Source organism: Dactylosporangium sp. NPDC005572 (assembly GCF_040605515.1).
Classification (GTDB): Bacteria; Actinomycetota; Actinomycetes; order Mycobacteriales; family Micromonosporaceae; genus Dactylosporangium.
The window spans coordinates 947-41,443 of the sequence record NZ_JBEXCY010000097.1; the positions used below are offsets into that span (position 1 = coordinate 947).

Consider the following 40,497-nt stretch of genomic DNA (forward strand, 5'->3'; position numbering starts at 1 on the left):
GCTGGGAGCTCGCGGGCTGGGAGCTCGCGGGCTGGGAGCTCGCGGGCTGGGAGCTCGCGGGCTGGGAGCTCGGCGGCCAGAACGTGGGCTGGCCGGTGGACGGCTGCGGGCTGCCGTACGACGCGGCCGGCGGCGCGCTCGACGGCTGGGCCGCGCCGTAGGAGGCGGCCGGCGGCGCGCTCGATGGCTGAGGCCCGCCGTACGGAGGCGCGGTGGACGGTGGCGGGCTGCCGTACGGCGCGCTCGACGGCTGCGGCGCGCCGTAGGAGGCAGCCGGGGGAGCGCTTGACGGCTGAGGCACGCCGTATGGGGGTGCGCTCGACGGCTGCGGGCTGCCATACGGCGCGGTCGGCGGCTGGGCCGCGCCGTACGCGGCCGCCGGGGGAGCGCTCGACGGCTGCGGGACGCCGTACGGAGGTGCGCTCGACGGCTGAGCGGCGCCGTACGCGGCGGGCTGCGCCGAGGGCGGCGGGGCCGCGCCGTAGGCCCCGGGCTGGGCCGACGGTGGCTGGGTCGCGCCGTACGCCGGGGGCTGGCCGGGCTGGGCCGACGGTGGCTGCGCGGCGCCGTACGGGGAAGGGGGCTGGGCGCCGAACGACTGAGCCGGGGCCGCGAACGGCGGCTGGGGCTGGCCGTAACCGCCCGCCTGCGGGAACGCGGCCGGCTGGGCGAACGGTGCGGGCTGTGGCGCGTCGGCCCCGCGGCGGCGGAAGACGAACGACAGGGCCAGCAGCAGCGCGCCCAGGGTGATCAGGACGGCGTCGACGATGCCGTACGTGTTGGAGACCCTGGTGAAGTCGTCGGGCTGCAGCTCGTCGATGTTGTCGATCATCGACTGGATGTGCAGGATCTGGGTCACGACCAGGATCTGGTCCGCGGCGACCAGCACGAAGCCGGCGGCGGCCAGCAGCGCGGCCGGCGGGCCCAGGCGGCGGAGCACGATCAGCGCGATCACCGCGCCGGCGAGGGCGAACAGCACGACCGGCACGTGCATGCCGACCTGCATGCCGGTGGACAGTGGTTCTACCGCTTCGTCGGTCATCGGCCGACCCTCCCCCAGGTACCCGACAGACGCCCCACCCTACCGTGGGGGTACGACAGGACCGCGGAAGGTGGCGCGGTACGACTGCGGCGGCACCCCGACCAACCGGCGGAAGTGCGGGCGCAGCGCCACGCCGTCGGTGAAGCCGCAGGCGCGGGCCACCGCGTCGACGTCGAGGGCGGCGCTCACCAGCAGCTCCTGGGCGCGCAGCACCCGCTGGGTGAGCAGCCACTGCAGGGGCGAGGTGCCGGTCGCCGAGCGGAAGCGGCGGTCGAACGTGCGGCGCGCGAGGTGGACCGCCGCGGCCAGTGCGTCCACGTCCAGGCGCGGGTCGTCGAGGTGGTCCAGGGCGTGGCGCATCGCGGCCGCGACCGGGTCGGCGCCGCCCGGCCGCGCCGGCACCGGGCGCTCGACGAACTGGGCCTGGCCGCCGGCCCGCTGCGGGGCCACGACCAGCGCGCGGGCCGCCGTGTTCGCCGCGTCGGGGCCGTGGTCGCGGCGCAGCAGGTGCAGGCAGGCGTCGAGGCCGGCGGCGCTGCCGGCGCTGGTGACGACCGTGCCCTCGTCGACGTAGAGCACGTCCTCGACGGCGTCGATCCCGGGGTACCGGCGGATGAGCTCCGGCAGGTGGCGCCAGTGGGTGGTCGCCCGGCGCCCGTCGAGGAGGCCGGCCTCGGCGAGCACGAACGCGCCGAGGCACAGCCCCACGACCGTGGCGCCCTCGGCATGGGCGCGGCGCAGCGTGTCGAGCACGACCGGAGCCGGCGGGTCGCCGCCCGGCGGGCGCCAGCCGGGGACGATGACCACGCCGGCGGAGTCGAGGGCGGCGACCGGGTCGGGCGGGGTGAGCGCGATGCCGGCCGTGGTGCGCAGCGGGCCGGGCCGCTCGCCGGCGGCGCGGACGGTGAACCGGCCGGGCTCCACGCTGAAGACGCGCGGCGCCACCGCGACCTCCAGCATCGGGGCGCCGTCGCCGACGAGGACGCCGATCGTGGTACGACTCCGGCCCATGGCTTGAACGTATCGCACGATGGCGTTCAAGCCACTGCCCGGACCTGATCAACCGTCGCAGACTTGGCCCATGACCTTCGAGCTGCGCCGCTTCGGCGGTCCCACTCTGCGGTTCACCCTGGGCGGCCTGGCGTTCCTGACCGACCCCACGTTCGACGGCCCGGGCGACTACGACCTCGGCAGCCGCGTGCTGACCAAGACCGCCGCGGCCACCGGGTCGCCCGCCGACGCGGCCCCGGTCGACGTGGTCCTGCTGTCCCACGACCAGCACCCCGACAACCTCGACACCGCAGGCCGGGCCTTTTCGGCCACGGTACCGCTGGTGCTGTCCACCCCGGCCGCCGCCGACCGGCTCGGGCCGCCGGTGCGGGGACTGGAGCCGTGGACGAGCGTCGAGCTCCCCGGCGGCGACGGCGGGCTGCGGGTGACCGCCGTCCCGGCCCAGCACGGCCCGGACGGCACCGAGCACCTGACCGGCCCGGTGACCGGCTTCGTGCTGGCCGGCGCGGGCCTGCCGACGGTGTACGTGAGCGGCGACAACGCCTCCCTCGACGTGGTCCGGCAGGTCGCGGCCCGCTTCCCGGCAGTGGACGTCGCGGTGCTGCACGGCGGCCGGGCCCGCACGGCGCTGCTCGGCGACGCGAACCTCACCCTCGACGCCGCCGGCCTGGTCGAGGCCGCCGGCCTGCTCGGCGCGACGACCGTGGTGCCGGTGCACGTCGAGGGCTGGGCCCACTTCACCGAGACCCCGGCGGACGTCGAGGCCGCCTTCGCGGGGACGTCGTTCGAGGTCCGGTGAAGCGGGCCCGCCCGGTCAGCCGCTGAGCGCGTCACCGGCCTTTCGCAAGGCGGTGGCGGTGCGCGGCGGGATGCTGGACGTGTCGAACGCGTACGTGATCACCGCGGTGGCGATCGCGTCCGCGTTCGTGTCCAGGGCGAACGTGTTGACGTTGCCGATCAGCGGGTACTGCGCGCGCAACTGCTTGTACAGCGCCGCGTCGCCGCCCTTGCCCTCGACGCGGAACAGGTCGTCGCACGGGTCGTGGTAGCAGGGGTCGTAGGCGGCGCCGGCGACCCCGCCGTACCGGGCGACGTCGTCGGCGGTCTTGACGCCCTCCGCGCCGGTGAACAGGCCGCCGGCTGGGATGCCGACGCCGATGAACGGCCCGTAGTCGGAGCGGCCGGTGAAGTCGGCCGGGCTGGTCGCCTGGCGCCGGCCGGCGAAGAACGCCTCGAACAGCTGCTCGATCTGCGCCGATCCGGCCGGGCCGGGGCCGGCGCCGGACGCGGCCGAGTCGTCGCCGTCGTAGACGCCGAACATGTAGTTGGGCGAGGCGACCATGTCGAAGTTGAGGTACAGGGTGATCGCGGCCTGCTGCTCGGGCGTGAGGCTGCCGACGTAGAAGGTGGAGCCGACGAGGCTCGCCTCCTCGGCGCCCCACCAGGCGAACCGCAGCTTGTTCTTCGGCTTGGCCTTCGCCGCCTGGAGGGCGACCTCGAGCAGTGCGGCGCTGCCGCTGCCGTTGTCGTTGATCCCGTTGCCCTCCGGTACCGAGTCCAGGTGCGCGCCGGCCATGACCACGTGGTCGGCCCGGCCGCCCTTCGACTCGGCGACGACGTTCTCGGTGGTGCGGATCTCGGCGACCGTCTCGGCCGTCAGGCGCACGGTGAGGCCGGCCGCGGCGGCGAACGCCTCGCCCGTGGCGTACGAGACCCCGATGGCCGGGATGCCGACCGGCGTGCCGAGCGTGCCGAGCAGCAGGTCGTAACGGTCGGGGTTGGCGACCGGGTCGCCGTTGCCCTGGTTCATGATGATCGCGCCGACGGCGCCGGCCGCCTCCGCGTTGGCGGCCTTGGTGCCGAACGGGCACCCGCCGCGCTGCATGAGCGCGACCTTGCCCACGACGGCGGCGGTGAAGTCGGCCGCCTCGCAGCCCGACGTGACCGTCGTGCGGGGGGCGGCGAGGTTGAGGTCGACCGGCACGACCGCGGCGGTGACGTCGCCGGAGCCGGAGCAGGTCATGAGGTCGTAGTCGGTGCCCTCGGCGTACGTCGCGGGCACCGGCGCGGTCTGGGCGAACGACGAGGACGTCTCGTCGCAGAAGTTGAACTCGAACGGCTGGCGGGTGACCTGGTAGCCGGCGTGCTTGAGCAGCGTCGCCACGTAGTCGGCGCTGCGCTGGTGGCCGGGCTGCCCGGAGGCCCGGTTGCCGCCGTTGAGGTCGCCGATGAGCTGCAACGCGAGGAGGTGGCGCAGGACCCCGGGCAGGGTCACGGCCTTGGTCAGCTGCTTTGGGGTCATGCTGCCGGGCGCGGCGTTCGCCGGTGCCGCCAGGACGGCCGAGGCCACCAGGACGGCGGCGGTGGCCGCGCCGAGGAGTCTGCGGTACAAGTCGTGCTCCCCTCTGTGGTCGGACGGGATTGCTGGCACTCTAGGCCGAACAGGAAGATCGACGGAAGTCGTTCTGCAAGGATGGTCGGGTGAGTGAGCGGGAGCGGGACGGCTACGTCCTGAGCAGCGATCCGGCCGTCGTCGACCTGGACACCGTGCACCGGTGGCTGTCCGGGGACTCCTACTGGGCGGCCGGGCGGGCCCGGGACGTGGTGGCGCGGTCGATCGCCGGGTCGCTGCCCTACAGCGTCCGCCGCGACGACGCGCAGGTCGGCTTCGCCCGCGCGGTCACCGACCACGCCACGTTCGCCTGGATCTGCGACGTGTACGTCGACCCGGCGCACCGCGGCCGGGGCCTGGGCGGCTGGCTGGTCGACGCGATCGTCGCGGACCTCTCGGCGCAGGGCCTGCAGCGGTTCCTGCTCGCCACCCGCGACGCGCACGAGGTGTACCGCCGGTCCGGCTTCGAGCCGGTCGCCGGCCCGCAGCGGTTCATGGAGATCGACCGCCGCCCGACCCGGGCCGCGATCATCGCGCACCTGGAGGCCGGCTCCCGATAGGCTGCCCGGCATGGCGGGCAGGCCGGACCTCGGGCCGGTGCAGGAGACCATGCTCATCACGCTGCACGCGCGGGCGCTCACCGGCGACCCCGACGCGGCCCGGCTGGTCGGCGAGCTCGACTACGACTTCGGCGCGTTCGCCGCGCACGGCCGGCTCACCACCGTGTTCCACGTCCTGCGCTCCACCGTGTTCGACCGGTGGACGGCCGCGTTCCTCGCCGAGCATCCACAGGGGACGGTCGTCGAGCTCGGCGCCGGGCTGAGCACCCGCGACCGGCGGCTCGACAACGGCACCGCCCGCTGGGTGTTCGTCGACCTGCCGGACGCCGCCGCGCTGCGTGCCCGGCTGCTGCCCGACGGGGAGCGCCGGCACACCGTCACCGGCTCAGTCACCGGCGACGCGTGGGCCGGCGTGGTCGATGCCTTGCCTGGGCCGTTCCTGTTCCTCGCCGAGGGCGTCCTCGTCTACCTGCAGCCCGGCGAGGCGCGGCAGGCCGTCACGGTGGTCGGCGAGCGGTTCCCGGGCGCCCGGCTGGCCCTGGACACGTACGGGACGTGGGTCGTGCGCCGCCGCGGCGGGCGCAGCGGGCCGCTCGGCGCCACCGCCGCCGCGCTGCGCTGGGCCTGCGACGACCCGCGGGAGCTGGAGACCTGGGGCGCCGGGCTGCGGCTCGCCGAGACGACCCGGCTCACCGCCGTGCGCGGCACCGGCCTGCCCGCCGCCACCCGGGCCGCGCTGCGGGTGCTCGACGCCGCCGTGCCGCGCCGGATGACGAACACGTCCGTGAGCCTCTACCTGTAACCATCCCGCCCGGCGCGACACAAGGACGGGTATGAGCGACGTCGACGAACGCGGCGCCGAGTGGTTCCGGGGCGTCTACGCCCGGCACTACCCGGACGTCGTGCGCTACGGGGTGCGGCGCACCGATGCCCTGGCCGCCGCCGAGGAGCTGGCCCAGGAGGTGTTCCTGGTGGCCTGGCGGCGGCGGTGGGAGGTCCCCGACCGGACCCTGCCCTGGCTGTACGGGGTGGCTCGCCGGCTGCTGGCGAACCGCCGCCGGGGGATGGGGCCGCCGACGGTACCGCTGCCGGACACCGCGGGCGCGGACCCGCACGAGCCGGTGGCCGCGCTGCTCGACGTGCGGGCCGCGCTCGGCCGGCTCTCCGACGACGACCAGGAGATCCTGCGGCTCGTCGCCTGGGAGCAGCTCACCGCCGGGGAGGCCGCGGTCGTCCTCGGCTGCGGGGCGACCGCCGCGAAGGTCCGGCTGCACCGGGCCCGGCGGCGGCTCGCCGCGCTGCTGGCCGACCGGCCGGAGCCGGTATCGCTGCGGGTGGCAGGAGGGACACGATGAGCGACGCCATGGAGCTGCTGCGCCGGGCCGACCCGGCGGCCGGGGTGCCGGTCGGTCCGGGCGATGCCGACGAGGTACTGCGGCGGGCCGCGCACGACGTCACGACGTACGAGGTCGACCCGCTGCGGCCCGCGCGCCGCCGGGCCGTGCTGCTGGCCGCCGCCGGGGCGGCGACGGTGCTGGTCGCCGCCGGGGTCGGGGTGGCCGCGCTGCGCGGCTCCGACGCGGCTCCGGTGACTCCGCAGGCCCCGTCCACCGGCCCGTCCACCGGCCCGTCGACTGGCGACTGCCTGAGCGACCTGGCCGGGCGCATCGAGCCGGCGCCCTACGACGGGCGGGGCGGCCGGTTCGAGTACATCCGGATCGACGCGGGTGGCGGCTGGACGGTCGACACGGGCAAGGGCGGCTTCGCGCGGGCGACCTGGCGGGCCGACGTGCGGCATTGGTTCGCCGACGACGGCTCGGGCGTGATCGACACCACGCTGGGCCCGGTCACGTATGCCGATCGGGCGTCCGAGGAGTACTTCGCCGCCCGCCCGGCGATGCTGAACCGGGAACCGCGGACGACGTTCCGGCCGGGCGAGTTCGTTCGCCGGCCGCTGCCGGCGGCCGATCCGGCGGCGATGGGAGAGCTGCTGTCCGATGGGTGGGAGAACGGTCCGTCCCAGGCGCTCGTCAACGTCACCAACCTCAACCGGCACCAGCTCATCGACACCGCGCACCGGGCCGCGGTGCTGCGGTTCCTCGCCCGACTCGACGGGGTGGCCTGCGCCGGCGAGGAGACCACGCCCGAGGGCCGCACCGGGATCCGGGTCACCGCCCCCCGGGGCCGGGGACCGCACCCGTCCCCCGGTGATCAGGGCGCCGAGGCGCTGCTGTTCGACACCCGCACCGGCGAGCTGCTGGCGGGCAACGGCAACGGCGTCACCTGGGACACCCGGTTCGTCGAGCGCGGCTACACCGACACCGCCGGCTGAGCCTCAGGACCTGATCGACATGACCGCGCTCGCGGCCTGGCCCTCGCCGAAGTGCCAGGCCGCGAGCACCTCGTGGCCCGGCAGGTCGGCGGCCGGGCGCAGGTCGCCGCTCGGGTCGGTGCCGGCGAACCAGGCGCCGTCGGAGCGGGCCCAGTGCGGCGTCAGGCACAGCGTCATCAGGTGCTCGCGCAGCGCGGCGTCGCCGACCCCGGACAGGGCCTCGGCCCAGCGCGGCTCGACCACGGCCCGGCGGGGCAGCGGGACGAGGCCCTCGGGGGCGCTCATCGTCCAGGTCGCGGCCTTCATCGCGTCGAGCAGGGTCCCGTCGGTGACGACCCGGTGGACGACCGGCAGGTACCCGGCCGCGGCGAGCTCGGCCGGGTCGGCGTCGGCGCCGAGCACCGGGCCGCCGTCGAGCCGGAACAGGCTGCGGGCGTGGTCGAAGCGCCACCGCTCCAGCGACAGCAGCGCGTCGCCGCCGTCGGCCTCGGCGGCCGGCGCGGGCGGGACCGGGCCGAAGTCGGCCTCCTCGGGGTCGAACTCGTCGGAGGACATGTCGTCCCAGTGGTACAGGGCGTACGTCGCCGCCGGGTCGAACGTGTCGAGGGGCCGGCCGAGCAGGACGCCGAACGCATCGGTGAGGTTCACGCCGGCACCCTACCGGCGCAGCTGCGCCGACAGGTCGAGCGCCGCGCGGACCGGGTCGCCGCCCCAGCGGCTCGGGAACGCGTCGTGCAGCGCCCAGCCGGCCCGCAGCAGGGCGCGCTGGCGCTCGATGTGCGCGGCGTTGCCGTCGGGGTGCGGGCCGCAGATCAGCCCGGTCCCGTCGGCGACGACGTCGATCGTCCAGGCGCCGACCGCGTACCCGGTGCGCACGTCGTGCCCGGCCGCCGCGAGCTCGGTGGCCATGCGCCGCACAAACGGTACAACTGCCGCATCCGGATCGTCGTGGGAGCCGCGGGGGCCCTCCGCGTGGGCCAGGTAGTCCGCGACCAGGCCGGTGCCCCCGGTCAGTGACGTGACCACGACGAGCCGCTCCCGGGCGCGGGTGACCATGACGTTGAACAGGTTGGGCTCGGCGGCGAAGCGCTGCCGGGCGGGGGAGTCGCCGTCGACGAGGCCGAGCGACACGATGACCGTGGCGGCCTCGCTGCCCTGGAACGCGTGGACCGTGCCGGTACGCAGCCCGAGCCGCTCGATCTCCTCCACCGGCAGCGCCTTGAGCAGGGCCGCCTCGATCGCGTCGGCCTGCGCGCGGAACGGCGTGACGACCCCGATGCCCGTCCGGTCGGCCAGCTGCGCGATCGCGGCCAGGATCGCCTCGACCTCGCGGTGGTTGACGCCGTCCGTGACCTCCGCGTCCGGCACGTGCACGACGTCGATGGCGTCGAGGCGCTCGGTGCGCGGGTGGCGGGTCATGAGGTGCAGCCGGCCCTGGTAGAACCGGCGGGCGGAGAAGTCGATGAGGTGCGGCGCGCAGCGGTAGTGCTCGTCGAGCCAGGTGGCGGGGGAGGCGCCGACCGCCACGTCGTACGCGCTGGAGCGGCGCACGTCGACCCGCTCGCTGAGGCCGTGCCGCGCCAGGGTCGCGGCCACGTCCACGTCGGCGACGAAGCTGACGAACCGCAGCTGGCTGGGGTCGCCGGCGACGAGGGCGCGGCGGGCGCGGGCCAGCACCGGGGCGGCCCGCAGCTGGTCGATGTGCGCGGCCTCGTCGAGGATGACCAGGTCGAACAGGCCGGGCGTGGGTGGGAGCAGGTCCTCGACGTCGGTGACGGTGCCGATCCACAGCGGCAGCGCCTCGACGAGGGCCGGGCCGTCGAGGGCGGCGAGGGCCTCCCGGCGGCCGTTGCGGCCCGTGCGGAGTGCGGCCGCGAGGGCGGCGGTACTGCGGCGGGCGTCGCCGCCCCAGCGCCTGCCGCTGGTGGCGCTGTGGCGCATGGCGGTGCCGACGGCGTCGGCCAGCCTGCGGTCGGCCTCGTCGAGGGCGTCCCAGGCCGCTTCGAGATCGGTGCCGCCGTTGACGGCCAGGGTGGCGGCCGCCCGGTCGGCCTTTCGCGCTTCGAGGAGCCGGGGGAGCCGGTCTTCGTCGACGCCGGTGAGGCGCCGGAGCCGCCACTTGCGGGCGAATCGGATTTTTCGAATTTTGTCAGGATTAAAGTCTTTGGCGAAGACCTTCGGGGCCTCGGCGCGGAGCCCGGCCAGCAGGGGCTCCCAGGTGCGCATCGTGGCGGCGGCCCGCTCCAGGTCGAGGGCGGCGCCGATGCCGGCGGCGATCGCGTCGACGGCCTGCCGGGCGGTCTCGACGGCGGCCTCGTCGGCGCGCAGCTGCTGGCCGGTGACGCCGGTCGGCAGGCCGGCGGTGAGCGTGGCCAGGATCCGGCCGCGGTGCTCGGTGTTGCCGAACAGGACCGGCTCCGGCCCGGGGTACCGCGCGAGGAGCTCGCCGAGCACCTCGGCCGCGTGCGCCGACTGGGTGGCCACGAGCACCGACCCGCCCCGGTGGACGGTGTCGAGCGCGGCCGCCACGACGGCGTGGCTCTTGCCGTTGCCGGGCGGCCCGGAGACGACCACGACCGGCTCGTGCCGGGTGCGGCGGACGACCTCGCGCTGGGCCCGGTTGAGCGGCAGCGGCGACACGACCGCCTCGTCGTGCTCGCCCGCCGCGGTGCCGGCACCGTAGACGGCCGCGAGCGCGGTCCGCTCCAGCCCGGCCCGGGCCGACCAGGCGCGCAGCGTGTCCCGCAGCCCGGCGGACGACACGTCCCGGGCCACGTACAGCGCGGCGACCGCCTGCCCCACCAGCTCGTCCGTGGGCAGGGTGGCCAGGGGCACGCTGTGGTCGGCGAGCCGGTCGGGCTTGAACCCGGCGGCCTCGGCGGCGGTGGCGACCCATGCCGTGGTGCCGATGCTGCCGAGCCACGCCGCCGTCCCGAGCCCGGGTGCCGCTTCGAGGGTTCGGGCGCGCTCACGGTCGGTGAGCAGTGGGGTGAGCTCGAGGTCGCCGGCGGGGACGATCTTGTACCCTCGGCCGGAGCGCTCCAGCCGGACCGGCTCGGCCACGAGGGGCACCCGCAGCTTCTTCACGGCCCCGTCGACGTCGGCGACGCCGAGCAGCCAGGCCCACCCCCGCCGCAGGATCCGCTCGTCGCGGTGCAGCACGTCGAGCGCCGCGAGCCGGTCGGCGGCCCGGTTGCGCGGGGCGCGGTCCGGGTCGCGGAGGAAGAGGATCGGCTGGTCGCCCTTGGCGACGTCGAGCGTCCGCTCCCGCCCCGCGGGCGCGAGGTCGGCGAGCGCGGCCAGCACCCTGCTCGGTTCCATAGACGCCCGATTCTGTCACCGCCCCGCGAGCCCCCGCCGCCCGCCGGTCCGCGGCACCGGTCTACGGCGGTTTGGTGGTTGCCCCTGGCGTCCGGATTGCGACGGTCGACTGCGTTTCCCCCGGTCGAGCGCCATCGGCCGGGCGTCCGCCGGACCGTGGCGCTGGTGCGTGGAGTTGATCGTGGAAGTTTGTGGTTGCCCTGGCGACCGGAAGTTCCACGATCAACTGCGCTCCCCTCGGTCGAGCGCCTTCGGCCGTGTCGTCGCCTGTGCGCGCCGCGAGCGCCCGCTGCCCGCTCGCCTGCCAGCCGCACCTACTGCCCGCTCGCCTGGCGGCTGTGTCGCTCGGTTGCTGATGCATCAGAATTGATACATCAAGTCTGATGCATCGCGCTTGATGTATCAAAAGCGATGCATCAAAGGTGATGTATCAGAAGTGATGTATCAGGAGTGATGCGTCGTGCGGTGCGGTGGGGGTGGTGGTTGCCGTGGTGGGTGCCAGGTGGGGGAGGGGATCTTGGATGTTCCGGTGACCCGTGACCGGCCGTCTGGTCCCGATCATGGAGGAAAGCCCCGTGACCTCGGGAATCGGAGCCAACTGGGAGCGTGACTTTGACGGTTCTGTTACGTGCGGGCACCTCAAGTGTCCTTGACACGCCCGGCGGCCGTAGCCAAGATGTAAAAACCAAGCGCTTGTTAGGTTTTGAACATCCCGGCGGCTCGGCCGCGATCTCCCTGAAGGCTTACGTTTCGTAACATTCCGTGACAGGGGTACACATGGGCGTTTTATCGACGAGTCGCATCGTCGGCTGCCTTGCACTGGCCGCGCTCGCGATCAGCGCATGTGGCAACAAGGCGGACGACGAGAAGCCGACCAACGGCTCGGCAACCGGCGCACCGATCATCATCGGGCTCGACGAGGACAGCACCGGCTCCGGTGCCTCCTACTCCACCATCGCCGGCAAGACGATCCGCCTCGCCGTGCAGGACATCAACGACAAGGGCGGCGTCATGGGCCGGCCCCTCCAGCTCGTCGTCGAGAACGACGAGTCCGACCCGACCAAGGTTCCCGCCGTCCTGCAGAAGCTCGCCGGCCAGGGCGCCAAGGTCCTGCTGCTGCAGAGCGGGTCGGCGGCGATCCTGCAGGCCAAGGCCACGCTGACGCAGCTCGGGCTGCCCGCCATCGCGCCCACCGGCGTGACCGCGACCCTCGTGGCACCGCCCGACCACGAACTGATCTACATGCTCGCGAACACGACCACCGACTGGGCCGAGGTGTACTGCGGGGCTTTCAAGGCCGCCAACATCACCAAGCTCGGCGTCCTCACCGACGACACCACCACGATCGCCGCGCTGGACAAGGCCCTGTTCGCCGCCATGAACTGCGTGCAGATCGTCGCCACCGAGAAGGGCGCGGCCAACGCCAGCGACCTGTCCGCGCAGGTCGCCCGCCTCAAGAACGCCAAGCCCGACGCGGTGCTGGTGACGAGCGTCGGCGGCGCGTTCGAGGTCCTGGCGCAGAACACGCTCGGCGCGCAGATGGCCGGCACCAAGCGGTTCTCGCTCGCCTCCATCGGCAACCAGCCGTCCAGCTGGAAGCTCGCCTCCCCGGGCGCGCTCGAAGGCCTGATCTTCATGGGCTCGATCAACTCCGAGAACCCGCGCACGCAGGAACTGGTCAAGCTGCTGCAGGCCAAGAACGGCAAGGACTACGACATCACCGCCTACGACGCGCAGGCGTGGGACGCGGTCCACCTGCTCAAGCAGGCCATCGAGAAGGCCGGCGGGCCCGACGACCCGAAGAAGCTCAACGAGGCCATCCAGAGCATCAAGGGCTACCCTGCGACGTTCGGCCAGTCGAACTTCACGCTCAGCTTCAGCGCCGACAAGCACCTCGGCGCGGACGGGCCCTGCGGCCTGTCGCTCGTCGAGTTCGGCAAGGACAACAAGCCGAAGGGCCCCTGGGCCACCTACCAGCCGCCCTGCAAGAAGTAGGAGTACCGAGAGATGGGCCAGTTGCAGCTGTGGTTGTCCGCACTCGAGATGGGGTGTTTCTTCGGCCTGCTCGCGCTGGCCTATTACCTGGTCCTCGTCGGCGCCGGCTTCTTCAACTTCGCGATCGGCCCGTACGCCATGGTCGGCGGCCTGTGCACGTCATACCTCGTGCTCTACGAGGAGATGAACGTCTGGGCCGCCGCCGCGGTGGCGATCGCCGCGTCGGCCGGCCTGGCCGTGGTCACGGAGCTGGCGGTGGTCCGGCCGGTCCAGCGCCGCTCCGGCGGCGGTGAGCTACCGGCGCTCGTCGCGGTCGCGGCCGTCCTGTTCACCATCCAGCAGCTCGGCGGGTACCTCTTCGGCTACACCACCCTGCCGGGCCAGAACCTGCTCACGTTCGACCCGGTGCCGGTCGGCGACATCGTCGTCCAGCCGGCCACGGTCCTGCTCCTCTGCTTCACCGTCGTCGCGTTCGCCGGGCTGGCAGCCTGGATCCGGTTCACCCGGACCGGCCGCCTCCTGCGGGCCGTCGGCGACAGCACCCACGCCGCCGGGCTGCTCGGCCTGCCGGTCAACCGGGTGCGGCTGATCGCATTCATCGTGTCGGGCCTGCTGGCCGGGATCACCGGCCTGCTGTTCGCGCCGAAGGCCGGGGTGAGCTCGCTGTCGGGGCTCAGCTGGGCGCTGTCGGGCTTCCTGGCGATGGTCGTCGGCGGTACCGGGTCCGTCTGGGCCCCGCTCGTCGGCGGGCTGCTGCTCGGGGCGGTCGAGGTGTTCGTGCCGTACTACTTCGGCGGCCAGTCCCACGTCTACGGGCTGCTCTTCGTGGCCCTGATCTTCTTCGCCTTCAAGCCGAGCGGTCTCTTCGTCAGGAGGGTCAGGGCATGAACCGGATACGGGGCTCGCTGGGCCTCCTGCTCGGCGTCGCCGGTGGTGCGCTGCTGCTGACCTGGGTCGGCACGGACGGGTACAAGCAGACCCTGATCACCACCACCGCGACCTACGCGCTCATCGCGCTCGGCATGTACGTGCCGTACCTGATGGCCGGGTCGCTGTCGATGGCCTACGGCGCGTACGCCGGCATCGGCGGCTACGCCGTCGGGCTCATCTCGGCCAAGACCGGGCTGCCGCTCGTCGCCGCCTGGATCGTCGGGCCGATCGTCGCCGCCGTCGTGGCCGTGCTGCTCGGCCTGGCCACCCGGCGGCTGTCCGGGTTCTTCCTGGCCGCGGTCACGCTGCTGTTCGGCATGGCGTTCACGGCGCTGCTCGTCGACGCCGAGTCGCTGTCCGGCGGCTCCGGCGGCCTCGGCTCGCTGCGCAAGCTCAACCTCTTCGGCTGGCAGCCGTCGCACTACCAGGTCGTCGTCGGCTCGGTCGTCGTCGTGTGCGTCATCGCGTTCCTGCTCGACCGGCTGCGCATGTCGCCGTGGGGCGTCATCGTGCGGACCATGCGCGACGCGCCCCGCGCCGTCGAGGCGGCCGGGGTGCGGGTGCCGGTGATGAACCTCGTCGCACTCGCCGTCGGCGCGGCCATCGCGGCCGTCGGCGGCGGGCTGTTCACCTACTCGGCGGGCAGCGTCACCCCCGACACCTTCACGCTCAACCTGGTCTTCCTGGCCATCTTCATGCCGCTCATCGGCGGCTCGGCCACGCCGTGGGGCGCGGTGCTCGGCGCCGTGATCGCCGTGCAGCTCACGCTGAACTTCCCGGCGGTCGAAACCAGTGGCACGCTGATCCTCGCGCTCGGCGTGCTGGTCATCCTGCTGGTCGCGCCGCAGGGCGTGATCGGTTACGCGAGCAGGCTCGTGCGACTCGTTGGAGGACGGCGTGGCTGAGACACTGCTGGTCGGATCGGGGCTCACCAAGCGGTACGGCGGGGTCACCGCGCTGGAGGACGTCTCGTTCACCCTGGAGGCCGGCGAGATCCTCGGCCTCGTCGGGCCGAACGGCGCCGGCAAGACCACCCTGGTCGACCTCATCTCCGGGGCCCAGCCGGCCACGGAGGGCAGCCTGACCCTGCGCGGCCAGCGCCTCGCCGGGCCGGCCGCCAAGCGGGCCAAAGCCGGCCTGGCCCGCACGTTCCAGTACCCGCAGCTGGCCCTGGAGCTCACCGTCGCCGAGAACCTGCTGCTCGGCCGGATCGCCCGGCGGCACGGCACGATCTGGCAGATGGTCTCCGGCGCGTTCCGCGGGGCGCTTCGCCCGTACACCGCCGCCGACGGCGCGGCGGTCGAGCGGCTCGCCGGCGAGCTCGGCATCGACCGGCTCGACCGGCCGGCGGGCGACCTGTCCCTCGGCGAGCAGCGCCTCGTCGAGGTCGGCCGGGCACTCGGGCAGGACCCGCTCGTCCTGCTGCTCGACGAGCCGTTCGCCGGGTCCGACGCCGCTGGCGTGGCCGGCATCTCCGAGGTGGTCCGCACCGTCCAGCGGCGCGGCCACGCGGTCATCCTGGTCGACCACAACGTCGACCTGGTGGCGGGGCTCGTCGACCGGATCCTGCTGCTGGACCGCGGCCGGGCGGTGTTCGACGGCAACCCGCGGGAGTGCCTCGACAGCCCGCAGATGCAGCAGGTGTACTTCGGGGTCGCCGAGACGGACGAAGATGTGGAGGACGTCGAGCATGTCTCATGAGCTGCGCCTCGAGGGCCTGCGCGTGCGCTACGGCCACGCCAGCGCCGTCACCGGCCTCGACCTCGTCGCCCCCGGCGGCGTCGTGACGGCCCTGGTCGGCCCGAACGGCGCCGGCAAGAGCAGCGCGCTGCTCGCGGCCTACGGCTCGGTGCCGTCGACCGGCCGGGTCCTGCTCGACGGCGAGGACGTCAGCCGCCTCAAGCCGGCCGCCCGGGCCAGGGCCGGGATCGCCGTGGTACCACAGGGAAGGCAGCTCTTCCCCAAGCTCAACGTGGCCGACAACCTGCAGGTCATGGCCGAGCTGATGCGCCTGCCGCGCTCGGCGGTCGACACCGCGATCGACCGCTTCCCGATTCTGCGCACGCGCCTGAAGAGCCTGGTGGGCGTGCTGTCCGGCGGCGAGCAGCAGATGCTCGTCGTCTCCCGCGCCCTCATGGGCTCACCGCGGGTGCTGCTGCTGGACGAGATGATGACCGGCCTGGCCCCGCTCGTGGTCCAGGAGCTGCTGCGCACCGTCACCGGCCTGGCCAAGGAGGGCGTCGCGGTGCTGATGGCCGAGCCGGCCCTCGGCGCCGTGCGCGGCGCGGTCAGCCGCGGCTACGTGCTGGTCCGCGGCGAGGTGGTGGCCCAGACCGAGGACGGCGGCCGCGCGCTCGACGACCTCTACCAGGGCCGGATGGGCGTGCTCAGGACCGCGGCCCACTGACCGCGGCGACCAGCCGCTGGTACCCGGCGGGCGTGCCGATCGCGGCCCGCTCCGCCGGGTCGGCCAGGTAGTAGCCGACCGCGTCGGCGAGGAACCGGCCGTCCACCGCCGACAGGTTGGTCGCCAGCAACGCCACGCTCCGGCGGCGCACCACCAGGCCGCGCCGGCGGACCAGGTCCGGCCGGTCGAGGCCGACGAGCATGGGAATCCAGTTCGTCCCGCGCAGCGGGCCGCCGGCGACCGCCTCCCACGGCACGAACGTCTCGCCGAGCGCGCTGATGCTGCGCACCCCGCCCGGATGCAGTTCGATCCGGCCGCCGCCGCGGACGACCGAGGCGACGCACGCCGCCACCCAGCCGCAGCACAGGACACACATCGCCAGCGACATGAGCGCGACCGGGTTGATGCCGCCCGCGACGCGTACGGGAATGCTGAGCATCAGGAAGCCCAGCGCAGCCGCGCCGCCGGCGGCGGCCACCCCGTGGGCCGCAGGGGCGACGAACGCTCCGCCGGCGTTCTCCAGCCGGGCCGGTCGCCGCCAGCCGAGGCTGAGCCACAGGTAGATCGGGGTGGCGGCGAACATGATGGCGAACGGGGCGACGGTCATCGCGATCACGCCGAGGCTCACGAGCAGCGGGACGGGGCCGGTGGACGTCAGGATCCAGTCGCGGCGGCCGGGGTCGGAGCGCAGCGCGACTGCTCCGGCGTACAGCAGCAGGAACCCGGCCACGTAACCGATCGCGATGAGGGTGGTACGGCGCGTCGATGTCACGCCGTCATGATCTCAGGCCGTCTCAAGAGCGCGGGCCGCCGATCGCGGCCAGCAGGCGTTCGTAGCCGGCGGGGGTGCCGATCGCCGCGCGCTCCTCCGGGTGCCACAGGTAGTAGTTGACCGCGTTGGCCAGGAAGCGGCGGTGGACCAGGGCCAGGTGTGCCGGCAGCCGCAGCCGGGCCGGGTCGCGCAGCGTCGCGCCGCGGCGGCCGACCAGGTCGGGCCGGGCGATGCCGAGGTCGACCTCGCCGAGGCGGGAGGCGCCCGGCAGCGGCCCGGCCGCGATCGCGTCCCACGGCACGAACGTGTCGCCGAGGGCGTCGACCCAGAAGAGGCCGTCCGGCCGCAGGACGATCCGGCCCGCGCCGCGCACGATCGCGGTGATCCAGACCGCGACGCCGACGACCGCGGCGCCGTACAGCGGCACATAGAGCAGTGTGATCGGGTTGATGCCGCCGGCGAGCCACTGCGGCACCCCGAGCAGGACGACCCCGGTGACCAGCCCGACCGCCGCCACGCCGACCACGTAGGCGGCCGGGGCGACAAACCCCTCCCCGGCGGTCTCCAGCGCGCTCGGGCGGTCCCAGCCCAGCAGCAGCCACAGCTGCAGGACCGACGACGCCAGGACCACCGCGGACGGCGCCAGGACGGTGCCCAGCACGTGCGTGTCCCACGGCCAGCGCGGGCGCAGCCCCAGCTCGCCGGTAGCGACCCAGAGCAGCAGGACGCCGACCGCGGCGCCGATGACGATGAGGGCCGTGCGCCGCGTCAACATCACGCGGCCATGGTCTCAGGCGGTGTAGCCGCCGTCCACGTCGAGCTTCTGGCCGGTGATGAACCGGGCCCGGTCGCTGGCCAGGAAGCAGACCGCCTCGGCGATGTCCTCGGCGGTGCCGAACGTGCGCAGCGGGATGTTGGCCCGGGCCACCTCCAGGGCCCGCTCGTCGAGGTCGCCGCCGGCGATGAGCCGCTCGGCCATGCCGTCGGTGAGCATGCCGGGGCCGACGCAGTTGGCCCGCACGCCGTAGCGGCCCTCCTCGGCGGCGATGCCGCGCACCAGCGCCTCGACCGCGCCCTTCGGGCCGGACGACAGCCCGTCGCGGACCGGGTGGCGGCGGGTCGCGGCCGTGGTCACCGCGACGATGCTGCCCTGGGTGCCGCGCAGCGCCGGCAGCGCGGCCGACACGACGTTGAAGAACCCGGACACGTCCTGCACCAGCTGCTCGCGGAACCGGTCCGGGGTGACCCGGCTCAGGTGCACCATCGGGACGTGGGGCCCGGCGGCGTGCACCAGGGTGTGCAGCGGCCCGGCCGCCTCGACGAGCGCGGCGCAGGCGGCCGGGTCGGCGAGGTCGGCCCGGACAGTGCTGATCGCGTGCCCGCCGAGCTCGGCGGCGAGCGCCTCGGCGGCGGCCTTCGAGGAGCGGTAGGCGAGGACGACCGAGCTGCCGCGGGCGGCGAGCAGCCGGGCGACGGCGGCGCCGATGCCGCCGGTGGCTCCCGTGACGAGGGCGGCGCCGCGGCGGTAGGCGAAGTCGGGGGCGGTCATGGCGGGTACTCTACCAAGCAAGCGTTTGGTAGAGTCCAGCCCGTGGAGCTGAAACTCGGCGTCATGGCGGCCCTCTCGGGCGCCGGCGCGGCGGACCCGGCCACGACCGCGCGGTTCGTGAGCCTCCTCGAAGAGCTCGGCTGCGAGTCGGTGTGGGCGGTCGAGCACGTCGTCATGCCCGGCGACTACGCGTCGCGCTACCCCTACGACCCGGCCGGACGGATGGGCCTCGCCGCCACCGACGACGTCCCCGACCCGCTGCACTGGCTCACCTTCGCCGCCGCGCACACGCAGACCCTGCGCCTCGGCACCGCCATGCTGATCCTGCCCGAGCACCAGCCGGCGACCCTGGCCAAGCGCCTCGCCACGCTCGACGTGCTCAGCGGCGGGCGGCTGCTCGCCGGCATCGGCGTGGGCTGGCTGCGCGAGGAGTACGACGCCCTCGGGGTGCCGTTCGAGCACCGCGGCGCCCGCGCCGACGAGTACCTCGAGGCGATGCGCGCGCTGTGGACCGGCGACGCGGCCACCTACCACGGGCGGTACGTCACCTTCGACAACGTCCACAGCCGGCCCCGGCCCGTCCGCGGCACCGTCCCGATCGTCGTCGGCGGGCACAGCGTCGCCTCGGTGCGCCGCGCCGCGCGGTACGGTGCCGGGTGGTACCCGCTCGGCGTCCGCGGCGACGAGTTCGCGGGCCTGCTCGACCGGCTGCGCGCCGAGTGCGAGACCCTGGGCCGTGACCCGGCGGAGGTCGAGGTCACCATGCGCGCCCCCGGCAACCGGGCCGAGCTGGAGACGCTGCGCTCCCTCGGCGTCGGGCGGGTGGTGATCCGGGCCGACCCGCGGGATCCGGTCGACGTCCGGGACAAGATCCGGTGGTACCAGCGGGAGGTCCTGAAGGCATGAGAACGGTCATCGTCACCGGCGCGGGGCAGGGCCTCGGCCGCGCCCACGCGCACGCGTTCGCCGCGGCCGGGCACCGCCTGGTGCTCAACGACCTGTCGGCCGACGCCCTGGAGGCGGTCGCGAAGGAGCTGCCCGGCGACGTCGTCACCGCGCCCGGCGACATCGCCGACTGGGACTTCGCCGCCTCGCTCGTCGACCTGGCCGTCACCACGTTCGGGCGGCTCGACGCGCTCGTCAACAACGCCGGCCTCAACCGCGACCGGATGTTCACGAACGTCACCGAGGCCGAGTGGGACGACGCCGTGCGGGTCAACCTCAAGGGCCACGCGGCGCCGATGCGCCACGCCGCCGCCTACTGGAAGGCCCAGGCCAAGGCCGGCACGCCGGTCGCCGCCCGGGTCGTCAACACCACCTCGGGCGCCGGGCTGCTCGGCAGCGTGGGCCAGTCGAACTACAGCGCCGCCAAGGCCGGGGTCGCCGCGCTCACCCTGGTCGCCGCGGCGGAGCTGCAGCGGTACGACATCTGCGTGAACGCGATCGCGCCCAGCGCCCGGACCGCCATGACCGAGGTCGCCTTCGCCGACGCCATGCGCGCTCCCGAGTCGGGCTTCGACGCGATGGCGCCGGAGAACGTCTCGCCGCTCGTCGTGTGGCTGGCGAGCGAGGAGGCCGGCGACGTGACCGGGCGGGTCTTCGAGGTCGCCGGCGGCCAGGTGAGCCTGGCCGACGGCTGGCGGCACGGCCCGTCCGCCGACGCGGGCCGCCGCTGGGAGCCGGCCGAGCTCGGGCCGGTCGTGCGCGCGCTGATCGCCGGCGCCCCCGCCCCGGAGGCCGTCTATGGAGGATGAGTTCCGGCAGCGGGTCCGCGACTGGATGGCGGCCCACCTCACCGGCGAGTTCGCGGCCCTCGCCGGCACCGGCGGGCCCGGCCGCGAGCACGAGCACGTCGAGCTGCGGGCCCGCTGGGAACGGGTCCTCGGCGAGGCCGGCTGGATCGGCCTCGGCTGGCCCGCGCCGCACGGCGGTGGCGCGAGCATCGCCGAGCAGGTCGCGTTCCACGAGGAGTACGCGCGGGCCGGCGGCCCCGGCCGGCTCAGCCACATCGGCGAGCACCTGCTCGCCCCGACGCTCGTGGCGCACGGCACCGACGCGCAGCGGCGCCGCTTCCTGCCGCCGATCGCCGCCGCGACCGAGCTGTGGTGCCAGGGGTACAGCGAGCCCGAGGCCGGCTCCGACCTGGCCAACGTCCAGACCCGGGCCGAGCTGGCCGGCGGCCGGTGGCACGTCACCGGCCAGAAGGTGTGGACGTCCCTCGCCCACGTCGCCGACTGGTGCTTCGTGCTCGCCCGCACCACGCCCGGCTCCACCCGCAAGGAAGGCCTGTCGTACCTGCTCGTCCCCATGGACCAGCCGGGCGTCACCGTCCGCCCGATCGTGCAGCTCACCGGCACCTCCGAGTTCAACGAGGTGTTCTTCGACGACGCCGTCACCGACGCCGACCTCGTCGTCGGCGCGCCCGGCGACGGCTGGCGGATCGCCACCAGCACCCTCGCCCACGAGCGCGGGGTGGCGACCCTCGGGCAGCAGATGCAGTTCGCCCGGGAGCTGGACGCGGTCGTCGAGCGGGCCCGGGCCACCGGCGCCTTCGCCGACCCGGTGGTCGCCGACCGGATCGCCGACGCCTGGGCCGGACTGCAGGGCCTGCGCCACCACGCGCTGCGGACACTGCGCAACGACGACCCGGACCCGGCCGCGGCCTCGGTCGCCAAGCTGCTGTGGGCCGGATGGCACCAGCGGCTCGGCGAGCTGGCGATGGCCGTCGAAGGGGCGGGAGCGACGCTGGTCGACGCCGCGCCGTACGACCTGACCGATGCGCAGCGGCTGTTCCTGTTCACCCGGGCCGACACGATCTACGGCGGCGCCGACGAGATCCAGCGCAACATCGTCGCCTCCCACGTCCTCGGGAGCCGCTGATGTCCGCCCCCTCGGAGCATGACGCGCTGCGCGAGTCCGTCCGTGCCTTCCTGGCCGACCCCGGCTACAGCTGGGCCCGGCTCACCGGCGAGCTGGGCCTCACCGCGCTCGTGGTCCCCGAGTCGCACGGCGGGTTCGGCGCCACCCTGGTCGAGGCCGGCATCGCCCTGGAGGAGGCGGGCGCGGCGCTGCTGTCGGCCCCGCTGCTGTCGACGGTGACCGCCGCGGCCGCCCTGGATCCGTCGGTACCGGCGGCGGCCGCGCTGCTGCCCGCCCTCGCCGAGGGCACCACGATCGCCACGCTCGCCCTCGGCGGGGACTGCGCCGTCGCCGGCGGCCGGCTCACCGGCACGGTCCCGCACGTCCTCGACGGCGACGCCGCCGACGTGTTCGTCGTCGCGGCCGGCGACGACCTCCACGCCGTCTCCGCCGCGGTCGCCGACGTCCGCGTCCACCCGACACTCGACCAGACCCGCGGCCAGGCGACGGTGGTGTTCGACGCCGCCCAGGCCTCGCTCGTCGCGCCCGGCGGTGCCGGGCACGCCCTGGACGTGCTGCACGCCGGCCTGGCCGCCGAGTCGCTCGGCGTGGCCCGGGCCGCCCTGGCGCTGGTCGTCGAGCACCTGCGCACCCGCCGCCAGTTCGGGGTGCCCCTGGCCACGTTCCAGGCGCTGCGGCACCGGGTCGCCGACCTGCACGTGCTCGTCGAACAGGCCACCTCCACGGTCTGGTACGCCCTGCAGGCGCCGGCTGCGGAGTTCGCGACCGCCGCGCCGCTGGCCAAGCTGACCGCCGGCGAGGCCGCGTGGACGGTCACCACCCAGGCCATCCAGCTGCTCGGCGGGATCGGCTTCACGTGGGAGCATCCGGCGCACCGGTACCTGAAGCGCGCCACCGCGAACCGCGTGCTCGCCCTCGACCCGGTCGCGCTGCGGCGCCGCCTGCTGGCCGCCGCGTACCCCGGATGACTGGCTGTTCCGGTGACGCTCGGTCAACGGTACGGCCGGGGTTGAACGTCGCCCGGCCCGGCCCGGACGGCCGGTTCCGGCGCGGATCAGGGACCGGTCCGCGTCCGATCGACCGGTGCGGTCCGCTACCGTGCGTGCCTACCGTCGGATGATGAACGCACAGCCCGTGGTGGTGCTGGCCGAGAACGACTACCGCTACGGCGCCGGCCCGCTGCGGCTGCGCATCGAGCGCATCGACCGCGCCGCGGAGTTCCACCTCGACGGGGAGGCCTGGGTGACCGTCCACGGCACCCGCCTGCGCGCCGACGGCACGGAGCTCGGCCCGGTCCGGGTCGTGGTCCGCGCGGCCCGCCTGCCCGCCCGGGGCCGCGGTGCGTGAGCACCGCTCAGGGGGTGCAGCGCTGAGCGAAGACGGCGCCGCCCGTCCACTCGGTCGGGAAGGTGGTGCGCACCGCCACCGCGTGGTCGCCGCCGGCGGCCCATACGATGCCGGTCGCGACGACGACGGCCGCGACCCCCGCACCGATCCACCGCGCCCGCCGTACCATGATCGGGAAGTCTAGAGCGGGATCACGTAGCTGATGAACCCGCGGTGCTCGGCCACCTGGTCGTAGAGCCGCCGCGCGGTGACGTTGTCGGCCCTGGTGTGCCAGTAGACCCGGTCGAGCCCCCGCCCCCGCGCCCAGTCCTCGACGGCGCTGATGAGCGCCCGCCCCACCCCACGCCCCCGCACGGCGGGGTCGGTGTAGAGGTCCTGGAGGTAGCACACGTCCCGCGAGCTGGTGCTGGCGTGGACGAGGAAGTGCACGATCCCGACGAGCTCCCCGCCGACCCGCGCCCCGAGGGCGTGCACCTTCTGCCCGTCCCGGAAGGCCTGCCACGCCTCGTCGAACCGTTCGGCGGGCCAGGTCCGCCCGTAGAACTCGTGGTACCCGGCGAAGAGCTCCTGCCAGACGGTCCGATCGCTCTCCCGCAACCCCGCAACCTCGATCACGCCGCCAAGGCTCCCACACACGTGATCCCTACTTTCCGGATGACACGTTCGGGGGTCAGCAGGGGGTGAAGCGCCTGGCGCGCTCCTGGATGCCGCCGTAGCTGAACCGGACAGCACGAAAAGCGGCTGAGTCCTGCCGCATCATCCGGGCGCATCGGGGCAGCGGCGGAGGGATCGACTGACAGGACGGTGCGACGATGGTGCTGCACAGGCGTCTTCCGCGACGGCCGCCGGAGGCCGCGGACGGCGGGAACCCGTTCGCGACGGTCGCCAACCCGGCGCTGGCCCGGCAGGTGAGCTCACCCCGCGACGCGCTGGCCGAGGACCCGGTGCCCGCCGACACCGCCTGGCAACTCGTGCACGACGAGCTGATGCTCGACGGCAACGCCCGGCTGAACCTCGCCACGTTCGTCACGACCTGGATGGAACCGCAGGCGACCCGCCTGATGGCAGAGTGCGTCGACAAGAATATGATCGACAAGGATGAGTACCCGCAGACCGCCGAGTTCGAACGGCGCTGTGTCAGTATCCTCGCCGACCTGTGGCACGCCCCGGATTCGGCCGACGTGATCGGCTGCTCGACCACCGGATCCAGTGAGGCGTGCATGCTGGCCGGTCTGGCCCTGAAGCGGCGCTGGGCGGCCCGGCACCCGGCTGACGAGGTCCGGCGGCCCAACCTGGTGATGGGGATCAATGTCCAGGTCTGCTGGGAGAAGTTCTGCAACTACTGGGAGGTCGAACCCCGCCTGGTGCCGATGGAGGGCGATCGGCTGCACCTGACCGCGCAGGAGGCGGCGGCGCACTGCGACGAGAACACCATCGGCGTGGTCGCGGTCCTCGGCTCGACGTTCGACGGCAGCTACGAGCCGGTCGCCGAGATCGCGGCGGCGCTCGATGCGCTGCAGCAGCGCACCGGTTGGGACATCCCGCTGCACGTCGACGGCGCCTCCGGGGCGATGATCGCGCCCTTCCTGGACCCGGACCTGGAGTGGGACTTCCGGCTCGACCGGGTCGTCTCCATCAACACCTCCGGGCACAAGTACGGCCTGGTGTATCCCGGCGTCGGCTGGGTGCTGTGGCGCGACCGCGACGCCCTGCCGGAGGACCTCGTCTTCAACGTCAACTACCTCGGCGGCAGCATGCCGACGTTCGCGTTGAACTTCTCCCGCCCGGGCGCAGAGGTCGTCGCCCAGTACTACACCTTCTTCCGCCTCGGCCGTGCCGGCTTCCGGGCCGCCCAGCAGGCGTCCCGCGACGTGGCGCTCCACCTTTCCGGCGGGATCGCCGCCACGGGCCGGTTCCGGCTGCTGAGTCACGGGGACGAGCTGCCGGTGTTCGCGTTCACCACGAACCCCGACGTCGGCGCGTTCAACGTGTTCGACGTCTCCCGTCGGCTCCGCGAGCGCGGCTGGCTGGTCCCGGCGTACACCTTCCCGGCCAACCGCACCGACCTCGCCGTCCTTCGGATCGTGGTCCGCAACGGCTTCACCCGTGACCTGGCCGACCTCCTGCTCGCCGACCTCCGCCGGCTGCTGCCCGAACTGCAGGCCCAACCCGGGCCCGTGCACACGGGCGGCGACGCCACCGGATTCCACCACTGATGTGCTGACGCTTCGGGCGTCCGCCACGTTCTGGTCGCCCGACGCCTTACCGGTGGCCGTTGGCGGGATTCGACGCGTCGGCGTAGCGGGGGAGCTGGCCGCCGCCGTCCAGGAGGAGGCCGGCGCCCGTCATGTAGCCCGCCAGCGGGGACGCCAGCAGCAGCACCGCGTCCGCCACGTCGTCGGGGGTCGCCATCCGGCCCAGGGGGACCGTGGCCGCCACCGCGGCCAGGGCCTCCTCGTCGCCGTAGTGGGCCACGTTGTCGTCCGTGCGGACCACGCCCGCCGTCACCAGGTTCACCCGGACTTTCGGGGCCCACTCCAGGGCCAGGGCCCGGGTCAGGACCTCCAGGCCGCCCTTCGCCGCCGCATACGCGGCCGTGCCGGGGGCCGGGCGCATCGCCGAGACGGAGCCGATGTTGATGATCAGGCCGCCGTCCGGCTGGTGCTGCATCACCGCGTTCGCGGCCTGGGCCACGAAGAACGGGGCGAGGAGGTTCAGCCGGACCACCGCTGTCACCAGATTGGGTGACACCGTGGCCGCGGGGACCGACGGGGAGCCGCCCGCGTTGTTCACCACCAGGTCCAGGCCGCCGAAGTGGGAGACGGCCGCCGACACCAGGGCCTGGGCCTCCGTGGGCTCGCGGACGTCCGCGGCCATGAAGACCATCCCGGGCGGGAGGTCGTCGGGAGTCCTGCGGCCGCAGACCAGGACCTGGTAGCCGGCCGCGAGCAGTCGGTCGGCGATGCCCCGGCCGATGCCTCGCGTACCGCCGGTGACGAGCGCCGAGCGGGGCTCAGAGCCGTTCGATGATGGTGACATTCGCGGTCCCCCCACCCTCACACATCGTCTGCAGACCGTACCGCCCGCCGGTTGCCTCCAGCTCATGCAAAAGGGTGGTCATGAGGCGCGCCCCGGTTGCACCCAGCGGGTGGCCGAGGGCCACGGCGCCGCCGTTGACGTTCACGCGGGTCAGGTCGGCGCCGGTCTCGCGCTGCCACGCGAGGACGACCGGTACGAATGCCTCGTTCACCTCGAAGAGGTCGATGTCGTCGACCGTCAGGCCGGCCCGTTCGAGGGCCACCGCCGTGGCGGGGATCGGGCCGGTGAGCATGTACACCGGGTCGTCCGCCCGGACGCTCAGGTGGTGGATGCGGGCGCGGGGCCGCAGGCCGTGCGAGTCGACGGCGCGGGAGGAGGCGATCAGCAGCGCCGCCGCGCCGTCGGAGATCTGGCTCGCCAGGGCCGCCGTCACCACCCCGCCGGGGGTCAGCGTCGCCAGCGCCTCCATGCGCTCGCGGGACGTGTCGCGGCGGGGGCCCTCGTCGTGCCGCACGTCGCCGAGGGGGGCGATCTCCCGGGCGAAGCGGCCGCCGTCGACGGCCGCCGCGGCCCGCCGGTGGCTCTCCAGGGCGTACGACTCCATCTCCGAGCGGGTCAGCGACCACTTGGCGGCGATCAGCTCCGCCGCCCGGAACTGGCTGATCTCCTGGTCGCCGTAGCGTGCCTGCCAGCCGGTCGAGCCGCGGAACGGGTCGTCGAAGCCGTACTCGCGGCCGGCCAGCATGGCGGCGGAGATCGGGATGGCGCTCATGTTCTGCACGCCGCCCGCCACGACCAGGTCGGCGGTGCCCGACAGGACGGCCTGGGCGGCGAAGTGCACGGCCTGCTGGGACGAGCCGCACTGCCGGTCGACGGTGACGCCCGGCACGTGCTCGGGCAGGCCGGCGGCAAGCCACGACGTGCGGGCGATGTTGCCGGCCTGCGGGCCGAGCGCGTCGACGCAGCCGAAGATCACGTCGTCGACCGCGGCCGGGTCGACGCCGCTACGCTCGACCAGGGCATTGAGGACGTGCGCCCCCAGGTCGGCCGGGTGGACGCCGGCGAGGCCGCCGCCGCGCCGCCCGACGGGGGTCCGGACCGCATCAACAATGAAGGCGCTCATGTCCAGCACCTTACCAAGCGAGCGCTTGGTTGGTAAGGTGGCCGGCATGGAACCGTTGGCCGCCCGGACCATTCCCGATCTGGTACAGGCGGGCGCCGCACACCACGGCGACCGCGAGGCGATCGTCGACGGCCCCGTCCGGCTCACCTACGCGCGGCTCGCCGACGAGGTCGCCCGGTTCGCCGGCGCCCTTGCCGCCCGGGGGGTCGGCAAGGGCGACCGGGTCGCGCTGTGGGCGCCCAACTCGTGGCGCTGGATCGTGGCCGCCCTGGGCATCGTCTCCGCCGGCGGGGTCATGGTGCCGCTGAACACGCGGCTCAAGGGCGCGGAGGCGGCGTACATCCTGCGCCGCAGCGGCGCCCGGCTGCTGTTCGTGCAGGACGGCTTCCTCGGCAACTCCTACGTCGCCTCGCTCCAGCAGGCGTGGAAGGAGGAGGAGCCCGACCACGGCATCGAGGCCGTCGTCGACCTGGTCGCGGAGTGGGACGCGTTCGGGCGGGACGCCACGCCGGTCAGCGTGGCCGTCGACCCCGACGACCTCGCGGACCTCTTCTTCACCTCCGGGACGACCGGGCGGCCGAAGGGCGCGATGCTCACCCACGGGCAGACCACCGAGCTGTACGTCGCCTGGAGCGAGCTGGCCGGCCTCACCGCCGGCGACCGGTACCTCCTCGTCAACCCCTGCTCGCACACCTTCGGCTACAAGGCGGGCGTGATCGCCTGCCTGCTGCGCGGGGCGACGATCGTGCCGCAGCCGGTGTTCGACGTGGAGGAGACGCTGCGCATCGTCGCCGCCGAGCGGATCACCGTGCTGCCCGGCCCCCCGACGCTGTACACGTCGATCCTCGACCACCCCCGCCGCGGCGCCTTCGACCTGTCCAGCCTCCGCGTCGCGGTCACGGGGTCCACCACGGTGCCGGTCGTCATGATCGAGCGGCTGCGCGCGGAGTTGCGGCTGGCGACCGTGCTCACCGCGTACGGGCTCACCGAGTCCTGCGGCACCGCGACCATGTGCCGCCCCGACGACGACCCGGTCACCGTGTCGACCACCTGCGGGCCGGCGGTCCCGGGCGTCGAGGTGCGGGTGGACGCGACGAGCGGCGAGGTCCTGATCCGCGGCTACAACGTGATGCGGGGGTACTTCGAGGACCCGGAGGCGACGGCCGAGGCGATCGACGCGGACGGCTGGCTGCACACGGGCGACGTGGGCGCGCTCGACGAGCGGGGCTACCTGCGCATCACCGACCGCCTCAAGGACATGTTCATCGTCGGCGGCTTCAACGCCTACCCGGCCGAGATCGAGCAGGTCCTGGCCCGCCACCCGGCGGTCGCCGAGGTCGCGGTCATCGGCATGCCCGACGCCCGGCTGGGCGAGGTGGCCCGGGCGTTCGTCGTGCCGCGAGCGGATGCAATACCCGACATTTCGGAAATATCGGAGTTCTGCAAGACGCGCCTCGCCAACTACAAGGTTCCGCGCGACATCGTGCTCATCGACGCCCTGCCCCGCAACGCCAGCGGGAAGGTGCTCAAGACCGCACTGAGGAGCCGCTAGTGGACACCGTCATCGTCACCGGCGGCGCGAGCGGCATCGGCGCCGCGATCGTCCGCCTCGCCAAGGAGCAGGGCCTCAACCCCGTCGTGTGGGACCTGAGCCCGGGCGGGATGGTCGTCGACACCCGCGACCGGGCGGCGGTCGAGGCCGCGCTCGCCGAGGTGGGCCCCGCCCGATACCTTGTCAACAACGCCGGTCCGGCGAGCTCCACTGCCCTCAGCTTCGGCGACGGCCTCATCGGTACCGCCGGATCCGTCGAGCTCGTCACGTCGGCCTGGCTCGCCACCGACCCGCCCGACGGGGCCGCGGTCGTGAACGTGGCCAGCGTCGCCGGGAACCTCGTCGGCACCGACTCGGCCTGGTACAGCGCCGGCAAGGCGGCCATCGCCGGCTACACCCGCCACCTCGCGACCCGCGTCGCGCCGCGGGTGCGGGCGAACGCCGTCGCGCCCGGCTTCATCGAGACCCCGCGGATGGCCGGCTTCGCCGACAGCCCGCTCGGCCGGGCGCTCGTCGAGCGCAACCCCATGCGCCGCGCCGGGCGTCCCGAGGACGTCGCCGCCGCGGTGCTGTTCCTGCTCTCCCCGGCCGCCGCCTACGTCAACGGCGTCCTGCTGCCCGTCGACGGCGGCTGGACGGTCACGCAGTGATGCAGCAGAAAGAAGGTGATCCGTGGACGCCGTGATCGTCGCCGCGGTGCGCTCCCCGATCGGCCGCGCCTACAAGGGCTCGCTGGCCGGTGTGCGCGCCGACGACCTCGCCGCGCAGGTGGTCCGCACCGCGCTCGACAGGGTGCCGGCCCTCGACCCGGCCACGCTCGACGACCTGATCATGGGCTGTGCCCAGCCGGCCGGCGAGCAGGGGTACAACCTGGGCCGCCAGGTCGCGATGCACCTCGGCTTCGACATGGTCCCCGGGACCACCGTCAACCGGTACTGCGCCTCGTCGCTGCAGGCGATCCGGATGGCGTTCCACGCGATCCGCGCGGGGGAGGGCCACGCGTTCGTCGCCGCCGGGGCCGAGATCGTCTCGCACTACCCGGCCGGCAAGTCGGACGGGATGCCGGACACGAAGAACCCGCGCTGGCCCACGTTCGCGCCCTCGGCCCGGTGGTCCGACCCGCGCGACAGCGGCGGGCTGCCCGACGTGTACGTCGCGATGGGGGAGACCGCCGAGAACGTCGCCCAGCTGTGCGGGGTCTCCCGGCACGAGCAGGACGAGTTCGCGGTGCGCTCGCAGAACAACGCCGAGAAGGCGCAGGCCGACGGGTTCTGGGACCTCGACATCACGCCGGTGACGCTGCCCGACGGCACGGTCGCGCGCCGCGACGACGGGCCCCGGGCGGGCGTGACCCTCGACAAGGTCGCCGCGCTGCAGCCCGCGTTCCGGCCCGACGGTACCGTGACCGCCGGCAACTGCTGCCCCCTGAACGACGGCGCCGCCGCCCTCGTCATCATGAGCGCCCAGCGCGCCCGCGAGCTGGGCCTGACGCCCCTGGCCCGGATCGTGAGCACCGGCGTGTCCGCGCTGAGCCCCGAGATCATGGGCCTCGGCCCGGTCGAGGCGACCCGCCGCGCCCTGGCCCACGCCGGCATGTCGATCTCCGACATCGACCTCGTCGAGATCAACGAGGCGTTCGCCGCGCAGGTGATCCCGTCGTACCGCCAGATGGGTGCCGACCTGGACCGGGTCAACGTCCACGGCGGCGCCATCGCGGTCGGCCACCCGTTCGGGATGACCGGCGCCCGGATCGCCACCACGCTCATCAACGGCCTGGTGCACCGGGACGGCCAGTTCGGCCTGGAGACCATGTGCACGGCCGGCGGTCAGGGCATGGCCATGGTGGTGGAGCGGCTGTCATGACCGGCCCGGAGCGAAGCGGAGGGGCCGGGCATCAGGGGCTCGGTTCGGAGGTCGTGCGCCCGGAGCGAAGCGGAGGGAGCATGACCGGGTCGCTGCAGGGTAAGGCGGTGGTGGTGACCGGGGCCGGGCAGGGCCTCGGCGCCGCCTACGCGGTGCTGGCCGCGGCCGAGGGGGCCGCGGTCGTGGTCAACGACGTCGACGAGGCCCGCGCGGCCGGCGTCGCCGAGCGGATCCGGGCCGCGGGCGGCCGCGCGCTCGCGGTGAGCGGCACCGTCGCCACCTGGGAGGGCGCCGGCGCGATCGTCGGCGCCTGCGTCGAGGCGTTCGGCGCGGTCGACGGCCTGGTCAACAACGCCGGCATCTTCCGCCTCGCGCACCCCGCCGAGCAGGACCCCGACGACTTCCGCCGGGTGGTCGAGGTGAACCTGCTCGGCACCGCCTACTGCGGCCTGCACGCGATCCGGGCCATGCTCGCCCAGGGCGGCGGCTCGATCGTCAACGTCACCTCCGGCGCGCACGCCGGGTCGGCGGCGATGGGCGCGTACGGGGCCAGCAAGGGCGGCGTCGCCTCCCTCACCTACTGCTGGGCCGCCGACCTCGCCGGCACCGGCGTGCGGGTCAACGCCGTCTCCCCGAACGCGCACACCCGCATGGCCGAGGCGTTCGAGGCCTACCTCGGCACCGCCGCCCAGGGCCAGAACCTGCACAAGCCCCCGGAGCAGAACGCCCCGGCGGTGATCTACCTGCTGTCCGACGCGGCGGCCGGGCTGCACGGCCAGATCGTGCGCATCGACGGCGACGAGCTGTCGATGATCGCCCATCCGACGGTCCTGGGGGAGGGCACCCACGACCCGTCGTGGTCGGTCGGCGGCGTCGCGGCGGCGTTCGAGGCCGGCGTCGTGGGCCCGCTCATGCCGGTCGGGCTGCACCGGTCCCGCCATGAGGCAGACTTGGGCGGGTGACCGACCGCACCTGGAAGGCGTTCGTGGGCGCCCTGGCCGACCGCATCGAGCGCGACGTCCGGGCCGTCCTCGACGGGCTCGACCCCGCGCTGCTCGACGCGGTGGCCGTGCCCGGCACCAACCCGATCGGCTGGCTGCTGTGGCACCTCACCCGCAGCCACGACCGCAACGTGAGCGAGCTGGCCGACCCGCCCCAGCTGTGGATCACCGACGGCTGGCACGCCCGGTTCGGCCGGCTCGCCGACCCCGACGAGACCGGCTACCGGCACACCCCGGAGCAGGTGGCGGCGTTCGTGAGCCCGGAGCCGGCCGTGCTCGGCGCCTACCACTGGGCGGTCGCGGCCCGGGTCCGCACGTACCTCGACACCGCCCCGGCCGGCGACCCGGACCGCCTGGCCACCAGCCCCACCCTGGGTGACACCGTCCCGGTCCGCGACCGCCTCGTCGGCGTGCTGGTGGAGGGCCTGGAGCATGTCGGCCAGGCGGCCTACCTGCGCGGCCTGCTGGAGCGCACCGCGTAGGTCAGGTGGGTCGCCCCGGGCGTGTCGCGGGTCTCCAGGTGCTCGAGGTCCACCGGCAGCAGCCCGTCGAAGAGCGGTGTGCCGCTGCCGAGCAGCACCGGGGCCACGTGCAGCCGCAGCCGGTCCACGCGGCCCGACACGAGCGCCTGGCGGGCCACGGACGCACCGCCCATGACGTGGACGTTGCGCTCCCCGGCGGCCGCCTGCGCGGCGTCCAGGGCCGCCGTGATCCCGCCGGTGACGAACGTGAACGTGGTGTCGCCCCGGCGCACGACCTCGTGCGGGCGGTGCGTGACGACGAAGACCGGCATCCGGTAGAAGCCGTCCTCGCCCCACCCGCCGGTGTCCTCGTACACCCGCCGGCTGGTGACCACGGCGCCCGACGCCGTGAACAGCAGTTCGTCGAGCAGCGCCCGGCCCTCGGGGTGCCGCCACACCCAGTGGTGCAGCGCCTCGCCGCCGTCGCCGAGACCGGGGGTCCGGTCGACGCCGGGGCCGGTGACGAAGCCGTCGACCGATACGGAGATGTCCACCTCGATGCGTCCCATGCCCTACCGACCAGCGGCGGCGGCGAAACTCATCGGTACCGGCTGTGACAAGGTGAACAGCCGCGGTCGTGACGCTGGGTGGCGGCCTACGATCGCGCCGTGGAGCCGACGACCGACGACCTGCTGCGGGCGATGACCGTGCTCGGGGTGCCGGGCGACCCGCTGTACATCATGCGCGACCTCGACGACGAGCACCGCCGCCTCGCGCTCCTGGCCCACCTCACCGCCGCCCTCGAAGCCCACCTGGCCGCCGCCGAGGACCGCTCCGACCTGGGCGTCGAGGACCTCGCCGACCTGCACTGGGACGCCGACCGGGCGGCCGCGGCCCGGCTGCGCAGGGCCCGCCTGGCCCGCGTCCAGCACGGGCTGTGGCGCGGGCGCGGCCAGCGCGCCGACCCGGTCACCGACGCGGCACTGACCACCCTGTCCGCGCTGACCGGGCTGCTGGAGCGCGGCGGCACCCATCCGAGCATCCATCCGAGCACCCATCCGATGCTGCCGGACGCGGTGGCCGCCCTGCGCGACGCCGCCGACCACCTGGGCACGGTCCTGCGGGCCACGCCCGAGCATCCGGTGTAGTGCGGCGGTCCAGGGCTCAGCGGCGGGCCAGGCCGTCCAGGAACAGCGACGTGCAGTCCTCGGCCAGGCGGGTGATCGGGTACGCCGCCGTCGGCTTGAACCAGCGCACCGACAGCCAGACCGCGTCACGCATCAGGCGGTACAGGATCTTCGGGTCCAGGTCGCTGCGGATCACGCCCGAGGTGATGCCCGCCTCGATGACCTGCAGCCAGGCCGCCTGGACCTCCTTGCCGGCGCTCCGCAGGTACCCGAAACGCTCGATCTGGGTCAGGTAGTTCACGTCGTTCTGGTAGATCTCGGTGGCGTGCGGGTGGGCCTCGACGACCTCCAGCGACGCCACGATGAGGTCGTGCAGCCGCGTCCTCGGGTCGGTGTCGCCGGACAGGACCCGCTTGTACCGCGTCCGCAGGTCCTCCAGGTAGGAGGTGACGATCTCGTCGACCATCGCCTCCTTCGACTCGAAGTGGTGATACAGGCTCCCGGACAGGATTCCGGCCTCGTCCGCGATCTCGCGGACCGTCGTGGCGGCCACGCCCTTGCGGGCGAACAACCCCGCGGCGCTCGCGAGAATCCGTTCGCGTCGATCCCCAGGCTCTCGCGCCATCCCGTGCCTTCTTGTCGATGTGTGCCGGCACCTGGAGTGTACGTGTGCCGTGGCCGTGAGATACGGCTCGTCGGTGAGTGTAGCGTAATCAAGCAAGCGCTTGGTACGGTCAGCTTTGTCCTTAGGCAAAGAAGGCGGGACCATGGCGAACAAGCGGATGACCGAAGACGAGGTCGTGAGCCGGCTGCGGTCCGGCATGACCATCGGGATCGGCGGCTGGGGTTCTCGGCGCAAGCCGATGTCACTCGTGCGGGCGATCCTGCGCTCCGACCTCACGGACCTGACGATCGTCAGCTACGGCGGCCCGGACGTGGGCCTGCTGCTGGCGGCGAAGAAGGTCCGCCGCCTCGTGTACGGCTTCGTGTCGCTCGACACGATCCCGCTCGAGCCGCATTTCCGCGCGGCCCGGCAGGCCGGCGCGGTCGACGTCACGGAGTACGACGAGGGCATGCTGCGCTGGGGGCTGTACGCCGCCAGCTGCCGGCTGCCGTTCCTGCCCAGCCGGGCCGGCCTGGGCTCCGACGTCCTGCGGGTCAACCCGGAGCTGCGCACGATCGCCTCGCCGTACGGCGACGAGGAGCTGGTCGCGGTGCCCGCGGTCGCGCTGGACGCGGCCCTCGTGCACCTCAACCGGGCCGACGAGCACGGCAACGCGCAGTACCTCGGCCCCGACCCGTACTTCGACGACCTCTTCTGCACCGCCGCCGAGCAGGCCTACGTGTCGGTCGAGCGGATCGTGCCGACGGAGGAGCTCACCCGGGACGCCCCCGTGCAGACGCTGCTGCTGCAACGCTGGATGGTGCACGGCGTCGTCGAGGCGCCCGGCGGGGCGCACTTCACCAGCTGCGACCCCGACTACGGCCGTGACGAGGAGTTCCAGCGACGCTACGTGCAGGCCGCGGCCGACCCGCAGGCCTGGGCGAACTTCTACGAGGAGTACCTGGGGGTGGCCGCATGAGCAGCGACGTCACACGCGCTGAGGTCTGTGTCGTGGCGTGCGCGGAGGCGTGGCGCGGCGACGGCGAGATCCTGGCCAGCCCGATCGGCCTGGTCCCGATGATCGCCGCCCGGCTGGCCCGCGCCACCTTCGCCCCGGACCTGCTGCTGTCCGACGGCGAGGCGCTGCTGACCCGGGGCACCTGGGCGATCGGCGGCACCCCGCCCGTCATCGAGGGCTGGATCCCGTACCGCGCCGTGTTCGACCTGCTCTACAGCGGCCGCCGGCACGTCATGATGGGCCCGAGCCAGATCGACCGCTACGGCAACGCCAACATCTCCGCCATCGGCGACTTCGCCCGCCCGGACCGGGCCCTGCTCGGCGTGCGCGGCGCCCCCGGCAACACGGTCAGCCACCCCACCAGCTACTGGGTGCCCCGGCACGGCCGGCGCTCGTTCGTCGAGGCGGTCGACATGGTCAGCGGCATCGGCTACGACCGCGCGGCCGCCAACCCCACCGCCGGGCGCTACCACGAGCTGCGCCGCGTGGTCAGCAACCTCGGCGTGTTCGACTTCGGCACCGACGACCACCGCATGCGCCTGGTCTCCGTGCACCCGGGCGTGACGGTCGACGAGGTGCTCGAGGCGACCGCGTTCTCCCTGGTGGTACCGGCGGAGGTGCCCGAGACCCGGCTGCCCACCGGCGACGAGCTGGCGCTCATCCGCGACGTCATCGACCCGCAGGCGACCCGGGACCGGGAGGTGCGGGGGTGACCGCCCTGCGGACGCCGATCTGCGAGCTGTTCGGCGTCCGGTACCCGATCGTGCAGACCGGCATGGGCTGGGTCTCCGACGCCGCCCTGACCGCCGCCACCTCGAACGCCGGCGGCCTGGGCATCCTGGCCAGCGCCACGCTGTCGTTCGAGGAGCTCGCCACCGCGGTCGCCGAGGTGCGCCGGCGCACCGACCAGCCGTTCGGGGTCAACCTGCGCGCCGACGCGCCCGACGCGCGCAAGCGGGTCGACCTGCTCATCGGCGAGGGGGTGAAGGTCGCCTCGTTCGCCCTGGCTCCGAAGCCCGACCTGATCGAGCGGCTGAAGTCGGCCGGCGCCGTCGTCGTGCCCTCGGTCGGGGCGCGCCGGCACGCCGAGAAGGTCGCCGCGTGGGGCGCCGACGCCGTGGTCGTGCAGGGCGGCGAGGGCGGCGGGCACACCGGCCCGGTGCCGACCTCGTTGCTGCTGCCGCAGGTCGTCGACGCCGTCGACATCCCGGTCATCGCGGCCGGCGGCTACTTCGACGGCCGCGGCCTGGTCGCCGCGCTCGCCTACGGTGCCGCCGGCATCGCGATGGGCACCCGGTTCCTGCTCACCAGCGACAGCCCGGTGCCGGTCGAGGTGAAGCAGCAGTACCTCAAGGCCTCGCTGACGGACACGGTGGTCACCGACGCCCTCGACGGCGTCCCGCAGCGCGTCCTGCGCACGCCGTTCCTCGACACGCTGACCGGCGGCCGGCGGCTCGCCAGCGCCGTCGGCAGCGCCCGGACCTTCCGCAAGCTCACCGGCCGCAGCTGGCTCAGCCTCGTGCGGGAGGGCCGCGCGATGCACCGGGAGCACGGCCTGAAGTACTCCCAGGTGCTGCTCGCCGCGAACACGCCGATGCTCATCCGGGCCGCCATGGTCGACGGCCGCCCGGAGCAGGGCGTGATGGCCACCGGCCAGGTCGCCGGGCTGATCGACGACCTGCCCAGCTGCGCCGAGCTGGTCGAGCGGATCATGGCGGAGGCCGCCGACACGCTGAAGCGGCTCGCCTGATGCCGGTGTACTCGATCGAGGGCGTCGTCCCGGTCGTCCACCCGACCGCGTACGTCCACCCGACCGCCGTGCTCATCGGCGACGTCCACGTCGGCCCGCGCTGCTACGTCGGCCCGCTGGCCAGCCTCCGCGGCGACTTCGGCCGGCTCGTGCTGGAGGAGGGCTCGAACCTGCAGGACTCCTGCGTGTTCCACACCTTCCCCGGCACCGAGGCGGTCCTGGGCCGCGACGGGCACGTCGGGCACGGCGCGGTCCTGCACGGCTGCGTCACCGAGCCCGGCGTGCTCATCGGCATGAACGCGGTCGTCATGGACGACGTGCTGGTCGGCGCGTACGCGTTCGTCGCCGCCCACTCCTTCGTCAAGGCCGGCTTCGTCGTCCCGTCGCGGATGATGGTCGCCGGCGCCCCGGCCCGGGTGGTGCGCGACCTGACGCCGGAGGAGCTGGCCTGGAAGGCCAACGGGACGAAGGTGTACCAGGAGCTCGCCGCCCGCAGCCTGGCGTCCCTCGCGCCCGCCGACCCGCTGCCGGCGCCCGAGCCGGACCGCCCGGCGCTGTCGACGTCGGCCGCGGTCGCGGTCCCGCTCGACCAGGCCCGGGCCACCCCTTCCGAACCTAACAAGCGCTTGGTAGGCTGACCGCATGGTGACCAGGACCAAAGGCCACGGCCTGCTCGAAGGGCGGACCGTGCTCGTGACCGCCGCCGCCGGTACCGGCATCGGGTACGCGACCGCCGAGCGCTGCATCGAGGAGGGCGCGACCGTCGTCATCAGCGACCGGCACGAGCGGCGCCTCGCCGAGTCGGCGGAGAAGCTCGGCGTCCTCGGGGTGCCCTGCGACGTGACCGACCAGGCGCAGGTGGACCGGCTGTTCGACGCGGTCACCGACCGGCTCGGCGGCCTGGACGTCCTCGTCAACAACGCCGGGCTGGGCGGCACCGCGCGGCTCGTCGACATGACCGACGAGCAGTGGAGCACGGTCCTCGACGTGACGCTCACCGGCACCTTCCGCTGCACCCGCGCCGCGCTGCGGCACATGGTCCCGCGCGGGCGGGGTGTGGTGGTCAACAACGCCTCGGTCATCGGCTGGCGGGCGCAGGATGGGCAGGCGCACTACGCCGCGGCGAAGGCCGGGGTCATGGCGCTCACCCGCTGCGCCGCCATCGAGGCGGCCGCGGCCGGGGTGCGGGTCAACGCCGTGGCGCCCAGCCTGGCGATGCACCCGCACCTCGCCAAGGTCACCACCGAGGAGCTGCTCACCGAGCTGTCCGGGCGCGAGGCGTTCGGGCGGCCGGCCGAGCCGTGGGAGGTGGCCAACGTGATCGTGTTCCTCGCCAGCGAGTACAGCTCGTACATGACCGGCGAGGTCGTCTCCGTCAGCAGCCAGCACCCGTAGGAGCACTTCATGGTGGACGCCAGCGCCGTGGGCCGGGTGGGGGAGCCCTTCACGCTCGACGTCGAACGCGGCAAGATCCGCGAGTTCGCCCGGGCCACCCACTCGCAGAACCCCGCCTACCTGCAGGCGGAGGATCCCGTGGTACCGCCGACCTTCCTGACCACCGCGTTCTTCTGGCAGTCCGGCGCGAGCGACCCCTGGGAGGCGGTCGCGATGGACCAGCGCAAGGGACTGCACGCCGAGCAGGAGTTCGTCTTCCACGGCCCGCCCCCGCGGGCCGGTACGCGCCTGACCGGCCGGTCCCGGATCGAGTCGGTGACGCGCAAGGAGGGCCGGCGGGGGACGCTGACCTTCGCCGTCATGGTCACCGACTTCCACGACGAGGCCGGCAACCTCGTCGCGACGGCCAAGCTGACCGGGGTGGAGACCGCATGACGAGCTTCACCGTCGGCCCGCTGACCCGCACCGACCTGGTCCGCTACCAGGGCGCGTCGGGCGACTTCAACCCGATCCACCACGACGAGGAGTTCGCCCGCGCCGCCGGCATGAAGGCGCCGCTGTCGCTGGGCATGCTCCAGGCCGGGCTCATGGCGACCTGGGCCACCGACCGGTACGGCGCGCAGAACGTCCGCTCCTTCCGGGTCCGCTTCGCCGCCCAGGTGTTCCCCGGCGACACCGTCACCTGCGACGGCACACTCGTGCGGCGGTACACCGCCGAGGACGGCTCGCCGCTGCTGGACCTCGAACTGACCTGCACCACCCAGGACGGCACGGTCGCCGTGTACGGCTGGGCCACCTTCGCTGCCGACCTCGCCGCTTCCGATGGAGATGCCGCATGATCGAGACCACCGTCGACGACCGGGGCGTGGCGGAGATCGTCATGAACAACCCGCCGGTCAACGCCCTGCCCGTCAAGGGCTGGTTCGACCTCGCGGCCGCGCTCACCGCCGCCGGCGCCGACCCGGCCGTGCGGGCCGTCGTGCTGCGCGCCGAGGGCCGCGGCTACAACGCCGGCGTCGACATCAAGGAGCTGCAGGCCGCCGCCGACCACGCCGCCCTCGTCGGGGTGAACCGGGGCTGCGCCGCCGCGTTCGCCGCCGTCTACGACTGCCCGGTCCCGGTGATCGCCGCCGTGCACGGCTTCTGCCTCGGCGGCGGCATCGGCCTGGTCGGCAACGCCGACATCATCGTCGCGTCCGACGACGCCACGTTCGGCCTGCCCGAGGTCGACCGGGGCGCGCTGGGCGCCGCGACGCACCTGTCCCGGCTCGTACCGCAGCACAAGATGCGCGCGATGATGTACACGTCGGCCACGGTGACCGCCGCCGAGCTGCACGCGTTCGGCTCCGTGCTGCGCGTCGTGCCCCGCGCCGAGCTGCGGGCCGCCGCGCTGGAGCTCGCCCACGACATCGCCGGCAAGGACCCGGCCGTCATCCGCGCCGCCAAGGAGTCGCTCAACGGCATCGACCCGTGGGACCCCAAGCGCAGCTACCGCTACGAGCAGGGCTTCACGTTCGAGCTCAACCTGACCGGCGTGGCGGACAAGGTCCGGGACGAGTTCGGCCGATGACGGTCGACCTCACCGACACCGCGTCCGAGGCCGCGTTCCGCGCCGAGGCCCGGTCCTGGCTGCGCGCCAACGTCCCGTCGGCGCCGCTGCCGTCCGGCGACACCCGCGCGGGCTTCGCCGCCCACCTCGACTGGGAGCGGCGCCTCTTCGACGCGCGGTGGTCCGTCGTGTCGTGGCCGTCGCAGTACGGCGGCCGGGACGCCTCCCTCTGGGAGTGGCTCATCTTCGAGGAGGAGTACTACGCCGCCGGGGCACCGCAGCGCGTCACCCAGAACGGGATCTTCCTGCTCGCACCGACGCTGTTCGAGTTCGGTACCCCGGAGCAGCGCGACACGCTGCTGCCCCGGATGGCCGCGGCCGAGGACCTGTGGTGCCAGGGCTGGTCGGAGCCGGGCGCCGGCAGCGACCTGGCCGGCATCGCCAGCCGCGCCGTCCCCGCCTCCGACGGCGGCGGCTGGCGCCTGTCCGGCCAGAAGACCTGGACCACCCGCGGCGCGTTCTGCACCCACCTGTTCGGCCTGTTCCGCACCGACCCGTCGGCGCCCCGCCACCGCGGCCTGACGTACTTCCTCGTCCCCCTCGACACCCCCGGCGTCACGGTCCGCGGCTTCGGCCGCCTCGACGGCGACGAGGGCTTCGCCGAGGTCTTCTTCGACGACGTGCACGTCCCGTCGTCGGCCGTCCTCGGCGGCGTCGGCGAGGGCTGGCGGGTGGCGATGGCGACGACGGGCTCCGAACGCGGCCTGACCCTGCGCTCCCCGGGCCGCTTCCTGCACACCGCGTCGCGCCTGATCGCCCTGGCGTCCGCGCAGCGCGACCGCCTGCGCCCCGCCACCCGCGAGCGCGTGACGCGGGCCTGGCTGGCCGCCCGCGCCTACCAGCTGTTCACCCTCAACCAGGTCACCGACCTCGTCGAGGGCCGCCCGCCGGGTGCGCGGTCGAGCCTCAACAAGCTGTACTGGTCGCAGCTGGACATCGACCTGCACGAGATCGCGCTGGAGCTGCTGGGCGCCGAGGCGATCCTGGACTCGCCGTGGACCCGGGGCTTCCAGTTCTCGCTGGCGGGCCCGATCTACGCCGGCACCAACGAGATCCAGCGCAACATCGTCGCCGAGCGGGTGCTCGGCCTGCCGAGGGCCTGAGGGGGTACCGGTGCGATTCGCCCCGACTGAAGACCAGCTGGCCTTCCGCGACGCGGTCCGGGAGCCTCTCGTGAAGGGCTGGCCGGCGTTGGCCGAACTGGGACTGTTCGGCGCCCTGGTGCCCGTGTCGCAGGGCGGCCTGGGCCTTGCCGAGACGGACCTGGTGGCGGTCCTGGAGGAGATCGGCGCCGCGGCGCTGGAGGCCCCGGTGACGGCAACGGCCTTCGTGGCGGCCCCACTCCTCGCGGCGTTGCTGGACGCCCCCGTTCGGTCGGTCGACCGACCGAGTGGGTACGCGGGCACGCGGGGGGTGA

45 protein-coding genes and 1 pseudogene are annotated in these 40,497 nt (G+C 74.0%); 32 read left to right on the plus strand and 14 right to left on the minus strand.

What is annotated here, in order from left to right:
• Positions 1–1,042 (minus strand): annotated as a pseudogene (locus ABZS66_RS35015) (hypothetical protein); the annotation flags it as partial.
• A gap of 39 nt (positions 1,043–1,081) precedes the next feature.
• On the minus strand, positions 1,082–2,053 hold the full coding sequence (locus tag ABZS66_RS35020) for a helix-turn-helix domain-containing protein (protein WP_354765326.1): 972 nt from the start codon (positions 2,051–2,053) through the stop codon (positions 1,082–1,084).
• Positions 2,054–2,123: 70 nt separating this feature from the next.
• Between ABZS66_RS35020 and ABZS66_RS35025 the strand changes: the two genes are divergently transcribed.
• Positions 2,124–2,852: an MBL fold metallo-hydrolase gene (locus tag ABZS66_RS35025; protein ID WP_354765328.1), complete on the plus strand. Its 729-nt coding sequence runs from the start codon at positions 2,124–2,126 to the stop codon at positions 2,850–2,852.
• Positions 2,853–2,867: 15 nt separating this feature from the next.
• Here ABZS66_RS35025 and ABZS66_RS35030 read toward each other — a convergent pair whose 3' ends face one another.
• Positions 2,868–4,445, minus strand: coding sequence for a M28 family peptidase (locus tag ABZS66_RS35030; RefSeq protein ID WP_354765330.1), 1,578 nt, complete (start codon positions 4,443–4,445; stop codon positions 2,868–2,870).
• 89 nt (positions 4,446–4,534) lie between these two features.
• Here ABZS66_RS35030 and ABZS66_RS35035 point away from each other — a divergent pair, with 89 nt between their 5' ends.
• From ABZS66_RS35035 to ABZS66_RS35050, 4 genes are read left to right on the plus strand one after another with little or no spacing between them, the layout of a single operon-like run.
• Positions 4,535–5,005 carry a GNAT family N-acetyltransferase gene (locus ABZS66_RS35035; RefSeq protein ID WP_354765332.1) on the plus strand — a complete coding sequence of 157 codons (471 nt, stop codon included), beginning with the start codon at positions 4,535–4,537 and terminating at the stop codon, positions 5,003–5,005.
• Positions 5,006–5,015: 10 nt separating this feature from the next.
• The gene (locus ABZS66_RS35040; RefSeq protein WP_354765334.1) at positions 5,016–5,807 is read left to right on the plus strand and encodes a class I SAM-dependent methyltransferase; all 792 of its coding nucleotides are present in this window, start codon (positions 5,016–5,018) and stop codon (positions 5,805–5,807) included.
• A gap of 31 nt (positions 5,808–5,838) precedes the next feature.
• Positions 5,839–6,360 (plus strand): sigma-70 family RNA polymerase sigma factor, encoded by a 522-nt coding sequence (locus ABZS66_RS35045; protein WP_354765336.1) that lies wholly within the window; start codon positions 5,839–5,841, stop codon positions 6,358–6,360.
• Complete coding sequence (locus tag ABZS66_RS35050; RefSeq protein ID WP_354765338.1) at positions 6,357–7,337, plus strand: hypothetical protein; 981 nt, start codon at positions 6,357–6,359, stop codon at positions 7,335–7,337. The genes ABZS66_RS35045 and ABZS66_RS35050 overlap by 4 nt, the downstream gene beginning before the upstream one ends.
• Positions 7,338–7,340: 3 nt before the next feature.
• Here ABZS66_RS35050 and ABZS66_RS35055 read toward each other — a convergent pair whose 3' ends face one another.
• Positions 7,341–7,985, minus strand: a complete 645-nt coding sequence (locus tag ABZS66_RS35055) for a hypothetical protein (protein WP_354765340.1) — start codon at positions 7,983–7,985, stop codon at positions 7,341–7,343.
• Positions 7,986–7,994: 9 nt separating this feature from the next.
• Complete coding sequence (locus ABZS66_RS35060; protein WP_354765342.1) at positions 7,995–10,658, minus strand: AAA domain-containing protein; 2,664 nt, start codon at positions 10,656–10,658, stop codon at positions 7,995–7,997.
• A 777-nt stretch (positions 10,659–11,435) separates the two neighbouring features.
• Between ABZS66_RS35060 and ABZS66_RS35065 the strand changes: the two genes are divergently transcribed.
• Genes ABZS66_RS35065 through ABZS66_RS35085 form a run of 5 tightly spaced genes read left to right on the plus strand, consistent with a single transcriptional unit; the run spans position 11,436 to position 15,990 of the window.
• Positions 11,436–12,653, plus strand: coding sequence for an ABC transporter substrate-binding protein (locus tag ABZS66_RS35065; RefSeq protein ID WP_354765344.1), 1,218 nt, complete (start codon positions 11,436–11,438; stop codon positions 12,651–12,653).
• Positions 12,654–12,665: 12 nt separating this feature from the next.
• Positions 12,666–13,541 (plus strand): branched-chain amino acid ABC transporter permease, encoded by an 876-nt coding sequence (locus ABZS66_RS35070; protein ID WP_354765346.1) that lies wholly within the window; start codon positions 12,666–12,668, stop codon positions 13,539–13,541.
• Positions 13,538–14,488 carry a branched-chain amino acid ABC transporter permease gene (locus ABZS66_RS35075; RefSeq protein WP_354765348.1) on the plus strand — a complete coding sequence of 317 codons (951 nt, stop codon included), beginning with the start codon at positions 13,538–13,540 and terminating at the stop codon, positions 14,486–14,488. The genes ABZS66_RS35070 and ABZS66_RS35075 overlap by 4 nt, the downstream gene beginning before the upstream one ends.
• A complete protein-coding gene (locus ABZS66_RS35080; RefSeq protein WP_354765350.1) occupies positions 14,481–15,284 on the plus strand; it encodes an ATP-binding cassette domain-containing protein in 804 nt (267 codons plus the stop codon). Before ABZS66_RS35075 ends, ABZS66_RS35080 begins: the two co-directional genes overlap by 8 nt.
• A complete protein-coding gene (locus tag ABZS66_RS35085; RefSeq protein WP_354765352.1) occupies positions 15,274–15,990 on the plus strand; it encodes an ATP-binding cassette domain-containing protein in 717 nt (238 codons plus the stop codon). Before ABZS66_RS35080 ends, ABZS66_RS35085 begins: the two co-directional genes overlap by 11 nt.
• Here the strand turns inward: ABZS66_RS35085 and ABZS66_RS35090 are convergent.
• From ABZS66_RS35090 to ABZS66_RS35100, 3 genes are read right to left on the minus strand one after another with little or no spacing between them, the layout of a single operon-like run.
• Positions 15,971–16,762, minus strand: coding sequence for a hypothetical protein (locus tag ABZS66_RS35090; protein ID WP_354765354.1), 792 nt, complete (start codon positions 16,760–16,762; stop codon positions 15,971–15,973). The two genes, ABZS66_RS35085 and ABZS66_RS35090, sit on opposite strands and share 20 nt — an antisense overlap.
• 22 nt (positions 16,763–16,784) lie before the next feature.
• Positions 16,785–17,540, minus strand: a complete 756-nt coding sequence (locus ABZS66_RS35095; RefSeq protein WP_354765356.1) for a hypothetical protein — start codon at positions 17,538–17,540, stop codon at positions 16,785–16,787.
• A 12-nt stretch (positions 17,541–17,552) separates the two neighbouring features.
• The gene (locus tag ABZS66_RS35100; RefSeq protein ID WP_354765358.1) at positions 17,553–18,311 is read right to left on the minus strand and encodes an SDR family oxidoreductase; all 759 of its coding nucleotides are present in this window, start codon (positions 18,309–18,311) and stop codon (positions 17,553–17,555) included.
• Between the two features lie 42 nt (positions 18,312–18,353).
• Between ABZS66_RS35100 and ABZS66_RS35105 the strand changes: the two genes are divergently transcribed.
• The 5 genes from ABZS66_RS35105 to ABZS66_RS35125 all read left to right on the plus strand — a co-directional run bounded on the left by ABZS66_RS35105 (position 18,354) and on the right by ABZS66_RS35125 (position 22,538).
• Positions 18,354–19,217, plus strand: coding sequence for an LLM class F420-dependent oxidoreductase (locus ABZS66_RS35105; RefSeq protein WP_354765359.1), 864 nt, complete (start codon positions 18,354–18,356; stop codon positions 19,215–19,217).
• Positions 19,214–20,065: an SDR family oxidoreductase gene (locus tag ABZS66_RS35110; RefSeq protein ID WP_354765361.1), complete on the plus strand. Its 852-nt coding sequence runs from the start codon at positions 19,214–19,216 to the stop codon at positions 20,063–20,065. The genes ABZS66_RS35105 and ABZS66_RS35110 overlap by 4 nt, the downstream gene beginning before the upstream one ends.
• Positions 20,055–21,191 (plus strand): acyl-CoA dehydrogenase family protein, encoded by a 1,137-nt coding sequence (locus tag ABZS66_RS35115; protein WP_354765363.1) that lies wholly within the window; start codon positions 20,055–20,057, stop codon positions 21,189–21,191. The genes ABZS66_RS35110 and ABZS66_RS35115 overlap by 11 nt, the downstream gene beginning before the upstream one ends.
• Positions 21,191–22,159: an acyl-CoA dehydrogenase family protein gene (locus ABZS66_RS35120; protein ID WP_354765365.1), complete on the plus strand. Its 969-nt coding sequence runs from the start codon at positions 21,191–21,193 to the stop codon at positions 22,157–22,159. Before ABZS66_RS35115 ends, ABZS66_RS35120 begins: the two co-directional genes overlap by 1 nt.
• Before the next feature lie 151 nt (positions 22,160–22,310).
• Positions 22,311–22,538: a hypothetical protein gene (locus ABZS66_RS35125; RefSeq protein WP_354765367.1), complete on the plus strand. Its 228-nt coding sequence runs from the start codon at positions 22,311–22,313 to the stop codon at positions 22,536–22,538.
• A 7-nt stretch (positions 22,539–22,545) separates the two neighbouring features.
• Here the strand turns inward: ABZS66_RS35125 and ABZS66_RS35130 are convergent, their stop codons facing one another.
• Positions 22,546–22,707: a hypothetical protein gene (locus tag ABZS66_RS35130; RefSeq protein WP_354765369.1), complete on the minus strand. Its 162-nt coding sequence runs from the start codon at positions 22,705–22,707 to the stop codon at positions 22,546–22,548.
• An 11-nt stretch (positions 22,708–22,718) separates the two neighbouring features.
• A complete protein-coding gene (locus tag ABZS66_RS35135; protein WP_354765371.1) occupies positions 22,719–23,153 on the minus strand; it encodes a GNAT family N-acetyltransferase in 435 nt (144 codons plus the stop codon).
• Positions 23,154–23,350: 197 nt separating this feature from the next.
• On the opposite strand from ABZS66_RS35135, the gene ABZS66_RS35140 reads away from it, so the two are divergent.
• Positions 23,351–24,754: a glutamate decarboxylase gene (locus ABZS66_RS35140; protein WP_354765373.1), complete on the plus strand. Its 1,404-nt coding sequence runs from the start codon at positions 23,351–23,353 to the stop codon at positions 24,752–24,754.
• A 46-nt stretch (positions 24,755–24,800) separates the two neighbouring features.
• On the opposite strand, the gene ABZS66_RS35145 is transcribed toward ABZS66_RS35140, so the two are convergent.
• Positions 24,801–25,577 carry an SDR family oxidoreductase gene (locus tag ABZS66_RS35145; protein ID WP_354765374.1) on the minus strand — a complete coding sequence of 259 codons (777 nt, stop codon included), beginning with the start codon at positions 25,575–25,577 and terminating at the stop codon, positions 24,801–24,803.
• Positions 25,552–26,700 carry an acetyl-CoA C-acetyltransferase gene (locus tag ABZS66_RS35150; RefSeq protein ID WP_354765376.1) on the minus strand — a complete coding sequence of 383 codons (1,149 nt, stop codon included), beginning with the start codon at positions 26,698–26,700 and terminating at the stop codon, positions 25,552–25,554. Before ABZS66_RS35150 ends, ABZS66_RS35145 begins: the two co-directional genes overlap by 26 nt.
• A gap of 46 nt (positions 26,701–26,746) precedes the next feature.
• Here ABZS66_RS35150 and ABZS66_RS35155 point away from each other — a divergent pair, with 46 nt between their 5' ends.
• From ABZS66_RS35155 to ABZS66_RS35175, 5 genes are all read left to right on the plus strand, one after another.
• Positions 26,747–28,252, plus strand: coding sequence for a FadD3 family acyl-CoA ligase (locus ABZS66_RS35155; protein ID WP_354765378.1), 1,506 nt, complete (start codon positions 26,747–26,749; stop codon positions 28,250–28,252).
• Complete coding sequence (locus ABZS66_RS35160) at positions 28,252–28,902, plus strand: SDR family oxidoreductase (protein WP_354765380.1); 651 nt, start codon at positions 28,252–28,254, stop codon at positions 28,900–28,902. The genes ABZS66_RS35155 and ABZS66_RS35160 overlap by 1 nt, the downstream gene beginning before the upstream one ends.
• A 22-nt stretch (positions 28,903–28,924) precedes the next feature.
• Positions 28,925–30,115: an acetyl-CoA C-acetyltransferase gene (locus ABZS66_RS35165; RefSeq protein ID WP_354765382.1), complete on the plus strand. Its 1,191-nt coding sequence runs from the start codon at positions 28,925–28,927 to the stop codon at positions 30,113–30,115.
• 80 nt (positions 30,116–30,195) lie between these two features.
• Complete coding sequence (locus tag ABZS66_RS35170) at positions 30,196–31,077, plus strand: SDR family oxidoreductase (protein ID WP_354765384.1); 882 nt, start codon at positions 30,196–30,198, stop codon at positions 31,075–31,077.
• Positions 31,074–31,598, plus strand: coding sequence for a DinB family protein (locus ABZS66_RS35175; protein WP_354765386.1), 525 nt, complete (start codon positions 31,074–31,076; stop codon positions 31,596–31,598). The genes ABZS66_RS35170 and ABZS66_RS35175 overlap by 4 nt, the downstream gene beginning before the upstream one ends.
• Here the strand turns inward: ABZS66_RS35175 and ABZS66_RS35180 are convergent.
• Complete coding sequence (locus ABZS66_RS35180; protein ID WP_354765388.1) at positions 31,565–32,146, minus strand: dihydrofolate reductase family protein; 582 nt, start codon at positions 32,144–32,146, stop codon at positions 31,565–31,567. The two genes, ABZS66_RS35175 and ABZS66_RS35180, sit on opposite strands and share 34 nt — an antisense overlap.
• Before the next feature lie 99 nt (positions 32,147–32,245).
• Here ABZS66_RS35180 and ABZS66_RS35185 point away from each other — a divergent pair, with 99 nt between their 5' ends.
• On the plus strand, positions 32,246–32,725 hold the full coding sequence (locus ABZS66_RS35185) for a hypothetical protein (RefSeq protein WP_354765390.1): 480 nt from the start codon (positions 32,246–32,248) through the stop codon (positions 32,723–32,725).
• A gap of 16 nt (positions 32,726–32,741) precedes the next feature.
• Here the strand turns inward: ABZS66_RS35185 and ABZS66_RS35190 are convergent, their stop codons facing one another.
• Positions 32,742–33,329, minus strand: a complete 588-nt coding sequence (locus ABZS66_RS35190; protein ID WP_354765392.1) for a TetR/AcrR family transcriptional regulator — start codon at positions 33,327–33,329, stop codon at positions 32,742–32,744.
• Between the two features lie 142 nt (positions 33,330–33,471).
• On the opposite strand from ABZS66_RS35190, the gene ABZS66_RS35195 reads away from it, so the two are divergent.
• The 10 genes from ABZS66_RS35195 to ABZS66_RS35240 form a co-directional block, all read left to right on the plus strand.
• Entirely contained in the window at positions 33,472–34,287 is an 816-nt protein-coding gene (locus ABZS66_RS35195) for a CoA-transferase (protein ID WP_354765394.1), read from the plus strand.
• A complete protein-coding gene (locus ABZS66_RS35200; protein ID WP_354765396.1) occupies positions 34,284–35,039 on the plus strand; it encodes a CoA-transferase in 756 nt (251 codons plus the stop codon). Before ABZS66_RS35195 ends, ABZS66_RS35200 begins: the two co-directional genes overlap by 4 nt.
• Positions 35,036–36,076 carry a nitronate monooxygenase gene (locus ABZS66_RS35205; protein ID WP_354765398.1) on the plus strand — a complete coding sequence of 347 codons (1,041 nt, stop codon included), beginning with the start codon at positions 35,036–35,038 and terminating at the stop codon, positions 36,074–36,076. The genes ABZS66_RS35200 and ABZS66_RS35205 overlap by 4 nt, the downstream gene beginning before the upstream one ends.
• Positions 36,077–36,081: 5 nt before the next feature.
• A complete protein-coding gene (locus ABZS66_RS35210; RefSeq protein ID WP_354765400.1) occupies positions 36,082–36,714 on the plus strand; it encodes a transferase hexapeptide repeat family protein in 633 nt (210 codons plus the stop codon).
• Positions 36,715–36,718: 4 nt separating this feature from the next.
• The gene (locus ABZS66_RS35215) at positions 36,719–37,471 is read left to right on the plus strand and encodes an SDR family oxidoreductase (protein ID WP_354765402.1); all 753 of its coding nucleotides are present in this window, start codon (positions 36,719–36,721) and stop codon (positions 37,469–37,471) included.
• Positions 37,472–37,480: 9 nt separating this feature from the next.
• Positions 37,481–37,906: a MaoC family dehydratase N-terminal domain-containing protein gene (locus ABZS66_RS35220; RefSeq protein WP_354765404.1), complete on the plus strand. Its 426-nt coding sequence runs from the start codon at positions 37,481–37,483 to the stop codon at positions 37,904–37,906.
• Entirely contained in the window at positions 37,903–38,310 is a 408-nt protein-coding gene (locus ABZS66_RS35225) for a MaoC/PaaZ C-terminal domain-containing protein (RefSeq protein WP_354765405.1), read from the plus strand. Before ABZS66_RS35220 ends, ABZS66_RS35225 begins: the two co-directional genes overlap by 4 nt.
• Positions 38,307–39,041, plus strand: a complete 735-nt coding sequence (locus tag ABZS66_RS35230) for an enoyl-CoA hydratase family protein (RefSeq protein WP_354765407.1) — start codon at positions 38,307–38,309, stop codon at positions 39,039–39,041. The genes ABZS66_RS35225 and ABZS66_RS35230 overlap by 4 nt, the downstream gene beginning before the upstream one ends.
• Positions 39,038–40,183: an acyl-CoA dehydrogenase family protein gene (locus tag ABZS66_RS35235; protein ID WP_354765409.1), complete on the plus strand. Its 1,146-nt coding sequence runs from the start codon at positions 39,038–39,040 to the stop codon at positions 40,181–40,183. The genes ABZS66_RS35230 and ABZS66_RS35235 overlap by 4 nt, the downstream gene beginning before the upstream one ends.
• 10 nt (positions 40,184–40,193) lie before the next feature.
• Positions 40,194–40,497, plus strand: a 304-nt coding sequence (locus ABZS66_RS35240; RefSeq protein ID WP_354765411.1) for an acyl-CoA dehydrogenase family protein, incomplete at its 3' end; no start/stop codon positions are given.

Bases quoted from the DNA above. Each gene is read 5' to 3' on its own strand.
- ABZS66_RS35020 (WP_354765326.1), bottom strand. From the start codon at position 2,053: ATGGGCCGGAGTCGTACCACGATCGGCGTCCTCGTCGGCGACGGCGCC.
- ABZS66_RS35025 (WP_354765328.1), top strand. From the start codon at position 2,124: ATGACCTTCGAGCTGCGCCGCTTCGGCGGTCCCACTCTGCGGTTCACC.
- ABZS66_RS35040 (WP_354765334.1), top strand. From the start codon at position 5,016: ATGGCGGGCAGGCCGGACCTCGGGCCGGTGCAGGAGACCATGCTCATC.
- ABZS66_RS35045 (WP_354765336.1), top strand. From the start codon at position 5,839: ATGAGCGACGTCGACGAACGCGGCGCCGAGTGGTTCCGGGGCGTCTAC.
- ABZS66_RS35050 (WP_354765338.1), top strand. From the start codon at position 6,357: ATGAGCGACGCCATGGAGCTGCTGCGCCGGGCCGACCCGGCGGCCGGG.
- ABZS66_RS35060 (WP_354765342.1), bottom strand. From the start codon at position 10,658: ATGGAACCGAGCAGGGTGCTGGCCGCGCTCGCCGACCTCGCGCCCGCG.
- ABZS66_RS35065 (WP_354765344.1), top strand. From the start codon at position 11,436: ATGGGCGTTTTATCGACGAGTCGCATCGTCGGCTGCCTTGCACTGGCC.
- ABZS66_RS35070 (WP_354765346.1), top strand. From the start codon at position 12,666: ATGGGCCAGTTGCAGCTGTGGTTGTCCGCACTCGAGATGGGGTGTTTC.
- ABZS66_RS35075 (WP_354765348.1), top strand. From the start codon at position 13,538: ATGAACCGGATACGGGGCTCGCTGGGCCTCCTGCTCGGCGTCGCCGGT.
- ABZS66_RS35085 (WP_354765352.1), top strand. From the start codon at position 15,274: ATGTCTCATGAGCTGCGCCTCGAGGGCCTGCGCGTGCGCTACGGCCAC.
- ABZS66_RS35100 (WP_354765358.1), bottom strand. From the start codon at position 18,311: ATGACCGCCCCCGACTTCGCCTACCGCCGCGGCGCCGCCCTCGTCACG.
- ABZS66_RS35110 (WP_354765361.1), top strand. From the start codon at position 19,214: ATGAGAACGGTCATCGTCACCGGCGCGGGGCAGGGCCTCGGCCGCGCC.
- ABZS66_RS35115 (WP_354765363.1), top strand. From the start codon at position 20,055: ATGGAGGATGAGTTCCGGCAGCGGGTCCGCGACTGGATGGCGGCCCAC.
- ABZS66_RS35120 (WP_354765365.1), top strand. From the start codon at position 21,191: ATGTCCGCCCCCTCGGAGCATGACGCGCTGCGCGAGTCCGTCCGTGCC.
- ABZS66_RS35125 (WP_354765367.1), top strand. From the start codon at position 22,311: ATGAACGCACAGCCCGTGGTGGTGCTGGCCGAGAACGACTACCGCTAC.
- ABZS66_RS35130 (WP_354765369.1), bottom strand. From the start codon at position 22,707: ATGGTACGGCGGGCGCGGTGGATCGGTGCGGGGGTCGCGGCCGTCGTC.
- ABZS66_RS35140 (WP_354765373.1), top strand. From the start codon at position 23,351: ATGGTGCTGCACAGGCGTCTTCCGCGACGGCCGCCGGAGGCCGCGGAC.
- ABZS66_RS35145 (WP_354765374.1), bottom strand. From the start codon at position 25,577: ATGTCACCATCATCGAACGGCTCTGAGCCCCGCTCGGCGCTCGTCACC.
- ABZS66_RS35150 (WP_354765376.1), bottom strand. From the start codon at position 26,700: ATGAGCGCCTTCATTGTTGATGCGGTCCGGACCCCCGTCGGGCGGCGC.
- ABZS66_RS35155 (WP_354765378.1), top strand. From the start codon at position 26,747: ATGGAACCGTTGGCCGCCCGGACCATTCCCGATCTGGTACAGGCGGGC.
- ABZS66_RS35170 (WP_354765384.1), top strand. From the start codon at position 30,196: ATGACCGGGTCGCTGCAGGGTAAGGCGGTGGTGGTGACCGGGGCCGGG.
- ABZS66_RS35180 (WP_354765388.1), bottom strand. From the start codon at position 32,146: ATGGGACGCATCGAGGTGGACATCTCCGTATCGGTCGACGGCTTCGTC.
- ABZS66_RS35190 (WP_354765392.1), bottom strand. From the start codon at position 33,329: ATGGCGCGAGAGCCTGGGGATCGACGCGAACGGATTCTCGCGAGCGCC.
- ABZS66_RS35195 (WP_354765394.1), top strand. From the start codon at position 33,472: ATGGCGAACAAGCGGATGACCGAAGACGAGGTCGTGAGCCGGCTGCGG.
- ABZS66_RS35200 (WP_354765396.1), top strand. From the start codon at position 34,284: ATGAGCAGCGACGTCACACGCGCTGAGGTCTGTGTCGTGGCGTGCGCG.
- ABZS66_RS35215 (WP_354765402.1), top strand. From the start codon at position 36,719: ATGGTGACCAGGACCAAAGGCCACGGCCTGCTCGAAGGGCGGACCGTG.
- ABZS66_RS35220 (WP_354765404.1), top strand. From the start codon at position 37,481: ATGGTGGACGCCAGCGCCGTGGGCCGGGTGGGGGAGCCCTTCACGCTC.
- ABZS66_RS35225 (WP_354765405.1), top strand. From the start codon at position 37,903: ATGACGAGCTTCACCGTCGGCCCGCTGACCCGCACCGACCTGGTCCGC.
- ABZS66_RS35230 (WP_354765407.1), top strand. From the start codon at position 38,307: ATGATCGAGACCACCGTCGACGACCGGGGCGTGGCGGAGATCGTCATG.
- ABZS66_RS35235 (WP_354765409.1), top strand. From the start codon at position 39,038: ATGACGGTCGACCTCACCGACACCGCGTCCGAGGCCGCGTTCCGCGCC.